The sequence below is a fragment of the Pseudomonas sp. LBUM1672 genome (assembly GCF_059695655.1).
In genome coordinates, this window is sequence record NZ_CP166781.1 from 6,313,119 (window position 1) to 6,370,789 (window position 57,671).

Consider the following 57,671-nt stretch of genomic DNA (forward strand, 5'->3'; position numbering starts at 1 on the left):
GTCAGGCTGTCGCGGTTGAACTGGGCGTGCAGGTCGTTCAGGCGCGCCTCAATGTCCTGATACCGCGCGTTCAGCTCGGCGCGCTCGGATTCCATGTCCGCTTGCGCGGTGGCATCGAGCTTGCCCGCCAGTTCCAGTTTGCGACCGTGCAGACGCACGCGTTCGAGACCGGCGTTGATCGCGCCGATGTCGACCTTTTCCAGGGTCTTGAGCTGCGCCGCGAGCTGGTTCACGCGCGCGACACGCTCCTGCAATTCCGGCCATGCGGCTTCGCCTTCCGCGATGACCTTGCCTTCCTGTTTGACGTTGACCAGGTAGCCGTAGAAGTTGCCCCACTCGCGACGCTCGATGGCCATGAGTTCTGGCGGGGTCTTCTGGTTAGTCAGCCACTCGCCGACGATCCAGGTGAAGTCGTTACCGTTCAAGTCACGGTTGCCGACCTTGATCAGCTCGCGGGTCATGAACTCCGGACCCTGATCGGGCACCGGCAGGCCAGCGCTTTTCAGGCGCTCGCGCGGCACTTCTTCTTTCTGCACCACTTCGCCGATGACGAGGTGGTTGGCCTGGCCCGGCACGTCGTAACTGGCGTGCACCAGGTCTGCCGGCCAGAAGTGGCCCAGACCGCGCACGGCAATCACCGCCAGCAAGCCAATGGTCATGATGACCGCGATGGACACCGCGCCACCGCTGATCCAGACGCCTGGGGCGCCGCTCTTGAACCATCCATTCAGGGAGTTCTGTTTCACAGACTTCTACCTTTCTTAAAGCGACGAGTATTTCTTGCGCAGACGCTGACGAATCAGTTCTGCGAGGGTGTTCATGACGAAGGTGAACAGCAACAGCACCAGCGCCGAGAGGAACAGCACGCGGTAGTGGCTGCCGCCGACTTCCGATTCGGGCATTTCCACCGCGACGTTGGCGGCCAGCGTTCGCAGACCTTCGAACAGGTTCATTTCCATGACCGGGGTGTTACCGGTGGCCATCAGCACGATCATCGTTTCACCGACCGCACGGCCCATGCCGATCATCAGTGCCGAGAAGATGCCCGGGCTGGCGGTGAGGATCACCACGCGGGTCATGGTCTGCCACGGCGTAGCGCCGAGGGCCAGGGAACCGAGGGTCAGGCCGCGAGGCACACTGAACACGGCGTCTTCGGCGATGGAGTAGATGTTCGGGATCACCGCGAAGCCCATGGCCAGACCGACCACCAGAGCGTTGCGCTGGTCGTAGGTGATGCCCAGGTCGTGGGAGATCCACATGCGCATGTCGCCGCCGAAGAACCAGGTTTCCATGTAAGGGCTCATGTACAGCGAGAGCCAGCCCACAAACAGGATCACCGGAATCAGGATCGCGCTTTCCCAGCCGTCCGGCACTTTCAGACGGATAGACTCAGGCAGGCGACTGAAGACGAAACCCGCCACCAGAATGCCGATCGGCAGCAGCATCAGCAGGCTGAAAATGCCCGGCAAATGCCCTTCGACATAAGGTGCGAGGAACAGGCCGGCGAAGAAACCGAGGATCACCGTCGGCATCGCTTCCATCAACTCGATCACCGGCTTGACCTTGCGGCGCATGCCCGGAGCCATGAAATACGCGGTGTAGATCGCCGCAGCGACGGCCAGAGGCGCGGCCAGCAGCATGGCGTAGAACGCGGCTTTCAAGGTGCCGAAGGTCAGTGGCGACAGACTCAGCTTGGGTTCGAAGTCAGTGTTGGCGGCGGTCGATTGCCAGACGTATTTAGGCTCGTCGTAGTTCTCGTACCAGACCTTGCTCCACAGCGCGCTCCACGACACTTCCGGGTGCGGGTTGTCGAGCAGCAACGGTTGAATCTTGCCGCCCGCTTCGACGATCACGCGGTTGGCCCGTGGCGACAGGCCGAAGATGCCTTGGCCTTCGACCACCTGATCCACCAGCAAGGTGCGGTGGGCAGTGCTGTGGAACACGCCGAGCTTGCCGGAGGCGTCGAGGGCGATGAAGCCTTTGCGACGTTCTTCGGCGGAGATTTCAACGATCGGCGTGGTGCCCATCTGGAAGGTGCGGATCTGTTTCAGGCGCAACTCGCCATCCGGGTCACGGGCCATGAACCACTGGGCCAGGCCACCTTTGGAGTCGCCGAGGATCAGCGAGATGCCGCCCACCAATTGAGTACTGGCAGTGATTTCGGCATCGCCGTTTTCAAGCAGTTTGTAGCGACCGTTGAGGCTCTTGTCGCGCAGGCTGAACACGTCGGCCTGGGCGCGCCCGTTGATCACGTACAGCCATTGCTGACGCGGGTCGACGAAGATGTTCTTCACCGGTTCGGTCATCTGCGGCAGATCGATACGCTTCTGCTCGTTGGTCACTTCGCCGGTCATCATGTTTTCTTCGCTGGTCAGCGAGAGCACATTGAGTTGCGAACCGGTGGAGCCGACCAGCATCAGAGTGGTGTCGGTGGCGTTGAGGCTGACGTGTTCCAGCGCACCGCCCGCTTCGTTCAGCGCAATCGGGGTTTCGCCGTACGGGTATTCGACCGCTGGCGAGATGGTTTTCTTGCCATCCGGGTAGCTGACTTTATACGTATGACGGAACACCAGCGCCTGACCGTTGGACAAGCCGACCGCCACCAATGGGTGACCGGGCTGGTCTTCACCGATGGAGGTGACGGTAGTGCCGGCCGGAATCGGCAGATCGACGCGCTTGAGTTCGGCGCCACTGTCGATGTCGAAGAACAACGCCTGGCCCTTGTCGGAAACCCGCATGGCGACCTGGTTCTGCTCTTCCAGGGAGATCATCAGCGGCTTGCCGGCGTCTTGCATCCAGGCAGGCGTGATGGCGTCCTTGGCGGTCAAGTCGGCACCCTGGAACAGCGGCGCGACGACGTAGGCGAGGAAGAAAAAGATCAGCGTGATCGCGCCGAGAACGGCGAGGCCGCCCACGAGAACGTACCAGCGGGTCAGGCGATCCTTGAGCGCGCGGATGCGGCGCTTGCGTTGCAGCTCAGGCGTATTGAAATCAATTCGCTTGGGGGGATTAGTAGTCATGGTGGAATTGGCCAGATCATTCATGCGCACACCCTAGCGATCCTGTATGACAGAAAGATGACAATGCAGTGACGCAACAAATCCACCGGCAGCGGGAACTGGCAGTGGACCGGAAATTTGGGGGTATGTGGGAGCGGGCTGTGGCGAGGGGATTTACCCCCTCACCACAAGCCCGATCCCACATTGAACCCGGGGATTACCCCGGGCTCAGGGTTTTACTTTTTTGCGACTTCAGCGCCGCCTTCCTGCAGACCCAGGTCAGCCAGTGCTTTGGCAGCAACCTTGGCCGGCAGTGGGATGTAACCGTCTTTCACTACAACTTCCTGACCCTGTTTGGACAGAATCAGTTTCACGAACTCGGCTTCCAGCGGGGCCAGAGGCTTGTTCGGGGCTTTGTTGACGTAAACGTAGAGGAAACGCGACAGCGGGTACTTGCCGTTCAGGGCGTTTTCTTCGCTGTCTTCGATGAACTCGGTGCTGCCTTTCTTGGCCAGGGCCACCGTTTTCACGCTAGCGGTTTTGTAGCCGATACCCGAGTAACCAACACCGTTCAGCGAAGAGCTGATCGACTGCACGACCGAAGCCGAACCTGGTTGTTCGTTGACATTTGGCTTGTAGTCGCCTTTGCACAGGGCTTCTTCTTTGAAGTAGCCGTAGGTGCCGGATACCGAGTTACGACCGAACAGTTGAACCGGCTTGTTGGCCAGGTCGCCGGTCACACCCAGGTCGCCCCAGGTTTTCACGTCGGCTTTGGCGCCGCACAGACGAGTGGACGAGAAGATCGCGTCGACCTGTTCCATGGTCATATGCTGGATCGGGTTGTCCTTGTGCACGAACACTGCCAGGGCATCCACGGCAACCGGGATAGCGGTTGGCTTGTAGCCGTATTTGGTTTCGAAGGCTTGCAGCTCGTTGTCCTTCATCTTGCGGCTCATCGGGCCCAGGTTAGCGGTGCCTTCAGTCAGCGCAGGTGGCGCGGTCGAGGAACCGGCGGCCTGAATCTGGATGTTGACGTTCGGGTATTCTTTTTTGTAGTTCTCAGCCCACAGGGTCATGAGGTTGGCTAAGGTATCGGAGCCGACGCTGGACAGGTTGCCCGACACACCAGTGGTCTTGGTGTAGCTCGGGATAGCAGGGTCAACAGCGGCAACCGCGTTGGCAGTCGCAACGCCAGCAGCGACAAAAGTCATTGCCGCCATCAAACGCTTCAGTTTCATGCCTTACTCCTAGCAGATAGGGTGTGTTAAGTCGGGGCCAAGTATCAGCAGGCCGTGTGAACACTCTATGGCTGAAATATGACAATTGGATGAAAGGCCAGCATTCGGGTTTTTACAGGATGATTCATGCGCCCCAATCGCCAGCAGGCTAGCTCCCACATTGGAATGCATTTCAATGTGGGAGCTAGCCTGCTGGCGATTGGGGCCGGTTCAGCTACACACAATTTCGGGATCAGCGCCCCTTCTTCCAAAGATAAGCACCCACCAGAATCCCGACACCGCAAAGAATCGCCACGTAATACGACGGCCCCATCGGACTTTCCTTGAGCAAGAGGCTGACGATCATCGGCGTCAGGCCGCCAAAGATGGCGTAGGCGACGTTGTAAGAAAACGACAGACCACTGAAGCGCACCACGGGCGGGAAAGCTTTGACCATCACGTAGGGCACGGCGCCGATGGTGCCGACCAGAAGGCCAGTCAGGGCATACAGCGGGAACAGCCAGTCGGGATGCGCGGCCAGGCTGTGATAGAAGGTCCAGGAACTGAGCAACAGCGCCGCACAGCCGAACACGAAGACCCGCCCTGCGCCGAACCGGTCAGACAGTGCGCCGGCAATGATGCAGCCAAAGCTCAGGAACACGATTGCCAGGCTATTGGCTTGCAGCGCCGTGGTGGGCGAGAAGTGGTACACCGTCTGCAACACGGTTGGCGTCATCAGGATCAACACCACGATGGCGGCGGACAGCAGCCAGGTCAGCAGCATGGAAATCAGAATCGCACCGCGATGGTCACGCAGCACCGCGCGCAGCGGCACTTCTTCGGCCAGAGCCTTGCGCAATTGCAGCTCGGCGAACACCGGGGTCTCGTGCAACCAGCGGCGCAAGTAGACCGAGAACAAACCGAACACGCCGCCCAACAGGAACGGGATCCGCCAGGCGTAATCGGACACTTCAGCCGGGGTGTAAAAGCTGTTGATCGCGGTGGCGACCAATGAACCCAAGAGGATGCCAGCCGTCAGACCGCTCGTCAGGGTGCCGCAGGCATAACCGATATGACGCGCAGGCACGTGTTCGGAAACGAATACCCACGCGCCCGGCACTTCACCGCCAATCGCCGCGCCTTGAATCACCCGCATCAACAGCAACAGGATCGGCGCCCACATGCCGATCTGCGCATAGGTCGGCAGCAGGCCCATGATCAGGGTCGGTACCGCCATCATGAAGATGCTCAGGGTGAACATCTTCTTGCGACCCAACAGATCGCCGAAGTGCGCCATGACAATGCCGCCCAACGGACGAGCGAGGTAGCCGGCGGCGAAGATGCCGAACGTCTGCATCAGGCGCAGCCACTCGGGCATGTCCGCCGGGAAGAACAGTTTGCCCACCACCGTGGCGAAGAACACGAAGATGATGAAGTCGTAGAACTCCAGCGCACCGCCCAAGGCAGACAGCGATAACGTCTTGTAGTCGCTACGGGTCAACGGGCGTGCGGGCTGGGTCGGCTGCGCGATGCTAGAGGGCGCTGTGGTCATGGCAAGGGCTTCTCTTATAGTCGGATCTGCAACCCCAACAACGCTGGCTGAGGCTTGGGCAGGTCCGGCACGATAGCAAATTGTTCGAAAAAGCACATAGAGGTGCGTATTTGACGGTCAAAATGAGAACCGGACGGTCGTCTCGGAGTCTACCGATCGATATACTCGCTGCATTGCGGCATTTGTAAGGGGTTGCTGTGCGAAAACGCGCTGGCTGTCAGGCAAGGTCATTGCGTGGTTCAGTCGCTTTCGCAGAGTTTCCCTTTAGGCGCCTTACGAAAAACGTGACGAACGTAGTATGTTCGGGCTGAATCGTTTTTCCTTGAGACGGCTATTCACCCGCTACACCTACGATGAGTCACGGGTCAGAGGCACCCCCGGCATGATAGAGCTCGAACAAGAAGATCCAATCCCGCAAGGCGACCTGGCCCTGCAAATCACCGCGCTTCCGCGTGAAACCAACGGCTTCGGCGATATTTTCGGCGGCTGGCTGGTGGCACAGATGGATTTGGCCGGCACCGCAATGGCCAGCAAAGTCGCTGGCGGACGCGTGGCCACCGTTGCGATCGATCGCATGGCGTTCCTGGTTCCGGTAGCGGTGGGCGCTCAGCTCTCTTTCTATACCCAGGCACTGGAAATCGGCCGCAGCTCGATTCAGATGATGGTCGAAGTCTGGAGTGACGATCCGCTGTCCAGCGAGTGGCGTAAAGTGACTGAAGCCGTGTTTGTGTTTGTCGCGATCGATGGCAGCGGCCGTACCCGCTCGGTTCCGCCACGCGCGCGTTAAACACTGCGGCCTTTCTGCGGTCCATTGCAGTCATTGTTCCTGATCGAGAGTTGCACCATGAGCACGCCCAACGTTGAAGCCGTGAAACTGGATGAACTGAACTGCTGGCGCATCCGCCACGGTCAGGCCGAATTGCTGGTCGCCCAGCAAGGCGCGCACATCCTCAGTTATCAAGTGGCCGGCCAACCGCCGGTGATCTGGCTGAACGACGAGGCCGTGTTCAAGACCGGCAAAAGCATCCGCGCCGGCGTGCCGGTGTGCTGGCCGTGGTTCGGCAATTTCCCGCGCAACCCGCAGAGCGTCCAGGCGATGCGCGTCAGCAACGAACCGCCGACCGCCCACGGTTTTGTCCGGGCGATGGATTGGGAACTGGGTGGTATCGAAGCCGAGGGTGAAAGCCTTAAGGTTGAGTTTCTCCTGCCCTACCCCGAAGGCGGCTTTCCGGGCTGGCCGCATCAGGTGGATCTCAAACTGAGCATTCGTCTGGATGATCAACTGCACATCAGTCTGACCAGCCACAACCAGGGCACGGATAAAGTCACCATCAGCCAGGCGCTGCACAGTTACTTCGCGGTCAGTGATGTGCGCAATGTGCACGTTGAGGGGCTGGATGGCTTGAGCTACATCGAGACGCTGGAGGACTGGAAAACCGTCACTCAGAGCGGCGATTTGCGTTTCACTGGCGAAACCGACCGCATCTACCTCAATACCCCGGCGAAGCTGAGCATTATCGACCCGACTTGGGAACGGCGTATCGAGCTGACCAGCTGTGGCTCGCGCTCGGCAGTGATCTGGAATCCGTGGATAGAACGCGCGGCCGCGTTCAGCGACATGGCCGACGATGGCTGGCAGAAGATGCTGTGCATCGAGACGGCGAATGTGATGGATGATGTGGTGACTTTGGCGCCGGGTGCGAGCCATACCTTGGGTGTCAGCGTCGGCGCAAAACCGCTCTAAGCCCTACCGCAATACGAAATGTGGGAGCCAGCCTGCTGGCGATGGCGTCGTGTCAGTCAACTTGAAAGTATCTGACACACCGCTATCGCCAGCAGGCTGGCTCCCACAGTTATTTCGAGTGGCTGTTAGAGATCGGACTCCTGCACCACCCGCACCTTCGCCGCATCCAGCGCATACGCAGCATCAGCCAGATCATTGTTGACCTTCTCGATCTTCAACGTGCCCGTCACCCACAGCGGCGTGTAGATATCATCCAGCTTCAAACCTTTCGGGTAACGCACCAGCACCAACTGGTTAGGCGGCGGTGGCGGCACGTGGATGCAGGCGCCCGGATACGGCACGAGGAAGAACAGCGTACTGCGCCCCTTGGCGTCGGACTCCAGCGGCACCGGATAACCCCCGATGCGGATGTTCTTGTCGTTCATCGACGGCACGGTTTTGGTCGAATACATCACCGCCGGCAAGCCTTTGCTCTGCTTCATGCCACCTTTTTCGGTAAAGGTACCATCGCCTTCGGGGGAGCTATGGTCGATTTCGGGCATGGCCTCGAGGGCTTTCTGATCAGACTTGGGCATCAGCTCGAGCCAGTCGGTTTCCGGCAGTTCGCCGGCATGGGCCAAACCGCTGCCCAAAAGGAGGAGAGTCAAAAAAAGACGGCGCATGGAGGTGCTCGGTAAGGAAAGGACGGTGTAACGCCGAGCATTCTAGCCCTCCCCGCCTGCGGCGCGGAGAGGACTTCGTCGCTTGAATCAGTTCTTTCTGATCAAACCGTAGATCACCAGCAACACCACCGCGCCGACCAGCGCACCGATGAAGCCTGCACCTTCGCCCGCGTGATAGATGCCCAGAGCCTGGCCGCCATAAGTGGCCGCCAGCGAACCGCCGATACCGAGCAGGATAGTCATGATCCAGCCCATGCTGTCATCGCCCGGTTTCAGGAACCGGGCCAGCAGGCCGACGATCAAGCCGATAAAGATGGTTCCGATAATTCCCATGACATTTCCCTCTGAGTAAGTGGCTATGCGAAAGCCTAGTCAGACTTTCGCATCCTGCCATGAGAGAACGGCGGACCTTGAATGGTTCCGCCGCTGCCACATGAAACTGTTTATTCGGCGATGAGCGCTTCGACCTTGAGGATCTGCGCGGCCAGTGTTTCGCGGTTTGCACAACGCAGGTTGGCGTGACCGACCTTGCGGCCGACCTTGAACGCCTTGCCATAGTGGTGCAGATGGCAATCGGCGATGGCCAGGACTTTCTCGGTGTCCGGCACTTTACCGATGAAGTTGAGCATTGCGCTCTCGCCGACCTTGGCCGTCGAACCCAGCGGCAGACCGGCAACGGCTCGCAAGTGGTTTTCGAACTGGCTGCACTCGGCGCCTTCGGTGGTCCAGTGCCCGGAGTTGTGCACGCGCGGGGCGATTTCGTTGGCCTTGAGGCCACCGTCGACTTCGAAGAACTCGAACGCCATCACGCCGACGTAATTCAACTGCTTGAGCACGCGGCTGGAGTAGTCTTCGGCCAAAGCCTGCAGCGGGTGGTTGGTGCTGGCCACGGACAGCTTGAGGATGCCGCTGTCGTGGGTGTTGTGAACCAGTGGGTAGAACCTGGTTTCACCATCGCGAGCACGCACGGCGATCAGCGAGACTTCACCGGTAAACGGCACGAAGCCTTCCAGCAGGCAGGCCACGCTGCCCAGTTCGGCGAAGGTGCCGACCACATCTTCCGGTTTGCGCAGGACTTTCTGGCCCTTGCCGTCGTAACCCAGGGTGCGGGTTTTCAACACGGCCGGCAGACCGATGGAAGCGACAGCGGCGTCCAGATCGGCTTGCGATTGAATATCGGCGAACGCCGGGGTGGGAATTCCCAGGTCCTTGAACATGCTCTTCTCGAACCAGCGATCACGGGCAATGCGCAGGGCTTCGGCGCTCGGGTAGACCGGGACGAATTGCGACAGGAACGCCACGGTTTCGGCCGGGACGCTTTCGAACTCGAAAGTCACCAGATCGACTTCATCGGCCAGCTGGCGCAGGTGGTCCTGATCGCCGTAATCGGCCCGCAGGTGTTCGCCCAACGCAGCTGCGCAAGCATCCGGCGCCGGGTCCAGGAAAGCGAAGTTCATGCCCAGCGGGGTGCCCGCCAACGCCAACATGCGACCCAACTGGCCGCCACCGATTACACCGATCTTCATCGTCAACAACCTCAGGCGATGCGTGGGTCTGGATTTTCCAGGACGCTGTCTGTCTGCTCAGCACGGAATTTTTTCAGCACCGCGTGGAATTGCGGGTGCTTGGCGCCGAGGATACTCGCCGACAGCAGGGCAGCGTTGATCGCGCCGGCCTTGCCGATGGCCAGGGTGGCAACCGGGATGCCCGCAGGCATCTGCACGATCGAGAGCAGCGAATCGACGCCCGAAAGCATCGACGACTGCACCGGAACGCCCAGCACCGGCAGGTGGGTCTTGGCCGCACACATGCCAGGCAAGTGGGCCGCGCCACCGGCACCGGCGATGATCACCTCGATGCCACGCGCCTCGGCCTCTTCGGCGTACTGGAACAGCAGGTCCGGGGTGCGGTGGGCGGAGACCACTTTCACCTCGTAAGGGATGCCGAGCTTTTCCAGCATATCGGCGGTGTGGCTAAGGGTGGACCAATCGGACTTGGAGCCCATGATCACGCCAACCAGTGCACTCATCGTCGTGCCTCTTCTCTCTGGGCGCCCGCAGGCGCGTCAAAAAACAACAAGCCACGCAAAATGCGTGGCTTGATTGTACGAATTATGGCCGGGCGAACCGGCCGAAGGCCGCGCAGTATACCTTAATGAAGCAGATAAACAGCCCCTGAAACGACCATCCGTCATACGGCGCAAAGTGCCGGTTTTATTGACTTGAAGGTCAGTCAATTACACCCCCAATCCCTCGTGGGAGCGGGCTTGCTGGCGAAAGCGGTGGGTCAGTCGATATCAATGTTGTCTGACCCACCGCATTCGCGAGCAAGCCCGCTCCCACATTTGATCGTCAGGGGTCTCAGGAACCGGTTGTGCCTTGGGCCGCGCCGCCTTCCAGCTTGCGCCACAACAACCGCACATTCGCCTTGCGCACCAGCGCGCAGCGATACAGACGAATCTCCAGCGGCACATGCCATTGCGGGCCGCCGCACACCACCAGCTCACCGCGCGCCAGCTCGGCGCGCACACTCAATTGCGGCACCCACGCAATCCCCAACCCCTCCAGCGCCATGCTTTTCAAGCTGTCGGCCATGGCGGTCTCATAGATGGTGGTGAAGCGCAGCGCACGCTGACGCAGCAGCATGTTCACCGAACGCCCGAGAAACGCACCCGCGCTATAGGCCAGCAGCGGCACACTGCCCTCGCCCTCCAGATCAAACAACGGCTTGCCATCGGCATCCGCTGCGCAGACAGGGAGCATTTCGGTGTCGCCGAGGTGCAGCGACGGGAAGATTTCCGGGTCCATCTGCAAGGCTGCGTCCGGGTCATAGAACGCGAGCATCAAGTCGCAACCGCCTTCTCGCAGCGCATGCACTGCATCGCCGACGTTAGTCGCCACCAACCGCGTGGCGATGTTCAAACCTTCATTACGCAATTGCGCGATCCAGCGCGGAAAAAAGCCCAATGCCAGGGAGTGAGCGGCCGCCACTTGCATCACTTCACCCTGCCCGCCTTCCAGATGATGAAGGTGGCGCAGTACTTCGCCGAGCTGTTCGACCACGGTCCGCGCGGTCACCAGAAACAACTGCCCCGCCGCCGTCAGTTCGACAGGCGTGCGTGAGCGATTGACCAGCGTCAGCCCCAGCGCGGCTTCAAGGCTGCGGATCCGGCGGCTGAAAGCCGGCTGAGTCACGAAGCGTCGTTCCGCAGCCTGGGAGAAGCTACGTGTCGCGGCCAGGGCGCTGAAGTCCTCGAGCCATTTACTTTCCAGATTCATCACGTCCTCCCAGACACGCACCAAATTAGGTCACACGCTCGCCGCACACGCGGCGTCACATGGGCATTATGCCGAATGTGCATAGGCTAGTGTTTAACAGCATTGGCCGAAAATTCTCCACAAGCCTAGCATTTGCAGCGTTCCGGCACAGACCGGGTCCTTATCGAGATGATTTCTATCATGTCCTCCGCTGCATCTTTCCGCACAGAAAAAGACCTGCTTGGCGTACTCGAAGTACCTGCTCAAGCGTATTACGGCATCCAGACCCTGCGAGCGGTGAACAACTTCCGTCTCTCCGGCGTTCCGATTTCGCATTACCCGAAGCTGGTTGTCGGTCTGGCGATGGTCAAACAGGCCGCCGCTGACGCCAACCGCGAGTTGGGTCACCTGAGCGAAGCCAAGCACGCTGCCATCAGCGAAGCCTGTGCACGTCTGATCCGCGGCGATTTCCACGAAGAGTTCGTGGTGGACATGATTCAAGGCGGCGCTGGCACTTCGACCAACATGAATGCCAACGAAGTCATCGCCAACATCGCGCTGGAGGCCATGGGTCACCAGAAGGGCGAATACCAATACCTGCACCCGAACAACGACGTGAACATGGCGCAGTCGACCAACGACGCCTACCCGACCGCGATCCGTCTGGGTCTGCTGCTGGGTCACGACGCGCTGCTGGCCAGCCTCGACAGCCTGATCCAGTCGTTTGCTGCCAAGGGTGTTGAATTCAGCCACGTCCTGAAGATGGGTCGTACCCAGCTGCAAGACGCCGTGCCGATGACCCTGGGCCAGGAATTCCGCGCTTTCGCCACCACCCTTAGCGAAGACCTGGCGCGTCTGAAGACCCTGGCGCCTGAGCTGCTGACCGAAGTGAACCTGGGCGGCACCGCGATCGGCACCGGCATCAACGCCGACCCGCGCTACCAGCACCTGGCCGTTGAGCGTCTGGCCCTGATCAGCGGTCAACCGCTGGTTCCGGCGGCCGACCTGATCGAAGCCACCTCCGACATGGGCGCCTTCGTTCTGTTCTCCGGCATGCTCAAGCGTACCGCGGTGAAGCTGTCGAAGATCTGCAACGACCTGCGCCTGCTGTCCAGCGGCCCACGCACCGGCATCAACGAAATCAACCTGCCGGCGCGTCAGCCAGGCAGCTCGATCATGCCAGGCAAGGTCAACCCGGTCATCCCGGAAGCGGTTAACCAGGTGGCGTTCCAGATCATCGGCAACGACTTGGCCCTGACCATCGCGGCTGAAGGCGGCCAGTTGCAACTGAACGTGATGGAGCCGCTGATCGCGTTCAAGATCTTCGACTCGATCCGCCTGCTGCAACGCGCCATGGACATGCTGCGCGAGCACTGCATCGTCGGCATCACCGCCAACGAAGAGCGCTGCCGTGAACTGGTCGAGCACTCGATCGGCCTGGTCACCGCGCTGAACCCGTATATCGGCTATGAAAACGCTACCCGCATCGCCCGTATCGCGCTGGAAAGCGGCCGCGGCGTGCTGGAACTGGTGCGCGAAGAAGGCTTGCTCGACGATGAAATGCTCGCCGACATCCTGCGCCCGGAAAACATGATTGCTCCGCGTCTGGTGCCTTTGAAGGCATAACCAGACGCAACATCGGCTCTTGCTCCTTTAACGAAGAGCACCAAGGGCCACGCTCACCAGGTCGAGGGACTAGACACCTCTCACCTTTTGAGGGCTTGGGGATTTATTCCCCAAGCCCTTTTTTTTAACTCTTTGAGCAACACGCAGAACCTGTGGGAGCGGGCTTGCCCGCGATGAACGATAACGCGGCGTACCTGAAAAACCGCGGTGACTGCATCGCGGGCAAGCCCGCTCCCACAAGAACCGGACCTCCAAAGGGTCAGGTGTTTCAAGGCTTCGTTTCGTCGCTTGCACCACAACCGTGCAGACGGACGGCACTCTCCTAGGTATAGTGCCGCCCCTCTTCGCGTGAGCGGTCGTCGGTAACGAGGCCCAAACCCATGCGAAACCCGAACTAATAACAAACCTGCGATATGGGCCCGGGACGAACACACGCCTCACTGTTGTGCCATGTGCACTCCGGTGTAACGCGATGTTTCTACCTGCCCAGCATTTGCCTAAACAAAAAACAGCGAGGAATAATCCATGCTCGAAGTCATTAACGACTTCCTCTCAGGGAAAGTACTGATCGTGCTCATTGTCGGGCTCGGTAGCTACTTCACGATCCGCTCGCGTTTCGTTCAATTGCGCCACTTCTTCCACATGTTCGCGGTGTTCCGCGACAGCCTGAAAAGCAGCGCCGGGCAACTCAGTTCGTTCCAGGCCCTGATGCTCAGCCTTGCCGGCCGTGTCGGCGCGGGTAACATCGCCGGTGTCGGTATCGCCGTGACCCTGGGTGGCCCGGGTGCAGTGTTCTGGATGTGGGTGACCGCACTGGTCGGCATGTCCAGCAGCTTCTTCGAATGTTCCCTTGGTCAGCTCTACAAACGTACGGATGCCGACGGCACCTACCGTGGCGGCCCGTCCTACTACATCCAGCACGGCCTGCAGAAGCGCTGGCTGGGTATGGTCATGGCGTTCCTGCTGCTGGTGACCTTCGGCTTCGCCTTCAACGGCCTGCAAGCCCACGCCGTGACTCACTCGCTGAACAACGCCTTCGGCCTTGACACCACCTACACGGGCCTGGCACTGGCGGTGTTGCTGGGCCTGGTGTTCATCGGCGGGATCAAGCGCATCGCCAAGGTCGCTGACCTGCTGGTGCCAGTGAAAACCCTGGTGTACATCGGCGTGACCATCTACGTGATCGTGCTGCAATTCGACCACGTTCCAGCGATGCTGATGACCATCGTCAAAAGCGCCTTCGGTCTGGATCAAGCCTTCGGCGGCCTGATCGGCAGCGCCATCGTCATGGGCGTGAAGCGTGGCGTGTTCGCCAACGAAGCGGGCCTGGGCAGTGCGCCGAACGTGGCCGCAGTCGCCTCGGTCGAGCACCCGGTGGCACAAGGCGTGGTCCAGGCGTTCAGCGTGTTCCTCGACACCTTCGTGATCTGCACCTGCACCGCGTTGCTGATCCTGCTGTCGGGCTTCTACACCCCGGGCTTCGAAGGCGACGGCATTGCTCTGACCCAGAACTCGCTGGCCGCCGTGGTTGGTGACTGGGGCCGCAGTTTCATTTCCGTAGCCCTGTCGTTGTTCGTGTTTACCTCGATCCTCTACAACTACTACTTGGGCGAGAGCAACCTGCGCTTCATGATCGGTGAAAACCGCAAGGCGCTGATCGGCTATCGCGCGCTGGTACTGGCGTTGATCTTCTGGGGTGCGATCGAAAACCTCGGCACGGTGTTCGCCTTCGCCGACATCACCATGACCTTGCTCGCGTTCGTGAACCTGATCGCACTGTTCCTGCTGTTCAAAGTCGGCATGCGCATCCTGCGTGACTACGATGACCAGCGTGCTGCCGGGATCAAGACGCCAGTGTTCGACTCGAGCAAGTTCCCGGATCTGGATCTGGACCTGAAAGCCTGGCCAGCCAATCCGCCAGCGGCTGCTCCAAAGGCTGAAGCCGAGCCGCAAGGCGTACCCGCAGCGCAACGCTGATCGTTAAACGAAGGGTGCACAAACCTGTGGGAGCCAGCCTGCTGGCGATGACGGACTGTCAGTTGACACATTAGTGTCTAACATACCGCCATCGCGAGCAGGCTCGCTCCCACATGTCATCTCTTGCGGAGGCTTCCCCATGGTTCCCAATTCCTTTCCTGCCGCCCAGCACGTCATGGTGCTCTACACCGGTGGCACCATCGGTATGCAGGCCAGCGCCAATGGCCTGGCTCCGGCGTCCGGTTTCGAAGCGCGGATGCGCGAATACCTGCACAGTCAGCCTGAACTCGTGGTGCCGCAGTGGCGCTTTCGCGAGATGTCGCCGCTGATCGACAGTGCCAACATGAGCCCGGCGTACTGGCAGCAACTGCGTGAAGCGGTGGTCGACGCCGTTGATGTCCAGGGCTGCGACAGCGTATTGATCCTGCATGGCACCGATACCCTCGCCTACAGCGCCGCCGCGATGAGTTTTCAATTGCTCGGGCTGAATGCCCGCGTGGTGTTCACCGGCTCGATGCTGCCGGCGGGCGTGACCGACAGCGATGCCTGGGAAAACCTCAGTGGTGCACTGGTTGCTCTGGGCCACGGCCAGGCTCCGGGCGTTCATCTGTACTTCCACGGCGAACGGCTCGACCCGACCCGTTGCGCGAAAGTCCGCAGTTTTGGTCGGCACCCGTTCAAGCGGCTGGAGCGTCAGGGCGGTGGTGTGAAAGCCACTTCGCTGCCGGCTCAATTGAACTACAACCAGCGCAAGCAGTTGGCGAAAGTCGCGGTGTTGCCGTTGTTTCCAGGCATCGGCGCCGAGCAACTGGATGGCGTGCTGAACAGCGGCATCCAAGGCCTGGTGCTGGAGTGCTACGGCAGCGGCACCGGGCCGAGTGACAACCCTGAGTTTCTGGCCGCTCTGGAGCGGGCGCGGGACAAAGGTGTGGTTGTTGTCGCCGTCACCCAATGCCATGAAGGTGGCGTTGAGCTGGATGTCTACGAGGCCGGTAGCCGGTTGCGCGGCGTTGGCGTGCTTTCGGGCGGCGGCATGACCCGTGAAGCGGCGTTCGGCAAGTTGCATGGGTTGCTGGGTGCCGGGCTGGACACCGCCGAAGTGCGGCGCCTGGTCGAGCTCGACCTTTGCGGTGAACTCAGCTGACCTTGAGGCCGGACACAAACCCTGTGGCGAGGGAGCTTGCTCCCGCTGGAGTGCGAAGCACTCCTGAAATCGACGACGGAATATGTTCAGGAATGTTGCGTCAGCCGGATTGCGGCCGCTGCGCGCCCGAGCGGGAGCAAGCTCCCTCGCCACAGGTAATGGTCGTCACTCACTGGGCACATAACTTGCTGCCGTTCCAGCATCCCAAGGCTGGAACATCCCATGCTCCACTCCCACCTCACCACCCTCAACGCCGTCTCCCTGGTGCTCAACACCTTCAAGGCCGAAGGCTTGTCCAGCGAAGCGCTGCTGGCGGGAAGCGGCATCAGTGCGGCGGATCTGAGCCGGGCGGACACGCGCATCACCACCAACCAGGAGATGCAGGTCTGCGCCAACGCCGTCGCACTCAAGCGTGATATCGGCCTGGAGCTTGGGCGGCGGATGCACGTTTCGTCCTACGGCATGCTCGGTTATGCGCTGCTCACCAGTGCCACCTTCGGTGACGCTTTGCGCCTGGCGATGCGTTATCCGGCGCTGTTGGGAACACTTTTCGAGTTGAGCCTGGAAGACGATGGCGAGCGTGTGTGGTTCGTGGCTGCCGATTATCGAGAGAACCCGGCGCTGGCGGTGTTCAACGCCGAGTTCTGTCTGGTGTCGTTGAAAGTCATTTGCGATGACCTGCTCGGGCATCCGCTGCCCTTACTTGCAGCTCGCCTGGAACATGCGGCACCGGACTATCAGGCGACCTACGCCGAACACTTCAATTGCCCGCTGCACTTTGAGGCGCGGGACAACGCCTTCGCCTTTGACAAGCGTTGGCTCGACCAACCCTTGCCGCTCGCCGATGTGATAACTCATCAGGCGATGGTCGAACGCTGCCGCAAGCAGAACACCGAATTCACCGGACGTCAGGCGTGGCTGGGGCGGATTCGGCAGTTGCTCCGCGCGCAACTGAATGCGGCGCCGGGGCTGGAAGGTTTGGCGTTACAGATGAATTGTTCGGCGCGCACCTTACGTCGCCACCTCAAGGATCTGGGGTGCAGCTATCAGGAATTGCTCGACGAACTGCGCTTCGATCAGGCCAAGCAGATGCTTTGTGAGGATCAGCTGCCGATCTACCGGATCGCCGAGGCGCTGGGCTTTAGCGAAACCGCGAGTTTTCGCCATGCGTTCGTGCGCTGGAGCGGCGTGGCGCCAAGCCAGTTCCGACCACACCGATAACCCTTGTGAGAGAGAGCCCTGTGGCGAGGGGATTTATCCCCGTTCGGCTGCGAAGCAGTCGTAGACACGGTTTAACCTTGGAATGCCGGAGCCGCTACGCAGCCCGACGGGGATAAATCCCCTCGCCACAAGATCTGCATTCCATGCTCTGACCCGGGGCGCGCCCGCGCCAATAAGGGGCGAATTTCGGTCAAATCTTTTGGCCACATAAATCCCCTTTTGGCCTTTCCTGCCGTTCTCTCAAACGCCGCGTCCCACAAGACTGTGTTCAACCGAATCAGCCTGCGGAGAACAAGAAATGCTGACGATCTACTCGGACGATCACCACCTGCACCACGGCCGTTGTGAATTGATGGACGGGCAATTGATGCCCTGCTTCGAAATGCCCTCACGTGCCGACCATGTGCTGCAACGGGTGCAAACGCAGAACCTCGGCCCGGTCGAAGCGCCGCAGGATTTTGGCCTGGACCCGATCGCGCGCATCCACAGCCGCGCCTACCTCGACTTCTTCAAAGGCGCCTGGGCACGCTGGACCGAATTCAACACCGACGGCGACTTGCTGCCCTACACCTGGCCGGCCCGCACCCTGCGTCGGATTATCCCCACCAGCCTGCACGGCCAGCTCGGCTATTACAGCTTCGACGGCGGCGCACCGATCACCGCCGGCACCTGGCAAGCGGCGTACAGCGCAGCGCAAGTGGCCCTCACCGCACAAGCTGCGATCCAGCGCGGCGCCCGCAGTGCTTTCGCGCTGTGCCGTCCACCGGGACACCATGCCGCCAGCGACTTGATGGGCGGTTATTGCTACCTCAACAACGCCGCCATTGCCGCTCAGGCCTTCCTCGATCAGGGCCACAAAAAGGTCGCGATCCTCGACGTCGACTACCACCACGGCAACGGCACCCAATCGATTTTCTACGAACGCAGCGACGTGCTGTTCACCTCGATTCACGGCCATCCGGAAGCCGAGTTTCCGTTCTTCCTCGGCTATGAAGACGAACTCGGCGAAGGGGCCGGCGAAGGCTTCAACTTCAACTACCCTTTGCCGGCCGGCAGCGGCTGGGACAGCTGGAGTGCAGCGCTGGAACAAGCCTGCAAAGAGATCGAGCAATACGGCGCGGACATCGTTGTCGTGTCCCTGGGCGTCGACACGTTCAAGGACGATCCGATCTCTCAATTCAAGCTCGACAGCCCGGATTACCTGGCCATGGGCGAGCGCATCGCGAAGCTCGGCAAACCGACGCTGTTCGTGATGGAAGGCGGTTACGCGGTCGAAGAAATCGGCATCAATGCCGTGAACGTTCTCGAAGGTTTTGAAAGCGCCCAATGAGGAATTAGAACAATGAACAGACTCAAGCGTTTTATTGCACCGGTGCTGTGCGCCACGGTGCTCGGTGGCGCCGCCCACGCTGAAGAGCGAACGTTGCGCGTCTACAACTGGTTCGACTACATCACCCCCAAGGCGCTGGAAGACTTCAAGGCACAGAACACCCAGACCAAACTGGTCTACGACATCTTCGACACCAATGAAGCACTCGAAGCCAAGCTGCTGACCGGCAACTCCGGCTACGACGTGGTGGTGCCGTCCAACGTGTTCCTCGCCAAGCAGATCGAAGCCGGCGTGTTCCAGCCGCTGGACCGCAGCAAACTGCCGAACTGGAACCACCTCGATCCGAAGCTGATGAAGCTGCTGGAAGGCAACGATCCGGGTAACAAATTCGCCGTGCCGTACATGTACGGGACCATCCTGATCGGCTTCAACCCGGACAAGGTCAAAGCCGCCCTGGGCGACAATGCACCGGTGGACAGCTGGGACCTGATCTTCAAGGAAGAGAACATCAGCAAGCTCAAGCAGTGCGGCGTCGCCCTGCTCGACTCGCCGTCGGAGATCCTGCCGCTGGCCCTGCAACACCTCGGCCTGGACCCCAACAGCAAGAAGCCGGCGGACTACGAAAAGGCTGAAGCGCTGTTGATGAAAATCCGGCCGTACATCACCTACTTCCACTCCTCCAAATACATGGCTGACATCGCCAACGGTGACATCTGCGTCGCGGTCGGTTATTCCGGCAGCTTCTCCCAGGCCGCCAACCGCGCCAAGGAAGCCAAGAACGGTGTGATCGTCGACATGCGCCTGCCGAAAGAAGGCGCGCCGATCTGGTTCGACATGCTCGCCATTCCCAAAGGTGCGAAGAACCCGGAAGACGCCTACACCTTCATCAACTACCTGCTGCAACCGCAAGTGATCGCGCCGGTCAGCGACTTCGTTGGCTATCCGAACCCGAACAAGGACGCCACGGAAATGGTCGACCCGGCGATCCGCAACAACCCGAACCTGTACCCGACCGAAGCGGCGATGGGCACGCTGTACACCCTGCAACCGTTGCCGCGCGATGCTGAACGTGCGCGCACGCGAGCCTGGACCAAGATCAAGTCAGGGACCTGATCACCCGCCAAATCAAAGACCCGCGCGATGGCGGGTCTTTTTTTGCCTGCGATACATATCTACCACCTTCAGCCCTCGACGGCCCTCTACCTTGACCGAACACAGCGCTGCCCCATCGGCGCTTCACCGGCAACAGGAAACGGCCATGCCCGAGACTCCCTCCAACATCTCTGAAGACATACTGACCCAACTGGTGACCGGCCCTTCGATCAGGGAAGTCGCTTCAGCCTCATTGCGCTCCGCCCTCGACACCGCGTATCCACACCTGCACATCGACCCGAACCTGGCTGTGGTGGTGACGCCCGTCTGGACACTCGCCGGCGAACAGGCCAGGCCGGGCAGCAACCGGATCGAGTCCCTCACTGACGTGCTGGTGCGGCTCGGTTTATCCGGAACGACGGTGACCTACATCGACGGGGAACATTTTCTGACCCTGCCATCGGCTGTCGACTCGGCCATTCATCTGCCGGTAAAGATCGATACCCTTGGGTGCCAGCTCAACAAACTGGCCAGGCTGCTGTTCGTGGCCTATCAGGAACAGCAACTCGATTACTGGAACCAGCCCACAGCGGCCTCGACACCTCGCTGGCATCAACTCTCCGGTGCGCTGCGCAACATCTGGAACGTCGACGAAAAGGCCGGCTGGGACGAAGACCAGCGGGCCATTGCCCTCGCCGTCTACGGTTACCCACAACAGACCGAACGGCAACCTCATGACAAATACGCAATCAAGGCCTGCCTGATTGACGTCGACTGTCTCGACAATCAGACCACCCATCACTTGAGACTGCTGGACACCTCGGTGGTGATGGGCACCCACGGTGAACGCACAATCGTCGTGACCCATTCGATCGCAGAAGGCTTCAGGCACTACGACTCACTGGCGTCATTGGGCGAAACGCTGGCCGGGCGCATTGCTGCCTCGAAAGGTGATCGCACGCTGAAATGGCGCCTGTACGAACCCACCGGAGATTTTTTTGATCATCAGGCCTGTGCACTGATTGCGCTCGAGGTCGATGCCATCGGTTTACTCGGTGGCGCTGTTGCTGCACTGACGCCATCCCTTGCCCCGCAGGTGAGCGCCGCAGCAAAACATTTCACGGACTATCACGAACAGCCCTCTTCACGTTTCAGCCAGATCCAGGGTCTGTTGCCAGACTGGCTGACCAATGCGTCACCCACAGACCTGACCCGCTACAGCCGACACTTGATGGACCTCGCGCTGCTACGGGAACAGGACGCCGGCAAATCCTTCGATGAGGGCATCCCCTCTCTTCCTGACTTTGCCTTGCAAGCGCTGACCGATCAGATGATCAAGGACAACAAGATCGAGAATCAGACGGCCGCGACAAAGCTGAAATTGAAGGACATCGAAGTCACTATCACCAGTCTCGTCGTCCTCGGCGCGATCATCGTACCCGGCAAAACCCGGACCCTCACGCTGACGCTGGTGGAGTTGGCACTGCAAAACCTGATTGACTCGCCACCAGGCAACAAGACGGTGCAATACAAAAGCGGTGAAGCGGCGCCCGCGTGGATGACACCGTCCTACCTGGAAGACCTGGTCACCACAGTGAATATCGGGCAAACCTACCCCAGCCTGATCAAAAGCAAACTCCTCGCCGCACCCACGGAAAGCCTGCGTCGACAGAACCTCTACACCCGCCACCTGCGCATACAACTGCCGCTTCAGGCACTCCAACTCAAGGTTCGTGGCGAGGCTGGCATCGACGAACAGGGCTACCGTTATGCAGTCGCGGCCATGCAGGAAAAGGCGGCAGATCGATACGTCGACGGGCTGGAAATCGTCATTCGTCCGCTGGCATTCATTCCCGGGGGACGTACCGACAGCAAGGCCGACGTTGTGACCAACATGTTTGTGATCGGACCGCGACTGACTGATAAAGGACCCTGCCTCCTGTATCGGCCGCTGCTGGATCTTCCGCTGGTTCAATATGGCGGCGAGGCGAACCTGTTATATGCGATCAAGCACAACAAGGCGCTGCGCCAGTCAGTGCTGGCCTGGCTGCCGGAAGACGTGCACTTCAACTACTCGCAATATGTGTTTCCTGGTCAATTGCCTTCTGCCTGGACGCTGTCGCAATGGTTGACCGACCCCACCTCGGCACTGGGCATGATGGGCGCGCTTAGCTTGAGTGCGACGCCTGTCGTCGAACCGTCTGCGCAGACACTGTTCACCGACAACGCCAATGCGCTGGTCACCCTGGCCGACCGCCAAGCGGTCTCCAATGCTGAACGTCGCTGGGCCACGCTCAAACAGGGCGCATGGATGCTGTTCAATGTGGCACTTCCCTTTTTCGGGCGCACGGGCGCAACGGCTGCCTGGATATGGCAAATCATGGACGACTTGCACCAGGCCAATGAAGCCGGGCAAGCGGATGACAACGATCAGGCATGGGCCGCACTGACGGATCTGTTTCTGTCCCTGGGCATGGTGCTTGCCCATCGCGCGGCTACTCGCAACAAACCCGCGGTGCGCGCTGTGGAAAAGAGCCCGACACCCGCTGTAACGCCGCTGCCGGCGCCAAAGATTACCGTGACGCAACTACCCGATCTCGCCGCCGATTATTTACCCGCCAACCATGAAACATCCGTGCATATCCACGGCGTGCTGATGCCGGATTCATTGGCCACCCTGCTGGACGGGCTGGCGATTGAAAAACCTGCGGCGTTGAAAGAGTCCTCGACCGAAACCGGCCGTCACCGATTCCTGAGCCCACTGAATCAGAAATGGTATGCCAAGGTCGGTCAGCGCTGGTTCGAAGTCATGCTGGACGACAACGATGATGTGCAGATCATCGACTCACGGCAAACGCCCGCCACAACAGGCCCTCTCTTGATCCATTCGGCGAAGGGTGAATGGTTCATCGACACGCGCCTGAGACTGCGCGGCGGCGGCAGGAATCGAAGGGAAATCGAACGCAAAAACCAACAGCACAAGGACGACTTGAAACGGCAACTGACCGCATTCGATGTCCGTAAGCCGGGCTTGAAAAAAGAGCTCGATGCCGTGGAAAAAACGGCCGACGCCAATCGCCAGCCCTTGATCGACGTATTGAATTCACAGCTGACGGAATATGGCGCCTATATCGAGCAGCTCAAGACTTACAACGCCCTCGAGACCATCTCCAACTACCGCCCGGTAATGGTCAGCTGCCTGGATTATCAACTGTCACTGACGCAGAAATGGTTCGAGCGGCAAAACCGTGAGTTCGGTGAGCGTATGCGCCAGTCCCTCGCCCTTCTGGACAACGAGACAACCGCGGGCGCCCAGTCGCCCCGCCAGACACATCAACTCACCAGCGACATGACCCAGGGGGTTATCGACAAGATCGAGTTCGCCCATGCGCGCATCGAAGAACTGCTGCGACTGGGCAAAGAAGGGGCAGAAGCGGCGCGGGAATACAGGGCCCTGCTACCGTCGTTCAGTCTGCACGACTTGAAACTGTTCCAGATCAGCCTGGCTCAGGAGCTATGCCTCAGCGACAGCGGTACTGTCGCCACCCCGCTGGCTCGCCAGGCCATGCAACAGATAGTCGAAGATGCCGGCCTCACCATCCAGTCCTCGCTGGACCTTGCTGCCGAAGACAGTGCGCTACCACTGCTCGAACGGATCGACGGTTTCAATGATCTGGTGGAACAGTTCGCGACCCTGGACCTACGGATTCTCGATCTGCCCGAAGAATATCCGCAACAGCTGCTGCAGCCGCCACTCAATCTCATGCGCCAGCGAATCGAAACGTTCAAGGAACAGAGCATGAATCATCTGGTGGGCCTGTTGCATGAGCGCCGATTGCTGGAGCCGACTCCGGGGCCTTCCCGCCCTGCTCCGTCCACCAGACGCCTGATCAAAACTCGCTTCAAGGGCACGGTGGTCGGCAAGCTCCGCGACCGCGCAGCCGCGGATGACACCGACCTGATCGACGTCACTTCGCCGCTCACCCACAAAGTCATCGCGACCTTTCACGAAAAAACCCCCGGTGTGTGGCTCGAACATGTGCCGCTCGCGACAAAAGTGCCGACAACCCCACGCCCGGATTTGGCTGCCAGCATTCAGGCGGGTCAGTCACTGCTGGATCGATCAGGGGCATTTACCCGCCGCACCGAGGCAATTGCACAACGGGCAGGGCGTATCCCGGTGGAAATCGAAGACATGTTTCATCAACAGGCCCGCCAGTTGGAAGCCGCCGCCGATGCCATCGAAAGGGCCCTGACCGATAAAAACCTCACCGACAGCGGGCCGGGTTCGGGCGCCAACATCGCCAAGATCCTCAACGAAGAGGCGACCCGCTTCTACGAAAAGGGCCGTGCGACCCGGATCGACATGATCAAGCGACAACTCCCCACTGCGCCTCGCGTTGATTGGCTGCACGAAAGAGGCTTGGTGAATATCGTCAAGAACGCCGGTCGAAAACAGACAAAGCGCAGGAAGGACTATTTCGACGAGTATGAAATTCGTGACTCTGCCACCGGGAATGTGCTTTGGTACGCCCACTTTCATTACCCCAAGCCCGACGCAGCAGTCGGAGGGTATACCGCTGCCCATCTGAAAACTGTCGCGCAACGAACACTGGGTGGTGCATTTGATTGGCAAACAGCCCATACCAACAACGAATTGATCGCGATCAATCGCAGCGAAATCAGCTCTCAACTGGCCAAAGCGCTGTTTTTGCCAAAGGTAAAACCCATGGTCTCCAGAACGTGAGCTTTCGAAAACGATGACCTGCGCAAACTGTTTCTGGAGCTGGAACCTCAGGCCAGGAACTGACGTGCAATGCGCTTAACGCCAGACCTTTTCCAGACGCCCGAGTGCGGCACGGATCGCAGCCTCGGGCACCGCCGCGAAACCCAGGACCAGCCCGGCGCGCTGGTCCGCTGGTAGTGTCGAATCCGGCAACCAGTAACTGCTCAGCGCATTGATCTCGACATCGACGCTGGCCGCTTGCTCCACCAACTCGCGCTCACGGGCCTGCGAGTCGACCGCCACCGTCAGGTGCAGCCCTGCCGCGACACTCGGCAAGCTACCGATGCCGGGGATGTTCTGCGGCCAACCAGCCAATAAGGTATTGCGTCGGCTCAGGGCCGCACGGCGCATGCGGCGGATGTGTCGCTGGAAATGCCCGGCGGCCATGAACTCGGCCATGACCGCTTGAGTGCTCACCTCAGAATGCCGTACGTCCACCGCTCGCCGTTGCGAGAAGGCCTGAACCAAACCGGGCGGCAGCACCAGATAACCCAGCCTTAGCGCCGGGAAGGCGACTTTGCCAAACGTCCCGACATACAAAACTCGCCCCTGCCGATCGAGGGCCGCCAACGGAGCCAGCGGCGCGCCGCTGTAGCGGTATTCGCCGTCGTAGTCGTCCTCGACGATCCAGCCTTGGGTGCGTTCAGCCCACGCCAGCAACTCGAGGCGACGCGCCAGGCTCATTACCACGCCGGTCGGGTATTGATGCGACGGTGTGACATACGCCAACCGACAATCGCTGAGGCCATTCAATTCGTTGCAGTTAATGCCCTCGCTGTCCACCGCCACGCCATGCAGTTTCGCACCGGCCACGGCGAACGCATGACCTGCCGCCCGATACCCCGGATTCTCAATCGCCACCCCATCGCCCGGCTCCACCAGCAGCTGTGCACAAAGGCTAATCCCCTGCTGCGCGCCACTGGTGATCACTATTTGCTCAGCCGAACACTGCATTCCTCTCGAACTGCGCAAATACGCGGCAATCATGCCGCGCAAACGCTCGTCGCCCGCCGGATCGCCGTAACAGAGCTGCTGCAAATCCGGTTTGCGCCAGAAAGCCGCATTCAGCTTGGCCCACACCTCGAAAGGAAACAGATCGAATGCCGGCACGCCGACCCGAAAGGCCTTGGGCGGACCACTCGGCGGGGTCGGCAAATGGTTGCTCTCGACCCGACCCAACGCACCGCTGTGGATAACTTTACTGGATGAAACCACAGGCAAATCAAGCCAATTTGTGGATAAGGCTGTGGGTAACCCTGTTGACAACCCTGTGGATACTTTTGTGGATAATTTTTTTGCCGTTGCCACGGTTTGAGGCAGTTGCGCAACGTAAGTCCCGTCACCGACTCGCCCCTCGATAAACCCCTCGGCATAGAGTTGATCGTAGGCTCGCACCACGCTGTTTCTGGAAATCGCCAGCGCCGCCGCCAGATCCCGGCTGGCCGGTAATCGCGTGCCACTGGCCAGGCGTCCGTCGAGCACCCGCAGGCGCAATGCCTGATAGAGCTGGCGACTCAAGCCCTGACGACGATCAAGTTCGATACCGGCGGGGTTGAATGACAAGGAAAGCGGCGCTTCGCTCATGACAATGGACCTATGAAATTGGTCATTAATGGCTCTTACAACAGACCAATAGCCTGCCTAGGATGGACGCATTCGCCAAGGAATATTTCCATGTACAACCCCAGCGGCTTTGCCATCAAAGATTTGTCTGAACTGCAGCAGCAGATACTCGACACCCGTCTCGCCATGGTGGTCACCCACGGCGAGCAAGGCCTGCAAGCCAGTCATCTGCCGCTGCTATTCAATCCTGAACAGGGCGCGAATGGCACCCTCTACGGCCACTTCGCCCGGGGTAATCCTCAGTGGAAGGAACTGCAGGATGGCGCCGAAGCGCTGGTGATTTTTGCCGGCGCCGATGCCTACGTCAGCCCGGGGTTTTACCCGAGCAAAGCCGAGCACGGCAAAGTCGTACCGACCTGGAACTACGTCGCCGTACATGCATACGGCACGGCCGAAGTGTTCACCGACGCTGATCGTCTGCTTAATCTGGTCAGCGCGCTGACCGATCGCCATGAAGCCGGCCGCGCTCAGCCATGGAAAGTGGCAGACGCACCCGCTGATTACATCGACGGCATGCTCAAGGCCATCGTCGGATTCGCCCTGCCGATCCACCGTCTGGAAGGCAAGCGCAAGCTCAGCCAGAACCGCAGCACCGCAGACATCGCCGGTGTGCGCGAGGGGCTCGCCGCCAGCCCTGATGTGCACGACCAGGCCCTCGCCCACTTGATGCGTTAAGGAATGAACATGAGTCAGATTGAAATTCGCCAGGTCAGCGCGGACGATCACGCCGCCTGGTTGCCGCTGTGGCAAGCCTACCTGCGCTTCTACAACACCGAATTGCCAGATGCAGTCACTGACAGCACCTGGCAGCGCATGCTCGACCGCAATGAACCGACTCATTCGGCGCTGGCGTGGGTCGATGGCAACGCGGTGGGCATGGTGAACTTCATCTACCATCGCTCGAACTGGAGCATCGAAAACTCCTGCTACCTTCAAGACTTGCTGGTAACGCCGGAAACCCGCGGCACCGGCATCGGCCGCAAGCTCATCGAATTCGTCTACGCCACCGCCCAGGCGGACGGTTGCTGCAAAGTCCACTGGCTGACCCACGAAACCAACGCCACCGCGATCCAGCTTTACGAGCGCATCGCCGAACGCCCTGGTTTCATCCAGTTTCGCAAAGCCCTTTAAGGTTCAAGGAGAACAGCATGTCGACTTCACTCGCAGACTGGAAAGGCGTCCCGGCGCCGTCGGTTAAAATCATTGAAGGGCGTTTCATCCGCCTGGAAAAACTCGACCCGGCACGTCACGCCGAGGGTTTGTGGAAAGCCCTGCAAGGCCCGGGAGCGGACCCGAAACTCTGGGACTATTTGCCTTACGGTCCTTTTCCGGAACGCAGCGCTTTCAACGATTGGTTGAACAATCATGCGACCAACAGCGACCCGTATTTCTTCAGCGTGATCGACCGTGCCAGCGGTGAGGTGCAGGGCATCCTGAGTCTGATGTCGATTGTCCCGGCGCAAGGTCGCATCGAAATCGGCCACGTCACTTTCGGTGCGCCGATGCAGCGTTCGCCGAAAAGTACCGAGGCGGTTTACTTGCTGGCCAGAGAGTCGTTTGCGTTGGGCTACCGGCGTCTGGAGTGGAAGTGCAACAACGGCAACGCCCGTTCCAAGTACGCGGCGGAGCGGTTGGGGTTCAGTTTTGAAGGCGTGTTCCGACAGCACATGGTGGTCAAGGGACAGAACCGGGACACCGCGTGGTATTCGATTCTGGATTCAGAATGGCCGGCGATTGGCGCAGGTTTTGAGCGGTGGCTATCCGATGAAAACCAGACGGATTCCGGGCAGGTGAAAACACTGGCTGAGTGCCGCGGGTAATTTGTCGACTGTACTGACGTCTTCGCGAGCAAGCCCGCTCCCACACTTGACCTGCGACGACCACGGCATTGTGGCCAACCGAAGATCCTGTGGGAGCGAGCCTGCTCGCGATGGGCATCACGCTAACTTTTGGGCAAGCACCGCAATATGCTCCGGCCCAATCCCGCAGCATCCGCCCAAATGACTGGCGCCGCGCGCTTTCCAGTCAGCCGCCCATTGGAGATACCCCGGCGGATCGAGGTCTTCACGCAACGGATCCAGACCGTCGTTGGCCGTGGCCTCTTTCGGTTGTGGCGGGAAGGCATTGGCGTACGCACCGATGTGGATCTTCACCCCCAAACGCTGGAAGGTTTCCCGCGCCGCATCAATCGCAGCGCCGATCACTTCTGGCTGACTGCAGTTGAACAGCAACGCCTCGACACCCAGCTCGGCAGCCACCGCTGCGGCCTCAGCGACAGGCTCACCCGAACGCAAACGCGGCACTTCGTCCGTGTCTTCATCCTTCAAGGTAAATGACAGCCAGAACGGTTTTCCGTCCTTGGGCAGGCCGGCGTGGATTGCTCGCGCCTCGACGATGGAGCTTTGTGTTTCGGCTAGCCACAGGTCGACATGAGGCGCCAGCCCGTTGACCAACGGCGTCAGCAATTCTGTCACCCGAGCAGCATCAAACAGGTCAGGACGATAGGAGCCGAACAGCGGTGGCAACGAACCGGCCACACGCACAGCCTTGCCCGAAGCTTCTACTGCCCGGCGCGCCAGCTCACCGGCCAGCGCCGCGAGGGCCTGCCCTTCTGCTGCAAAACGCTCTTCGCCGATGTGAAACGGCACCACCGCATAACTGTTGCTGGTGATCACGTTGGCGCCACTGTCGATATAAGCCGCGTGCACCGCCTCTACCGCCCGCGGCGCTTCGCTCAAAGCCAGCGCCGACCATTCGGGCTGTCTGAACGGCGCTCCTGCGCGCTGCAGCTCACGACCCATGCCGCCATCCAGAATTACCGTGCTTCCTGCGCTCATATGCTTTTCACTCATATGCTTATGAAAATAACTCACTATCAGAGTCGTGCTTATAACTATTTAATACGCACCATTCGGTTAATAACAACCACTTTTTTTCAGGGATCGACTGTGAAATTTCAACCACTCCTGGCCCTGGGCCTGACGATTCTGGCTGCCTCCACCCAAGCCTTTGGCGGAGCCACGCTAGACCGCATCGAGCAGAAGAAAGAACTGGTGGGCGTGTTGATGGAAAGCTATCCACCGTTCTCTTTCCTCAACGATCAGAACCAGCTCGACGGATTTGACGTCGATGTAGCCAAAGCCGTGGCGGACAAACTGGGCGTCAAACTGCGCCTGGAAACGCCGTCCTGGGACGTCATCGCCGCCGGACGCTGGAGTGGCCGCTACGACATCTGCGTCTGCTCGATGACGCCGAGCAAGGCACGGGCTGAAGTCTTCGATTTCCCGGTCGAGTATTACGCCTCACCAGCGGTGATCGTGGTCAATGCCAAGGATGATCGCATTCACAGCGCCAAGGACCTGAGCGGCAAGAAAGTCGGCCTCACCAGTGCGTCCAGCTACGAAAGTTACCTGAACAAAAACCTGGTGATCGAAGGTGCTGAAGACACCCAGTTGCAGTACCCGTTCGAGGATGTGCAGATCGCGCCGTATGACACCGATAACGTGGCGTTCCAGGACCTGGGCCTCGGCGCTGGCGTGCGGCTGGATGCAATCCTCACCAACCTCGTCACCGCGCAACCGCGCCTCACCGAAGACAAACGCTTCAAGCTGGCCGGCGAGCCGCTGTACTCGGAGCCGAACTCGGTGGCCATCGAGAAAGGCGACGCGCAGTGGGACGCCAAGGTGCGTGAGGTCTTTGCGCAACTGAAACAGGAAGGCACCCTGGGCAAACTCTCGCAAAAATGGATCGGCGCCGACATCAGCCAATGACTTCTTTCCCGACACCTCCTCAACCGCCACAACCGGTGGCTGAGTCGCGGCTGCAACGCCTCTTCGGTTTCCGCACGCGCTTGTACCTGACGTGGGCGGCGATGTTTGGATTGTTCGCCAGTTTCTTCCTGAGCTTCGACCTGAAGTTCTCGATCATCCTCGACAAACTGCCCAACCTGATCGGCCTGCACCTGGCGCCGAACGGCTTCCTGCAAGGCGCGGCGCTGACGCTGTTTCTGTGCCTGGCCTCAATCGTGACGTCGTCGCTGCTGGGTTTCATCACCGCCCTGGCGCGCCTGTCGAAAAGCGCCGTGGCCTTCGGCATCGCCAGTTTCTACGCCTCGTTCTTTCGCGGCACACCGCTGCTGATCCAGATCCTGCTGATCTACCTCGGCCTGCCGCAACTGGGCATCGTCCCCGGCGCAGTCACCGCCGGCATCATCGCCCTGTCGTTGAACTACGGCGCGTACCTCAGCGAAATCTTCCGCGCCGGCATCCTCGGCGTCGCCCATGGACAACGCGAAGCCTCCCTGGCACTGGGCATGCGCGAAACAGTGATCTTCTGGCGCGTCACCCTGCCCCAGGCCATGCGCACCATCATCCCGCCGACCACCAACCAATTCATCTCGATGCTCAAAGACTCGTCACTGATCTCGGTGATGGGGGTTTGGGAAGTGATGTTTCTGGCGCAGTCGTACGGGCGGTCGAGCTATCGGTATATCGAGATGCTGACGACGGCGGCGATTATTTACTGGGTAATGTCGATCGGGCTGGAGCTGATTCAGGCAAGGATGGAGCGGCATTATGGGAAGGCGTATTTGAGTCGGAGTTAGGCTGAAGGCTGACGGATGGACATCATTCTGTAAAAACCCTCCGCTATACAAGACGGCCCGCTTATAACAAAAAGGCCGTCTCACATGCCCTTCTCTCACCAGCGCCTGGCATTCTGCATCGCGTTATTGATCAGCACCGGCGCCCACGCCGCCCCCTTCAAAAATGTGCAAATCGACACTGCGACCACCGCCGCACAAACCCTCGGCGGTGCCGACACGCTGACGATCTCGGCGCCGGGCAGCATCACCAATGCGGGCAAGACTGTGAGCCTGAAAGACAGCACCAGCGGCACCGGCGTGGTGATCGATAACGCGGGCAAGATCATCTCGACCGGCGGCCGGGCGATCGACAGCAGCGGCGACCTGACCCAAGCGCGCAACTACAGCATTTACAACCGCGTTGGCGGGCAGATCCTTGGTTTCAATGACGCCCTGCGCATCGACAGCAACTTCGTCAGCGGCAGCCTGCTGATCGATAACAGCGGCATCATCCGTTCCACCACCGGGCAAGGGCTGGACCTGGATGCGTTGCGCAGTGCCGGGGTCAAAACCACGATCATCAACCGCGCGGGCGGATTGATTCGCGGAGACGCCAGCGATGGCATGAAGACCGGCGCCAACGCGACGATCACCAACTATGGCGAGATCGCTACCGGCGACTCTCGAAGCGCCGACGACAAGTTCGACGGTATCGACATCGATACCGCGACCGGCGTGACGGTGACCAACTACGGCAGCATTTCCGGCGGCCGCCACGGTATTACCACCGACCTCGGCGCGACACTGACCAACTACGGCCAAATCACCGGTCGCAATGGCTCGGGTTTCGGCTCCGATGGCGACGGCACCGTGATCAACCACGGCACGATTACCGGGTCCTATTCGGGCCTGCAACCTAATGGCGACGGCGATGGCGTGGACATCGACAATCTCGCCCACATAGAGAACTACGGCACCATTCAAGGTATCGGCGCCGGGGGTGTCGACAAGGGTGGTTTCGCTAACGGCAGTGAAGGCATCGCGTTGGGCGGCGGCTATGTGTTGAACGCCAACGGCGCGCTGATCGCCGGCGCCAACAGCGCGATTCTGGTGGACGATGGCAGCGGCGGATCAGGCGTTGCCGCGACCGCACTGGAAAACTTCGGCACCATTCAGGGCCTCGACGGTTTCGGTGTGAAGTTTGTCGGTGAGTTCGCCGACAACGTGATCAACGGCGGCACGATCAGCGGCAGCAACGGCCTGGCGCTGGATCTGGGGGGAGGCAACGACAGCCTGACATTGCGCAACGGCAGTCGCTTCGTCGGTGTAGTCGACGGCGGCAGCGGTGACGACCGCGTGGTGATGGACGACGCTGCGGGCGGCAGCTTCGGCGCGAGTCGCAACTTCGAATGGCTGGAGGTCAAGCAAGGTGCCTGGACGCTGACCGGGAGCGGTGATTTCAGCGATGGCGGCGCGGTGCGCAACGGCTCGACGCTGATCAACCAGGGGGGCATCGCCGGCAACCTGACCGTCGACGCTGGCGGTGTGTATGCCGGCGGTGGTTCGGTGGGCAACTTGCTGGTCAACGGGACTTTACGGACCAACACTCAACTCGGCACGGCGACCATCACCCATGATTTGACCATGAGCAGCGGTTCCACTTTGGCCTATGGCGTCAACGCCGATGGCAGCAGCGCGCCGGTCAAGGTCGGCGGCGTGGCCAACCTGAACGGCGCAACCTTGGCGGTGAACCCCGGTAGCGGCACCTATCCGTGGCAAAGCCAATACACCGTGCTGCAAGCCGCGAGCATCAACGGCACCTTCGGCAAAGTCACCAGCGACTACGCGTTCCTCACGCCGACCCTCGCGTACACCCCGACCCAGGTCGACCTGACCTACACGCGCAACGATGTCGCGTTCAACGAATTCGCGGTCACGGGTAACGGCAGCAACGCCGCCAACAGCCTGGCCTCGATGAGTAAAAACAACGCGCTCTACAACGCATTGCTCAACACCACCAGCACCACGGCCGGCAATGCGATCGAGCAACTCGCCGGCGCCAGCAACGCCAACCTGACCAGCGCCACCCTCGGTGCCAGCAGCCAGATTGGCGGCAGCATGCTGTCGGCGATGCAACAAATGAGCGGCGGTTCAGGATTGCTGGTTGCCCTGGATCAGCGCGACACCCCGGTGCTCGCCGCCACCGGCGTCCCGTCCGAAGCCCGCAACCTCAACGACCCGAACGCCCAAGGCCGACTCTGGCTGCAAGCCATCGGCGGCTACGGCAAGCTCGATGGCAAACACGGCAACAGCGGTCTGGAACAACGCACCAAGGGCACCGTGCTCGGGACTGATTGGGCGCTCGATCCGCAATGGCGCCTGGGTGTTCTCGGCGGCTATTCGAAAACGGATCTGGACGCCACGGGAGTCGATGGCAACGTCGAGAGTTGGCACGCCGGCGTTTACGCCTTGCGCCAAAGCGGACCCTTCGCTTTGCGTCTCGGCGCCGCGTACAGCGGCCATCAAGGCGAAAGCAAACGTACTGTCGCCTTCAACGGTTTCAGCGACCGACCAAAAGGCGATTACGACGCCGACAGCCAACAGGCCTTCGCCGAACTCGGGTACGCGATGGGCAGCGGTCGCCTCAGCGCCGAACCGTTTGCCAGCCTCGGCTACCAGCGTTATCACCGCGACAGCTACCAGGAAAAAGGTGGAGCCGCAGCGTTGCAGGTGGACGAAGAAACACAGGACAACTTCAGCAGCACCTTCGGCCTGCGTCTGGCACACCTGAGTTCGCTGGAGAACGGCATGAGCCTGACGCCACGCATGACCGCTGGCTGGAAACACACCTATGGCGATGTCAGCAACTCGACGCGCCAGGCATTTGTAGTCGGAGGAACGGCGTTCAGTGTCGATGGCAGTTCGCTGGATCGTGACAGTCTGGTGCTGGAAGCCGGGCTGGATCTGGGTATTTCAGCGCGGCATTCGGTGGGGGTGGGTTATAGCGGGGAGATGGGGAGCAACAGCCGCAATCATGGGGTGATTGGGCAGTGGCAGATGAGTTTTTGAGTAGCACTAGTCGGCGGCGTCTTGAATAGTTGTAAGAAAGGTCTTTCGCTCGGGCGGCCAAAAGTCCTCTCAATCAAGCGAACAGCTATTTTCTACACAACGATCTGACACCGCCCGCAAACGAGCCGGAACCGACTGACATCGGCATAGAATCGCGCTCTTTAGAGTTTGACCTCCAGTTAATTGAGGTCAAACCAGATGCCCGTTCAACACACGTTTCGCCCACAATATCTGGCGCTAGCCATTGCGCTTGCGTTGGGTTGTACCGAAATCTCACTTGCCCAACAGATCTCTGCCGAGACCATTGATCCTGCGGCCGAAACTCCGGATCAGCTCCTGGCGGCTCTTGAAGCATTCATTATTGATCCCGACACCATCAAGATCCCGATCAACAAGACAGCGGATGGTGTTAATCCGAAATTCGGTGACAAAAATGAGCTGGTCATTGTATCGGGTCGCGGAAGTCTCACCGGAATGGTTGACGGTGGTGGCGGTATCAACTTCCTGCAACTCGACACCGCGAGCGGCGGCACGCTAGGCAAGACTAATCGCTTCGAAGGTTTGGAGCTTAAACGAAGTACCTGGACCTTGAATGGTTCCGGTGACTTCAACACTGGTGTCCTGGTTCGTCCCAAAGCAACACTGATAAACGATGGGCATATCGAAGGAGGAGCGTTGGCTCAGGGAGCGCTTATCAACACTGGCAAGATTGGCGGCGGCGTGACAGTGCAATCAGGAGGCATCCTGAAAAATTCGGGGGATATTCGAGGTGACGTTGTTATTGATGAAAATGGCGTATTGGCCGGCAATGGCTTGGTCGGTGCTCTAGAGGTAAACGGGAAATTCTCCGCAGACAAAATGCACGGTGCCCCGAAAGTATCAGGTGACTTAACGCTTTCGAAAACGGCCGAACTGACCTACGAGGTCGATGCCGGTCGCAAAAGTGAAGCGATATGGGTCGGTGGCACCGCCAGCCTTGGTGGCGCCACGCTGAACATCGTTGCAACACCCGGTGACTACCCGTTGATCAGCGAAAACACCATCCTTATTGCCAAAAAAGTCGAAGGTGAATTTGGAAAGGTACTCAATAACCTTGCCTTTTTAACGCCCAAGCTCGAATACGCAGAAAACAAAGTCGATCTGATCTTCACACGTAACGATGTGCCCCTCGAGAGTGCTGCGATCAGCGATAACGGAAAGGAGTTCGCTCAAAGCATCGAAGAACCGAAGGATATACCGCAAGAGCAGACCTCATCTGAAAATCCATTGGCTGTCGCTGAAACCCTGACTCCACCGGCAAGCACCAACTCTTCCGCCACCGCCTCCACGCAGACCGCTCCCGCCGAAACTCCCTCGACAGCCTCTGCTCCATCCCCCACCGATGCGCCTGGTACCGCCTCATCAGCGCCATCAACAACGACCAATCCCGTCGCCACAACACCAAAACCAACTACCCCCGCAAACGCCGCTGTCAACGCCCTGCTCGGCAGTAACAAAGTGATCGCCGCCCATGCAATTGAACAGCTTGCTGGCGGCAACACCGCCAACCTCGCCAAAGCCACCCTGAACAGTGACAGCCCGGTCAGCGCCACCCTGCTCTCAGCCATGCGCCAATTGGACAGCGCCAGCGGCTACAACAAACCCGGCAACCGATCCAACGCACTAAGCCTGGCCGTCGGCAACGAAGAAAACGGCAGGGTCTGGCTGCAAGCCTTGGGGCACGGCGGAACGCTGGATCGCGACCACGATGCGCTGCAAACGTCGACCAAAGGTCTCGTGCTGGGGGCGGATTGGCGCGTTGATGAGGAATGGCGTATCGGTGTGATGGGCGGCAAGTCCGAGACCCGCCTGGACAGCCGCGAGCTCGACGGCGATCTCGACAGTTGGCACTTGGGCGCCTATGCGCTGCGCCAGAGCGGCCCCATGTCGCTGCGCCTCGGCGCGACCTACAGCAATCACGACGGCAGCACAAAACGGCGGGTTGCCTTCAACGGTTTCAGTGACCGTCCCGAAGGCCGTTACGACGCCAGCACCCAGCAGGCCTTCGCGGAAGTGGGTTACAACCTCGGTCGGGCCAATGTCAGCATCGAACCGTTTGCCAGCGTTGGCTATCAACGCTATCAGCGCGACGGTTACACCGAAAAAGGTGGCGCGGCCGCACTTAAAGTCCACGGCCAGACCCAGAACAATATGAACAGCACACTCGGTCTGCGTCTGGCGAAGGTCAACACGCTGGATAACGGCATGCAACTGACGCCGCGGTTCAGTGCCGGCTGGAAACACACGTATGGAGACGTCTACAGCGATACCCGCCAACGACTGGTAAGGGGCGGAAAAAACTTCACCGTATCCGGTGCGCCGCTGGACCGTGACAGCTTGCTGGTTAATGCAGGGCTGGACTTGGGCTTGTCAGCGAAACATTCGCTGGGTGTTGGCCTTATCGGCGAGATCGGCACTGACAGCCGCAATCATGGCGTAACAGGTCACTGGCGGATGACGTTCTGATCAACAACTGACTCAACGCAGTCCCTGTGGGAGCGAGCAGGCTCGCTCCCACATTTGCCAACGCGAAACTCCGGACAAAAAAAAGGGGAGCACATGCCCCCCCGAGGTTTAAAGCGTTGTATCGAGGCAGTTAACTCAGCCTTCGATCTCGATCAGGATTTCGCCCGGGTTCACCCGGTCGCCCTTGGCCACATGGATGGCGGTGACTTTGCCGGCGATGGCTGCCTGGACTTCGGTTTCCATCTTCATCGCTTCGGTGATCAGCACGGCTTGCCCCGCTTTCACGGTGTCGCCTTCCTTGACCAGCACGTCGACGATGTTGCCCGGCATGGTGGTGCTGACGTGGCCTGGAGCGCTAGCTTGCTTGCGCTTGCTGCTGCCGCCGCTGACGAATTCGTTGAGTGGTTCGAACACCACTTCTTCCGGCATGCCGTCGATGGACAGGTAGAAGTGACGCTTGCCTTCCGCCTTGACGCCGACACCGGTGATGTCGACGCGGTAGGTTTCGCCGTGGACGTCGATGACGAACTCAGTCGGCACGCCTTCGCCACCGGCTGAGGTCACACCGCCGGCCTCAGGGATCGGCAGCAGCACTTCTGGAGTCAGGGTGCCGGCAGCACGTTCTTCGAGGAACTTGCGGCCGATGTCCGGGAACATGGCGTAGGTCAGTACGTCTTCTTCAGACTTGGCCACTGCGCCGATTTCGGCACGCAGTTTGGTCATTTCCGGCTTGAGCAGATCAGCCGGGCGCACGTCGATCACTTCTTCGCTACCGATCGCCTGGCGACGCAGTTTTTCGTTCACGATACCCGGCGCCTTGCCGTAGCCGCCTTGCAGGTAAAGCTTCACTTCGTTGGTGATGGTCTTGTAGCGCTCGCCGGCCAGCACGTTGAAAAACGCCTGGGTACCGACGATTTGCGAGGTCGGGGTCACCAGCGGCGGGAAGCCGAGGTCTTCACGAACCCGCGGGATTTCGGCCAGCACTTCCGCCATGCGGTTCAGGGCGCCCTGCTCTTTCAACTGGTTAGCCAGGTTGGAAATCATCCCGCCCGGTACCTGGTTGACTTGCACGCGGGTGTCGACGGCGGTGAACTCGCTTTCGAACTGGTGATATTTTTTGCGCACGGCGTAGAAGTACAGGCCGATCTCTTGCAGCAGTTCCAGGTTCAGGCCGGTGTCGAACTCGCTGCCTTTAAGGGCGGCAACCATCGACTCGGTACCTGGGTGGCTGGTGCCCGAGGCGAAGCTGGAGATCGCGGTGTCGATGTGATCGGCACCGTTTTCGATGGCCTTGAGTTGGCACATCGTGGCCAGGCCGGCAGTGTCATGGGAGTGGATGAAGACCGGTAGCGACTGCTCGGATTTCAACGCCTTGACCAGTTCGCCGGTGGCGTACGGGGTCAGCAGGCCGGCCATGTCCTTGATCGCCACCGAGTCGCAACCCATGGCTTCCATTTGTTTGGCCTGGGCCACGAACGCGTCGATGGTGTGCACCGGGCTGGTGGTGTAGGCGATGGTGCCCTGGGCGTGTTTGCCAGCAGCTTTCACCGCTTCAATGGCCACTCGCAGGTTACGCACGTCGTTCATGGCATCGAAGATGCGGAACACGTCGATGCCGTTGACCGCAGCCTTGGCGACGAACGCTCTGACCACGTCGTCGCTGTAGTGGCGGTAGCCCAGCAGATTCTGGCCACGCAGCAGCATTTGCAGGCGTGTGTTAGGCAATGCGGCGCGCAGTTGGCGCAGACGCTCCCACGGGTCTTCTTTCAGAAAACGCACGCAGGCGTCGAAGGTTGCGCCGCCCCAGCATTCCAGCGACCAGTAGCCGACTTTGTCGAGCTTGTCGCAGATCGGCAGCATGTCTTCGGTGCGCATGCGGGTCGCGAGCAGCGATTGGTGGGCGTCGCGCAGGATCGTGTCAGTAACGTGGATTTTCTTGCTCATTGTTCTATTCCTCACAGGCCTGCGTGGGCGGCGATGGCGGCGGCGATGGCCAGGGCCAGCTCTTCGGGTTTGCGCTTGATCGAGTAGTTGGTCAGTTCAGGGTGGCTTTCAACGAAGCTGGTGTTGAACTGGCCGCTACGGAATTCCGGGTTACGCAGGATTTCCTGGTAGTACGCGGCGGTGGTCTTGACCCCTTGCAGACGCATGTCGTCGAGGGCGCGCAAGCCACGGTCCATCGCCTCTTCCCAGGTCAGTGCCCAGACCACCAGTTTCAGGCACATGGAGTCGTAGAACGGCGGAATGGTGTAGCCGGTATAGATCGCCGTGTCGGTGCGCACGCCGGGGCCTCCGGGCGCGTAGTAACGAGTGATCTTGCCGAAGCTAGGCAGGAAGTTGTTTTTCGGGTCTTCGGCGTTGATGCGGAATTGCAACGCGAAACCACGGTGCTGGATGTCTTCCTGTTTCACCGAAAGCGGCAGGCCGGACGCGATGCGGATCTGCTCACGCACAATGTCGATGCCGGTGATTTCTTCGGTGATGGTGTGTTCCACCTGCACCCGGGTGTTCATCTCCATGAAGTACACCTCGCCCTCGGCGAGCAGGAACTCCACGGTGCCGGCGTTCTCGTAGCCCACGGCCTTGGCCGCGCGCACCGACAGGTCACCGATGTAGGCGCGCTGTTCCGGGGTAAGTTGCGGGCTTGGCGCGATTTCGATGAGCTTCTGATTGCGGCGCTGGATCGAACAGTCACGCTCGAACAGGTGCACCACATTGCCAAAACTGTCACCGAGGATCTGCGCTTCGATGTGTTTCGGATTGACGATGCATTTTTCGAGGAACACTTCCGCCGAACCGAAGGCCTTGGTGGCTTCGGAGATTACCCGCGGGAAGGCTTGTTCGAGTTCTTCGCGGCTGTCGCAGCGACGGATACCACGACCACCACCACCGGAAGTCGCCTTGAGCATCACCGGGTAACCGATACGGTCGCCTTCGACCAAGGCTTCCGCGATGTCCGCGACGTTGCCTTCGGTGCCTGGAGTGACCGGGACGCCCGCCTTGATCATGCTGCGGCGCGCTTCGGTCTTGTCGCCCATGCGGCGAATGACTTCAGCCGATGGACCAATGAATTTGATGCCGCGTTCAGCGCAGATATCTGCCAGCTCGGCGTTTTCCGAGAGGAAACCGTAGCCGGGATGCAACGCATCACAACCGGTTTCCACGGCCAGATTCACCAGCTTGCGCGCATTCAGGTAACCGGCCAGTGGCTCGGCACCGATGCTGTGGGCCTCGTCCGCACGCTTCACATGCAAGGCATGGCGGTCGGCGTCGGAATAGATCGCGACCGAGCGAATGCCCATCTCGGCGCAGGCACGCACGATTCGTACGGCAATCTCACCACGGTTGGCGATCAGGATCTTTTTTATCACTTGGAGGTTCCCTTGAGCCGGTGGTACCCACGACCCGCTAGACCAGGTCGACGCGTGACCAAATGTTTCGATTTAGTCGCAGCCCCACACTAGCCCCCACAAGGGATTAACAAAAATGATTAATAATTGGGTTAGCCATAAGTAAAGACTTATAGTTGATTCATCAGCCTGGGGCGGGAGCTTCTAGATAATGCGTAAGTCATTGATGCGTATGACATTGCGTCAATTGCAGATCTTCAATGAGGTCTGTGATTTGCGATCCTACAGCCGCGCAGCCGACGAAATGTCGCTCACACAACCTGCCGTGAGCCTGCAGATTCGTCAACTTGAGGAGCTGATTGGTCAGCCTTTGTTCGATTACGTCGGCAAAAAACTCTACATGACGGAAGCCGCCGAAGCTCTACAGCGTGCCAGTCGGGATATTTTCGGGCGCCTGGAAAACCTCGACATGCAGCTTTCGGACATGCAGGGATCGTTGCAGGGCCAGCTGAAACTGGCGGTCGAATCCAGCGCCAAGTATTTCGTGCCGCACCTGTTTGCCGCGTTCAAGCGCCAGCACCCGGAAGTGAATCTGCAACTGACGGTGGTCAACCGGGGGCAGGTGATCCGTCGACTGTCTGATAACCGCGACGACCTGGTGATCATGTCCATGGTGCCGCAGGACATGGGGCTGGAGTTTCTGCCGTTCCTCAACAATCCGATCGTGGCCGTGGCGCCGCCGGATCATCCGCTGTGCCACATGGGGCCGTTGCGCCTGCAAGACCTCGAGCCTTACACCCTGTTGCTGCGCGAACCCGGTTCCGGAACGCGATTGGCGTGCGAAGAGTATTTCAAGGAAAAACGCGTGCACTTCAACCAGACCCAAGAGGTCTCATCGGCCGAAGCCCAGCGTGAATGTGTCCTGGCGGGCCTGGGCGTCGCGCTGTTGACGCGCCACGCCCTGAACCTTGAGTTGGCGACCGGCGGATTGATCGAGTTACCGGTCGAGGAACTGCCGCTGTTTCGCAGCTGGTGCCTGGTGCAGGCCAAAGCCAAACGGCTGTCGCCGGTGGCCCACGCATTCCTTGCGTTTATCCGCAGCGAACGGGTGCAGATCAGCGCGCTGGTTGAGCGTTTCGACGGGAAGTTGCGGGAGCTGCCTGCCAGTAGTTGAGCTCAAGCTCAGGAAAATCACCGATCTCGGCCAGCAGCTGACGGCGTTCGCAGCGATCTTCGATGGCGCGGCGAAATTCCATGCGGCGCTGATCTTCTTGCTGACGGCGGGTTTTGACGGCGCTGTTGCGTTCTTCGTAGGGCTGGGCCATTTCGAGTCTCCCAAGGCGATTACGGGAGTTTCAAGATAGGCGCGCGGGATGACGGTTTGGCGGCGGGCGGGTTACAGAACGATGAAACTCGCAGACTGACCGCGAATCTGTGGCGAGGGGGCTTGCTCCCGCTCGGCTGCGCAGCAGTCGTAAATGAGCTTGATGCGGTTGGTCAAAAATTGCTGTGAATGGTTTGGGGGCCGCTGCGCAGCCCAGCGGGAGCAAGCTCCCTCGCCACAATTCCAGCCACTATCAATCGTCCAGCGCTTTCACTGATTTTGGCGACAACCGCAAGCTGCGCAGGCTGCGTTTGACGCTCTTGAGGTGGTTGACCAGGCTTGGCCCGCGCGCCATGGCCACGCCCATCGCCAACACGTCGATCACCACCAGGTGAGCGATACGCGACGTCAGCGGGGTGTAGATTTCAGTGTCTTCGTGCACATCGATCGCCAGGTTGACGGTCGACAGTTCGGCCAACGGCGTCTGGCTCGGGCACAACGTGATCAACGAGGCGCCGCTTTCACGCACCAGGTTCGCCGTGATCAACAAATCCTTGGAACGCCCGGACTGGGAAATACAGATCGCCACATCGGTCGGTTTCAAAGTAACTGCCGACATCGCCTGCATGTGCGGGTCGGAATAGGCCGCCGCAGTCAGCAGCAAACGGAAGAACTTGTGCTGGGCATCCGCCGCCACCGCGCCCGAGGCACCAAAGCCGTAGAACTCGACGCGCTGGGCCTGAGACATCAGCGACACCGCCCGTTGCAACTCCACCGGATCAAGCTTCTCGCGAACCTCCATCAAGGTGTGCAGGGTAGTGTCGAAGATTTTCAGGCTGTAGTCGGCGACCGAATCGTCTTCATGGATCGCAAACTGGCCAAAGCTCGCGCCTGCCGCCAGGCTCTGCGCCAGTTTCAGCTTCAAGTCCTGGAAACCGGAACAACCAATGGCGCGGCAGAAGCGCACAATGGTCGGCTCACTGATGCCCACGCTATGGGCCAGGTCGGCCATGGAGCTGTGCATCACCGCCGCCGGATCAAGCAGCACGTGGTCGGCGACCTTGAGCTCCGACTTGCGTAAGAGGTGGCGTGACTGGGCGATGTGTTGCAGCAGATTCAAAGGGCTGGACTCTTTGTTATTGGCAGGTGCCGGATATGTAGCAAGCTTGTAGTTATACTACATGAATTGGCTTTTTGCCTGCTCAATGCGTAACTCGATGTCCCCATTCCACGCCACATGCGCTCCATGTAGCACTTACAAGGGTTTTGCGTCCTCACGTAAAAGCGCAGCCAGGTCATCGGCTTCGACCGGGCGACTGACCAGATAACCTTGCACTTCATCGCAGCGCTCGGCTTTCAAGAATTCCAGTTGTTCTTCCCGCTCAACACCTTCAGCCACCACTTTCAGCGACAATCCATGCGCCATGGCGATGATCGCCCGGGTGATCGCCGCGTCCTCGCTGCCCTGCCCCAGGCCGCGGATAAACGCCTGATCGATCTTCACGTAATCCACGGGAATGCGCTTGAGATAGCTCAGGGACGAATAGCCTGTGCCGAAATCATCGATCGCCAGTTTTACGCCAATATCCCGCAACTGCTGAAACGTCGCGATGATGTGCTCGACGCTGTCCAGCAACTGGCTTTCAGTGAGTTCGAGCTCCAGGTAGTGCGGCGCCAGGCCGGTTTCTTCCAGCACCTGCCGCACCAGGCTGACCAACTTGCCCTGACGCAATTGATGCACCGACAAATTGACCGACACGCGAATCGGCTCAAGCCCTTGCCGCTGCCATTCGCAGGCCTGCCAACAGGCTTGGCGCAACACGAACTCGCCGATAGGACCGATCAGCCCGGTTTCCTCGGCCAGACCGATAAAGTCCCCCGGCGGCACGCGACCCATGGTCGGATGATCCCACCGCACCAAGGCTTCGGCTGCGTTCAGACGGCCAGTCTCAAGGCAAAGTTTGGGTTGGTAATAGACTTGCAGCTGCTTTTCGTCGATGGCTTTGCGCAGCTGGTTTTCAAGCTGCAATCGTTCAAGAGTGCTGGCCTGCAAGCTCTCGGTGTAGAACTGGAAGTTGTTGCCGCCCAAATGCTTGGCGTGCTGCATGGCAATGTTCGACTGGCTGACCAGCGCGGAAATTTCCCGGGCGGTGTCCGGCAGCATGCTGATGCCCATCGAGGCGCTAACCACCAGTTCATGGCCATCGACGGTGATAGGCAGCCGTAGTTTGGTCGACAATCGGGTCGCCACGCGGGCCAGGCTCGACAGGTTGCCGTAGGCATCAAAGATCACCGCGAATTCGTCACCGGAAAGCCGCGCAATGGTGTCGGCCTCGGGCAGTGCGTTGACCAGCCGCCGGGCCATCTTCTGCAGCAACTGATCGGCGACTTCATGGCCAAGGCTGTCGTTGAGCAGCTTGAAACGATCCAGGTTGATATGCAGCAGCGCCAGGCTGCGGCGCCCGCCCTGACGCACCCGCTGATGCGCTTCGCGCAGCCGTTCGCGGAACAGCGATCGGTTGGCCAGACCGGTGAGTTCGTCGTAATGGGTCAGGTAGCGCATGCGCTCTTCGGATTCCCGTCGAGCGGACAAATCGGCGAAGAAGCCGACAATATGGCTTACATTCCCCCGAGCATCCCGAACAGCGTTCAGTTGCAGCCACTGCGGATAGAGCTCGCCGTTCTTGCGGGTTTCCACCAGTTCGCCCTGCCAGGTGCCGTGCTGTTCCAGCGCATGATGAATCGCACCATAGTGCCGGCGCGCATCGCGACTGCACGGCAACTCGACAACGTTGCGCCCGAGCATGTCTTCAATGTCGTAGCCAGTGACGCGGCTGAACGCCTGATTGACCGCGATCAGCGCGTAATTCGGGTCGAAAATCACGATGCCTTCGCTCGCCGCTTCAAACACCGTCGCCGCCAACTGGCGCTGTTCTTCCTGGCCCTTGCTCGCGCTGATGTCGCGGCGGGTGCCGACCATGCGGATCACCCGGCCATTTTCGCTGCGCTCGACCGCCCGCCCACGGTCCTCGATCCAGACCCAATGGCCGTCACCATGCCGCACGCGGTATTCGATCTGGTAATCCTCGCTGCGACCCTTCAAATGCTCGACCAGGGCACGGCGCAGCGACGGCAAGTCTTCGGGGTGAAGGCGCGGCTTGAGGTGGCTGAGCATCGCGGTCACGAACTCCGGCTCCAGGCCGAACAACTCCTGAAGCTGGGTGTGATGGACTTCGTCGGTTTGCAGGTTCCAGTCCCACAGCCCGAGCTCACTGGCCTTTAACGCCAGCGCCAGCCGCGCTTCGCTCTTGCTCAGGGCCTGGTTGGCCGCGTCCAGCTCCAGGCTGCGTTGGGCAACACGGTTTTCAAGCTCGACCTGGGCTTCACGCAATTTTTCTTCGGCGCAGCGGCGGTGATCGATCTCTTTGGCCAATTCGTGATTGAGTTGGTCGCTGCAAGTCTGCGCCTGCTGCAAGTGTTCGATCAGGGCCTGGTTCTGAAAGCGCCGCAGCAAACCGCTGTCGATCAGCCGATTGACTTGCCAGGCCACCACGCTCAGCGCCCCCAACAGAATCAGCCCGAACCAGCCCCAACCCTGGCCTTGTTGATCGCCGCCCCAGAATAGATAGGAGATGGCCGGCAACAGACAGGGCAAGGTAAAGGAGAGGAATGCCGGAAGACTGACCGCATACGCGACGCTGGCCGACAAGGCGGCGGCACCGATCAGGCCGAACACCCAGGCTTGTTGCATGAAATTGTCAGCGGGGACCAAGGCAATACCGGCACCGGCCAGGGTCAGGCCCGTCATGGCAGACCCCAACAGGAACATGCGACGCCAGACCGGATGGGCCTGGCGGTTGGGGATGGCCGAATCGAAGGCTGCGACTTGAATCACCCGCAAGGCCACCAGCGATAAAAGCCAGATCAGCCAGATGCTGACGATGAAGTAGCGCTGCGGGCTCCAGAGCAATGCGGCGCAGACCAGTCCGTTGATCAGCATGAACAGCGTAGGCAGCAGCGAGCCCTGGTAAAGCAGGCGCGTGCGCTCGACCGCCATTTCCATGGCGTACTGTTTACGGATAACCCGAGGCTCCACAGAAGGGCCCGACAGGTCGGAGCTGAGGGTCATAGGCAATGTTCTTGTTCTTATAATGATGAGCATGAGCCCGAAACGTGAACGGAGCATACACAAGCCAATGCCCTTACCACACTGCCCCGGATCATAAAATCGACAAAATTTCAGGCCCCCGCCGTCCGCTGAAAACCCTTCGAGCGAGCCCCGCCAACGCTTGCAGCCAGTGACTGACCGGTCGTCATTCGTGCTTCTTTCATCGGCTAATGCAAAGCTCGGTTTGCCCGGTGTGACGGCGCACCCTAGAATGCCCCGATGCGCGATGATCTCTCCCTTCTGCTGAACTCCCTCAACGATGCCCAACGCCAGGCCGTAGCTGCCCGCGTGGGTCGTCAGTTGGTCCTGGCCGGTGCTGGTTCCGGTAAAACCCGAGTGCTGGTGCACCGTATCGCCTGGTTGATCCAGGTCGAGAACGCCTCGCCCCACTCGATCCTGTCGGTGACCTTTACCAATAAGGCCGCTGCCGAGATGCGTCATCGCATCGAGCAGCTGATGGGTATCAACCCGGCCGGTATGTGGGTCGGCACCTTCCACGGCCTGGCGCACCGCTTGCTGCGGGCGCATTGGCAGGAAGCCGGCCTGAGCCAGACCTTCCAGATTCTCGACAGCGACGATCAGCAACGGCTGGTCAAGCGGGTGATCCGCGAGCTGGGTCTGGACGAGCAACGCTGGCCGGCCCGTCAGGCCCAGTGGTTTATCAACGGGCAGAAAGACGAAGGCCTGCGCCCGCAACACATTCAAGCCAGCGGCGACCTGTTCCTGGCGACCATGCGCAGCATTTATGAGGCCTACGAGGCCGCTTGCCTGCGCGCCGGCGTTATCGACTTCTCCGAGTTACTGCTGCGTGCCCTCGACCTGTGGCGCGATCATCCGGGCCTGCTGGCCCATTACCAGAAGCGCTTCCGGCACATTCTGGTGGACGAGTTCCAGGACACCAACGCCGTGCAGTACGCCTGGTTGCGCCTGCTGGCCAAGGGCGGCGACAGCCTGATGGTGGTCGGCGACGACGACCAGTCGATCTACGGCTGGCGCGGCGCGAAAATCGAGAACATTTATCAGTATTCCGACGACTTCCCGGATGCCGAGACCATTCGTCTTGAGCAGAACTACCGCTCCACCGCCGGCATCCTCAAGGCTGCCAATGCCCTGATCGCCAACAACACCGGGCGCATGGGTAAAGAGCTGTGGACCGATGGCGGCGAAGGCGAAGCGATCAATCTGTACGCAGCGTTCAACGAACACGACGAAGCACGCTACGTGGTGGAAACCATCGAAAGTGCGCTGAAAACCGGCTTGGCCCGCAGCGATATCGCGATTTTGTACCGCTCCAACGCCCAATCCCGAGTTTTGGAAGAAGCCTTGCTGCGCGAGCGCATTCCGTATCGTATCTATGGCGGTCAGCGCTTCTTCGAACGCGCAGAAATCAAGAACGCCATGGCCTACCTGCGTTTGCTGGAAGGCCGTGGCAACGATGCGGCGCTGGAGCGGGTGATCAACGTTCCGGCCCGTGGCATCGGCGAGAAAACCGTTGAAGCGATTCGCGACCATGCGCGCCACAGCGATGTGTCGATGTGGGAAGCGATGCGCTTGCTGGTTGCCAATAAAGGTCTGACCGGCCGCGCGGCCGGCGCGCTCGGGGCGTTTATCGAGCTGATCGAGAACCTCGCCGCCAAGTGCATGGAAATGCCGCTGCACCTGATGACCCAGACGGTTATCGAGCAGTCGGGGCTGATTGCCTACCACGAAGCGGAAAAAGGCGAGAAAGGCCAGGCCCGTGTAGAAAACCTTGAGGAACTGGTCAGCGCCGCGCGCAACTTTGAAAACGCTGAAGAAGACGAAGACCTGACGCCATTGGCGGCATTTCTTGGTCATGCGTCACTGGAGGCCGGTGACACTCAGGCCGACGAGCATGAAGACAGCATTCAGCTGATGACCTTGCACAGTGCCAAAGGCCTGGAATTCCCTTACGTGTTCCTCGTGGGCATGGAAGAAGGTTTGTTCCCGCACAAGATGAGCCTGGAAGAGCCGGGGCGTCTCGAAGAGGAGCGCCGTCTGGCGTACGTCGGCATCACCCGGGCGATGCAGAACCTGGTGATGACCTACGCGGAAACCCGACGCCTGTACGGCAGCGAGACCTACAACAAGGTGTCGCGTTTCGTACGGGAAGTGCCGAAAGGCCTGATCCAGGAAGTGCGCCTGTCCAACAGCGTCAGCCGCCCGTTCGGTGGTGGTCAGCAACAGAGCTCCAGCAGCCTGTTTGGCGGCAGCGAGATTCCGGACACCGGGTTCAGCCTCGGTCAGGCCGTGCGGCATTCGGTGTTTGGCGACGGCGTGATCCTCAACTTCGAAGGCGCCGGTGCCCAGGCCCGAGTGCAAGTGAACTTCAGCGAAGGTAGCAAGTGGCTGATGCTTGGCTACGCCAAGCTCGAAGCAATCTAAAGCCCGCCAGTGATTCACTGTGGGAGCGGGCTTGCTCGCGAAGGGAGCAACGTGGTTTGTCAGAAACACCGCGCTATCGTTCTTCGCGAGCAGGCTCACTCCCACAAGGTTCATCCGACCGGATAACCTTCCTACAGAACTTATCTCCTCGTCCTACAGACCAAAGTTAACAGGCCCTATTGCGCTGACTGAAGCTGAACGCAACCTGTCAGGCAAAAGCCCGAAACACTCTGCCGCTAGCCAGTATCACTTCAGCTGTGCAACATGGCGCGCGTGCCATCCACAAATGGGAATTCCCTTTATGAAACGTTTTCTTAGCATCGCCATGGCGTTGTGCATCGGCCTGACGATGAGCCTCGACGCCAACGCCAAGCGCTTTGGTGGCGGCAAGAGCTCCGGCGCTGCGCCGACTCACCAGACCAGCCAAATGGCTCCTTCTTCTGCCGCTGGCGGTGCTGCCGCCACTGCGGGCGCGGCCGGTGCCGCTGGCGCTGCCGCCAAGGCCGGCGGTGCTTCGCGCTGGCTCGGCCCTCTGGCCGGTATCGCTGCCGGTGGCCTGCTAGCCTCCATGTTCATGGGCGGCGGCTTCCAGGGCATGCAGATCTTCGACATCCTGATCATGGCTGTCATTGCCTTCCTGGTCTTCCGCTTCATCGCCGCTCGTCGTCGCAAGCAGCAGGAGCATTTGGCTCCAGCCGGTGCGCCGATGCAGCGTGAAGTGTTCGAGCAGAAGCCAGCCGGCATGGGTTCGATCTTCGGCGGCTCGGCCGCACCTGCTGCCGCTCGTCCGGTAATCAACGCGCCAGCCTGGTTCAATGAACAGAACTTCATTGAAGCGGCCCGCAACCACTTCCAGTCCCTGCAACAACACTGGGACGCCAACGAAATGGACAAGATCTCCGAGTTCGTGACCCCGCAACTGCTGGAGTTCCTCAAGCGCGAACGTGCTGACCTCGGCGAAGGTTTCCAGTCCACCTACATTGATAACCTCAATGTTCAACTGGACGGCGTGGATGATCGCGCGGACAAGACCATCGCCACCCTGACCTTCACCGGCGTGTCGAAGACTTCGCGTTTCGACCAGGGCGAAGTGTTCAGCGAAAGCTGGAACATGGAACGTCCGCAGGGCGAAAACCAGCCTTGGCTGGTGGCCGGTATCCGCCAGAACGGCTGATCCCTCCGCGTTACGCATGCTGAAATGAAAACCCCGGCCTCGCCGGGGTTTTTCTATTTCACGGTTGCATCTATAGCGAGCTACTGTATAAACCGCCCCAACTAAACCGCGCCATCAGCAAGAGGATCCCGGACGTGGAAGAAATCATCGAACAACTGCGTGAAGCCAACGAACCGGTACCGGTCCCCTTGGAGTTGCCTGACGAAGACCAGATCGTGGAAATCGAAGAACAACTGTTCATCGACATTCCCTTTGTCTTCAGAGAGTTTTTGCTGACCGTCAGCGACGTCGTCTACGGCAGCCTGGAGCCGGTGACCGTCACCGACCCGCAATCCCACACTTACCTGCCAGACGTTGCGGCCAACGCCTGGGACGCTGGCGTCGACCGCAGCATGATCCCGATCTGCCAGGACGGTGACGATTACTACCTCGTCGAAGAAGACGGTACCGTGGTGCTGTGGCAGGCCGAAGAAGAGCTGATTGCCGAAGAAACCTGGGAATCGGTGTGGCACTGGGCGCGGGACGTCTGGCTGGAAAGCTGAGCCGCCTGACGCGCCGCGTGGTCAATGCCCGGACGGCTCCTTGTGGTTGTCCAGCGTTTCGAGCAAGGCCACCTGCATCCGCGTGTGCACGCGGATGAACCAGCGCCAGAGCACGGCCGCTACCGCGGCGGCGACCACGACGATCAGTACCAGCAACTTGTTGGTCGGCAAGATACTGGCCGACAAGGCTGCCAGCAGCAGGAAAATCACCAGCAGCGAGAGGATCGGGATCACTTCGGCGATCACCCGGCGCACTCGCTGCGTGTGGCGCCCCGCCATCTCCGGCTTCACGCCCATCTCCGCCAACAGCATCGACAGCGCCTTGAGCTTGCGATAGGCGGCGATCAGGAACGGCAGCGACAACAGCAACGCCCCACCCCAGATCAACGCTTTCTGCCAGCTCGGGTCACTGATCCAGTCTTGCAGGTAAACGGACATGCGTTCGGCGAAGTACGCGCCGGAAAAGAAGATCGCAATCACCAGCGCCAGATTGACCCCCACCTGCAACAGAATCCGCCGGATCATCGACGCCAGCAACGCGCCCTCGCCCTGAGGCTGGATGCTGCGCAGCCATTCGCCGTACATCCCCAACACTCGAGCCAGCCGCTGCGGCATCACGGCGGCCAGCTTGATCGACAGCGGATCAGCCGCGCGGATCAGATACGGCGTCAGCAACGTGGTAATCACCGAGACCGCCACGGCGACCGGGTAGAGGAAGTTGCTGGTGACCTGCAGCGTCATGCCCAGCGCGGCGATGATGAAGGAAAATTCGCCAATCTGCGAAAGCCCCATCCCCACGCGCAGTGAGGTACGTCCGTCATTGCCGGCGATAAAGGCCCCGAGACCGCACGAAAGCATTTTGCCGAGCACGACGGCCACGGTAATCACCGCGATCGGCCAGGCGTATTGCAGCAGGATCATCGGATCGAGCATCAAGCCGATGGCCACGAAGAAGATTGCACTGAACAGGTCGCGAACCGGCTCGATCAAGCGCTCGATCTTCAGCAATTGCCGCGACTCGGCCATGATCGCCCCAATCAGGAATGCGCCCAGGACCATGCTGTATTCGAGCTTGACCACCAGCAGGCAGAAGCCGAAACAGAGGCCCAGCACGGTGATCAGCAGCATTTCGTTGCTCTCGAACTTCGCCACGTAGGCCAGTAGTCGCGGCACCAGCAAGATGCCGATGACCAGCGCAACGATCATGAACAGCGAGAGTTTGCCCACCGTGGAAAACACTTCGCCGGAACTGACCGTGCCGCTCACCGCGATGCTCGACAGCAAGGCAATGATGCCGATGCCGAGAATGTCCTCGACGATCAACACGCCGAAGATCAACTGGGCGAAGCGCTCGTTCTTCATCTTCAGGTCGTTGAGCGCCTTGACGATGATGGTGGTCGAGGAAATCGCCAGGATCGCGCCGAGGAACAAGGAATCCATGGTGTTCCAGTCAAACCATTGTCCGATTTCGTAGCCGATCCAGATCATCAGCACGATTTCCAGAAACGCCGCGATGAACGCCGTGGCACCGACCTTGAACAGTTTGCGCAGACTGAACTCGAGGCCCAGGCAGAACATCAGGAAAATCACCCCGAGTTCAGCGAGGGTCTTGATGGTTTCTTCGTCGTGGATCAGGCCGAACGGCGGCGTGTGCGGGCCGATGATGAAGCCGGCGACGATATAACCCAGCACCACCGGCTGTTTGAAGCGATGGAACAGCACGGTCACCACACCTGCGACCAACATGATCACTGCCAGATCCTGAATAAAACTGATGGCATGCATGGTGTGGGGCTCCTTGAGGTGGACGTTCGGAGGTTAACACCGCGACTTCCGCCAGAAAGACGGTGCAATATATGGAAACAGATCGATCCGGCGTGACGGCGACCACCCGCCCGGCGTCCCGATAACTGTGGTTTGAAAAAAACCGACCAGGCACCCGCAGAGGTGCCGCCCTTCCGCCATTCTGCCTTGACCCGTGAGAACGCTATGGAACCCGGAAACGCCCAGCTGTCGATGACGGTATTGATGACCCCCGACATGGCCAACTTCTCTGGCAATGTTCACGGCGGCACCCTGCTCAAATACCTCGATGAAGTGGCCTACGCCTGCGCCAGCCGTTACGCCGGCCGCTATGTGGTGACTTTGTCGGTGGACCAGGTGATTTTCCGCGAGCCGATCCACGTCGGCGAGTTGGTGACTTTCCTGGCGTCGGTCAACTACACCGGGAACACCTCCATGGAGGTGGGCATCAAGGTGGTGACCGAGAACATCCGCGAGCGCTCGGTGCGCCACACCAACAGCTGCTTCTTCACCATGGTGGCGGTGGATGACGACCGCAAACCGGCTGCCGTCCCACCGCTGCAACCGCAGAACAGCGAAGACAAGCGCCGGTTTATCCAGGCTCAACAACGTCGGCAGATTCGGCAGGAACTGGAAAAGCGGTATCAGGAAATCAAGGGCGATGCCTGAGCCATTCCGGCTGTTTGATGGCGTGCTTTAGATAGTCTTCGCGAGCAAGTCGGAGCGGCGGTGCGGCGATCCGACTTGCTCGCGAACGGTCTCAACGCGGATCAAAGACTGATCGCAGTCGCTTCGAACTTCACTCGCGGATGCGCAATCCGGTCCTGAGCCCGCACCAGTTCCAGCTCATAGCTGGCACACGCCTGGGTTTCCAGCAGCACTTCATGCACCGCCGCCGCCGTGAACTCAAAGGCTGCCACCAGGCTGTCACCCAACAGCACGCGCGCCAGAAACAGCCCCGACGTCAGGTCGCCAACGCCCACCGGCTGACGCGGAAACGCCAGCAGCGGACGACGCAGGTGCCAACTGCCTTCAGCCGTCACCAGCAGCATCTCGAAGCCATCCGCCGGCTTGCCGGGATAGTCCAGATGCTTGACCAACACCGCCTTCGGCCCGCGCGCCAACAGTGCGCGCGCCATCGCCAGGCAATCGAACAGCGACTGCGGCTTGCGCCCCGAAAAGCTGTCCAGCTCCAACTGGTTCGGGCACATGAAGTCCGCCACCGAAGCCGCCTCTTCCAGCAGGAAATCGCTGACTTCGGCCGGCACGCTGCAGCCCTTCTCCGGATGGCCCATCACCGGGTCGCACAAATACAACGCCTTGGGGTTCATCGACTTGATCCGCGCCACGCCGGTCAGGATCGCCCGGCCCTGGGCCGCACTGCCGAGGTAACCGGACAGCACCGCATCGCAGTTGCCCAGCTCGCCAATCGCCGCGATCCCTTCAACCAGATCGGGGATCTGGTGCGGTGCCAGCACTTCACCGGTCCACTGGCCGTATTGCGTGTGGTTGGAGAACTGCACGGTGTTGAGCGGCCAGACATTCACCCCGACCCGCTGCATCGGAAAAACCGCGGCGCTGTTGCCAGCGTGGCCGAACACCACGTGGGACTGGATGGCGAGCAGATGGGGCGTACGTTTCATGCGGTGAGTTCCGTAAAACGATTGAAATTCGAGCCGCGCAGTATGCGACGAAACACAGCCTGTACGACAGACCAGCGACGCAGTTAAGCTGGCACTATCTTGTTGGAGCAACCTGCTGATGCTGACCCTCGGAAATATCTTCGTGCTGATGCTGCTCGCCACTGGCGGCGCATGGCTGTGGCACAACCACGGCTTGCGCGAGCGCGCGCTGGAACGGGTCAAGTTGCATTGCACAAAGCTCGGGATCGAGTTGCTGGACGGTAACGTGGCGCTGAAAAAGATCGCGTTCATCAAAGACGCCAACGACCGGCGGCGCCTGGCTCGTGTGTATAACTTCGAGTTCACCGTGACCGGCGAAACCCGCCACAACGGCACCATCACCCAGTTCGGCGCCCATAGCGCGCAGATCGAACTGGCGCCCTACCCTATGCCGTTCGACGACACCCCTGCGGTGGTCGACGTGGTGAAGCCTCGCGCTGAAGTGATCGAGCTGAGCCAGTGGCGGCAGGAACACACCAAGTGGCGTCCTTAACCCGACCGACAGTCGGCCAACGCTCTTTGCAGTGAATCAACATCCTGCGCCTCACCGAAAATCAGCTCGATCCGCGAATCCTGGCGCCATTCGCTGGGCTGCCATTCCAATGGCGAGTTATCCAGCGCATTCGCCGACACCCAGCCATCCAGGCTGTGGATAACCAGCTTCGCCCGCCGCCAGGCAATGCTTTCAAGCCACTGGCCAACGCGCGCCGCATCGAAGGTCTGCGTCGGATGCCAACGCCAGCCGACGCTCCAGCCGCCCTCCTGCGCCTGGCTCAAGCAAATCGGCAGCGCAGGATCGGTCCAGATGGCCGGCATTTGCGCCAAACCCTTGGGCACGACGAAGTTATCCACACCCACCATCGCCTGAGCGCCAAGCCCCGGTAGCTTGCTCAACGGCAAGAGCGCTTGCTGCGTCCAGTACAAAGGACGAGAAGGCAGTTGCGCGGCGATTCGCTGACGATCATTGAAATCGAGACCCTCCGCTTTGTTCAGCACCAACAAACCGGCACTGCTCAACGCCTCCAGTTGCGCCTCGGGCAATGGTTTGCCAGCGGCGAGCGCTTGGGCATCCAGAACCAGTACACAAGGCTGTACCGCCAGTACGCCTCGCCACGGCGCCTCACTCAATTGCCTGAGCAACTGCGCCGGGTGGCCCAATCCGGAAGGTTCGATGAACAGTCGATCCGGCCGCGCCTTGCGCAGCAACCGCCCGAGGCCAATCTGAAACGGTGCACCGTTCACGCAACACAAACAGCCCCCGGCCACTTCACCCAGTACGATACCATCGGCGTCCTGGGTCAGCAGCGCGGCATCGAGGCCGATCTGCCCGAACTCGTTGATCAGCACCGCCCAGCGCTCACCGATCGGTCGCTGTATCAGCAGGTGCTTGATCAGGCTGGTCTTGCCGGCACCCAACGGGCCGGCAATGACGTGAGTGGGAATGTTCTGCAACATGGTCGATGTTTTCTGAGGAGGTAATGAATGCGGTTGATGGGATTGTCGTTGTTCTTGGCGCTGTTTTCCGGCGAGGCGCTGGCTCAGGCTTGCGTGGTACATAGCACGGCTGAGCGACTTGACGTGAAAGTCTGCCAGCAGAACCGCAACATCCCGCAAAAGCTCTTCGCCGATGGATTCTGCCAACCGAATCTTCCCGGGCAGAAAGTCGAGGTGCAATACGTCGACCAATGCCCCACCGGTGCGTTCGGCGTATGCAGCAACGCCCAAGTCGCCAATATGCCTTACCGGCAGGATATTCACTATTACGGCGTGGCCACCGATGCGGCGTATCTGAAGCCGTTTTGCGAAGGCCAGAGCCAGGGCAACTGGCTCAAGCCTTAAGCCAGCCAATCCAGGGTCAGAATCAAACGGCGTTCGCCCGGCGCGGGTTGCGGCGAACGGTGAATCAGGCCGAAACCTTCGTTGCCGTGCCATTTCTCGCCTTTGAGCAGTGCCACTTCGCCGCTGGTGATTTGCTCGATCAGCGAATCCTCTGTGGGTTCGGCCGCAGGATTGCCCAAGTGCCGGCGATCCATCACCCCTTCTTTCAGCCACTGACTGCCGATACCGGAATACGTGGTGATCAACCGCACCGGCACATGATCGACGTGAAAGCGCGGGCACATGGCCTTGTCCAGGACTCGCACGCGCAAGCCTATGCGCTTGGCGCCCAGCAGACAGGCGAACGCGCTGACCAGCCATGACACGTCGGCATTGAAACCGGCATACCCTTCCAGATCGTTGAATCCTGAGGCCAATCCCTGCAGATCGGGTTCGGCGTCATCGCTGGACAATTCCAGGACCCGCGACTCAGCCAGCGGTTCGTTCAGGGACAGCAGCAAGCGCCCGAAATCACCGATGTGCGCCGGGAGCTGGCGCTGCCAAACGGCGAGGTTTACGCCGTCATCAAGAATTCGCGTCAGTGTCTGCGGCGTTTCACCTTGAACCTGATGAACGATCGTCTGCGGTTTCAGATTCGGCGCCAACATCAGGCGGCCACCTCTTCGTGCCACGGGCCGAACGGATCGGCCAGCAATCGCCAGCCTTCCACACCCAAGGCCATTTCATCATCGTTCAGCAGGCATGCGTCGAGTTCGGCGGTGAGCTGCGCGAAGTCGATGTTCTGGCCGATGAACACCAGTTCCTGGCGGCAATCGCCGGTGGCGGCGGTCCAGTTTTCCATGATCCCGGCCGTGCTTTCTTCGTCCTGCGGCCACTGGGTTTTCGGCACGAAACGCCACCAGCGTCCGGCGAAACCATGGCGCATCAAGCCACCCGCCTGGGACCAGCTACCGGCGTCCATGTGCTTGCTGGCGAGCCAGAAAAAACCTTTGGAACGCAGCAGCTTGCCGTTTACCCACGGCCGATCGATGAAGCTGAAAAAGCGCTGCGGATGAAACGGTCGGCGGGCTCGGTAGGCCGTCGAGGCGATGCCGTATTCCTCGGTTTCCGGCACGTGTTCGCCACGCAACTCCTGCAACCAGCCCGGCGCTTGAGCAGCTTTTTCAAAGTCGAAACGACCGGTGTTGAGGATTTTTTTCAGAGGAATCTCACCCATGACCATCGGGATGATTTCTGCCTGAGCGTTGAGGCGCTCAAGGATCGCGATCAGCTCCAGGCGCTCGCGGCTGCTGATCAAATCGATCTTGCTGATGAGGATCACGTCGGCGAATTCGATCTGCTCGATCAACAAATCGGTGATCGAGCGCTCGTCCTCTTCGCCCAATGTTTCACCGCGCGAAGCGAGGCTTTCGGCGGCCTGATAGTCGAGCAGGAAGTTCATGCCGTCGACCACCGTGACCATGGTGTCGAGTCGTGCGATGTCGGCCAGGCTCTGCCCTTGCTCATCACGGAAGGTGAAGGTTTCGGCCACGGGCAATGGCTCGGAGATGCCGGTGGATTCGATCAACAGGTAATCGAATCGCCCATCCCTCGCGAGTTTGCTGACTTCTTCGAGCAGATCTTCGCGCAGGGTGCAGCAAATGCAGCCGTTGCTCATCTCCACGAGTTTTTCTTCGGCACGGTTCAGGCTGACATCGCGCTGGACTTCGCTGCCATCGATGTTGATCTCGCTCATATCGTTGACGATTACGGCGACTCGCAGGTTCTCGCGGTTACGCAACACGTAGTTGAGCAGCGTACTTTTACCGGCGCCGAGAAAGCCCGACAGAACGGTCACGGGGAGACGATTGGGCATCAGGAATTCCTCACAGAGATACCCGATCGCAGTGTCGGGTTGATTTCAATGTTATAGTATAACAATGCAATCAAGCCAGCCCGCTCTTGCCCATAACAGCAAAGGGCACGATGCTGAAACCCGTCCACCCCGTGAGAATTCCCATGCGTATTGCCTTGAAATCAGCGCTGATAAGCCTCCCGCTGTTGTTCGCCGGAAACGCCTGGACGCAAGTGCCGAGCCTGGCCACATGCACTCGAAGCGCCAATCTGCTCGCTTGCGTGGATGCCGATGGCAATGCTTACAGCGTCAACACCGTCGGCAGCACGCTCTATTTGCGCGGCTTCGAAAGGGTGGGCAACCGCTATTGGGCGCAGACCAACAGCCGTTACGGACAGCTCACGTTCTTTACCGGTATCGCCTCTGATGGCGAAGCTTGGGTCGGCTACAACCGGCGGGTTGGCTGGACCACGATCAATCGCTTTTCCAGCTCCGGCGGCAGCAGCGCCAAGTTCACCTGCAGCCGGATAGCGGGCTGCTAGGCCTGCGCTTTTTTCTGCTGCTGTTGCCAGGCGATGTAACTGTTGAGCGGCGGATTCTTCTGAAAATAATGCTGCAACCCTTCAAACAATCCGTCAGCTACAGCCTGCTGATGGCGTGGAGTCACCAGTCGCTGGCTGTCGCGGGCGTTGGAAATGAAGCCGGTTTCCACCAGGATCGATGGCACGTCCGGGGACTTCAGCACCGCAAATCCTGCTTGTTCCACGCGCTTCTGATGCAGCGTGGTGATGCCCGCCAGACTGCCGAGAACCGTGCTGCCCAACTGCAAGCTCGCGGCGAGGGTGGCGTTCATCGACATGTCGAGAATCACCCCGGCGAGCATCGGGTCCTTGTCCTTGAGATTGAGCAGACTCGTAGCGCCCAGCAAGTCCGCGCCGTTCTCCCGCTGAGCCATGAAACGCGCCGTGGCCGAGGTGGCGCCTCCTTCCGACAAGCAATACACCGAGGCGCCTGAAGCGGTGAGACGCGGCGCTGCATCCGCATGCACCGAGATGAACATATCGGCGTTGTGCTTGCGGGCGATCTCGACCCGCTTGCGCAGCGGAACGAAGAAATCGTCGTTGCGCACCAGCTTCACGTCGAAGCCCTTCTCGCGCTTCAACCGC

46 protein-coding genes (2 of these 46 cut by a window edge) are annotated in these 57,671 nt (G+C 60.1%); 24 read left to right on the top strand and 22 right to left on the bottom strand.

Annotated elements, in window-relative coordinates:
* From pstA to ACA053_RS28960, 4 genes are all read right to left on the bottom strand, one after another.
* A protein-coding gene (pstA, locus tag ACA053_RS28945) for a phosphate ABC transporter permease PstA (protein ID WP_109626802.1) crosses the window boundary here: on the bottom strand, window positions 1-746 show its start. Its footprint begins 925 nt before the window's first position; the window shows 746 of its 1,671 coding nt (coding positions 1-746); its start codon is at window positions 744-746; its stop codon lies off the left edge, out of view.
* A 15-nt stretch (window positions 747-761) separates the two neighbouring features.
* Window positions 762-2,795 carry an ABC transporter permease subunit gene (locus ACA053_RS28950; RefSeq protein WP_178082331.1) on the bottom strand — a complete coding sequence of 678 codons (2,034 nt, stop codon included), beginning with the start codon at window positions 2,793-2,795 and terminating at the stop codon, window positions 762-764.
* Between the two features lie 440 nt (window positions 2,796-3,235).
* A complete protein-coding gene (locus ACA053_RS28955; protein WP_109626806.1) occupies window positions 3,236-4,237 on the bottom strand; it encodes a phosphate ABC transporter substrate-binding protein PstS family protein in 1,002 nt (333 codons plus the stop codon).
* A 232-nt stretch (window positions 4,238-4,469) separates the two neighbouring features.
* Window positions 4,470-5,768, bottom strand: coding sequence for an MFS transporter (locus ACA053_RS28960; RefSeq protein WP_497394232.1), 1,299 nt, complete (start codon window positions 5,766-5,768; stop codon window positions 4,470-4,472).
* Between the two features lie 382 nt (window positions 5,769-6,150).
* On the opposite strand from ACA053_RS28960, the gene ACA053_RS28965 reads away from it, so the two are divergent.
* Entirely contained in the window at window positions 6,151-6,555 is a 405-nt protein-coding gene (locus ACA053_RS28965; RefSeq protein ID WP_007896491.1) for an acyl-CoA thioesterase, read from the top strand.
* Window positions 6,556-6,612: 57 nt separating this feature from the next.
* Window positions 6,613-7,512 (top strand): D-hexose-6-phosphate mutarotase, encoded by a 900-nt coding sequence (locus ACA053_RS28970; protein ID WP_497394233.1) that lies wholly within the window; start codon window positions 6,613-6,615, stop codon window positions 7,510-7,512.
* 125 nt (window positions 7,513-7,637) lie between these two features.
* Here ACA053_RS28970 and ACA053_RS28975 read toward each other — a convergent pair whose 3' ends face one another.
* The 5 genes from ACA053_RS28975 to ACA053_RS28995 form a co-directional block, all read right to left on the bottom strand.
* Window positions 7,638-8,174 (bottom strand): DUF3299 domain-containing protein, encoded by a 537-nt coding sequence (locus ACA053_RS28975; protein ID WP_497394234.1) that lies wholly within the window; start codon window positions 8,172-8,174, stop codon window positions 7,638-7,640.
* 87 nt (window positions 8,175-8,261) lie between these two features.
* Complete coding sequence (locus ACA053_RS28980) at window positions 8,262-8,507, bottom strand: GlsB/YeaQ/YmgE family stress response membrane protein (RefSeq protein WP_010465333.1); 246 nt, start codon at window positions 8,505-8,507, stop codon at window positions 8,262-8,264.
* Window positions 8,508-8,617: 110 nt separating this feature from the next.
* Window positions 8,618-9,700: a 5-(carboxyamino)imidazole ribonucleotide synthase gene (locus ACA053_RS28985; protein WP_497314568.1), complete on the bottom strand. Its 1,083-nt coding sequence runs from the start codon at window positions 9,698-9,700 to the stop codon at window positions 8,618-8,620.
* 11 nt (window positions 9,701-9,711) lie between these two features.
* The gene (gene purE, locus ACA053_RS28990; RefSeq protein ID WP_008150032.1) at window positions 9,712-10,203 is read right to left on the bottom strand and encodes a 5-(carboxyamino)imidazole ribonucleotide mutase; all 492 of its coding nucleotides are present in this window, start codon (window positions 10,201-10,203) and stop codon (window positions 9,712-9,714) included.
* A gap of 331 nt (window positions 10,204-10,534) precedes the next feature.
* Window positions 10,535-11,452 carry a LysR substrate-binding domain-containing protein gene (locus ACA053_RS28995; RefSeq protein WP_109626815.1) on the bottom strand — a complete coding sequence of 306 codons (918 nt, stop codon included), beginning with the start codon at window positions 11,450-11,452 and terminating at the stop codon, window positions 10,535-10,537.
* 180 nt (window positions 11,453-11,632) lie between these two features.
* On the opposite strand from ACA053_RS28995, the gene aspA reads away from it, so the two are divergent.
* From aspA to ACA053_RS29030, 7 genes are all read left to right on the top strand, one after another.
* Complete coding sequence (aspA, locus tag ACA053_RS29000) at window positions 11,633-13,057, top strand: aspartate ammonia-lyase (protein ID WP_109626817.1); 1,425 nt, start codon at window positions 11,633-11,635, stop codon at window positions 13,055-13,057.
* Between the two features lie 525 nt (window positions 13,058-13,582).
* Window positions 13,583-15,034, top strand: a complete 1,452-nt coding sequence (locus tag ACA053_RS29005) for an alanine/glycine:cation symporter family protein (RefSeq protein WP_497314573.1) — start codon at window positions 13,583-13,585, stop codon at window positions 15,032-15,034.
* A 139-nt stretch (window positions 15,035-15,173) separates the two neighbouring features.
* A complete protein-coding gene (locus ACA053_RS29010) occupies window positions 15,174-16,178 on the top strand; it encodes an asparaginase (protein ID WP_497394235.1) in 1,005 nt (334 codons plus the stop codon).
* Window positions 16,179-16,400: 222 nt separating this feature from the next.
* Window positions 16,401-17,399 (top strand): AraC family transcriptional regulator, encoded by a 999-nt coding sequence (locus ACA053_RS29015; RefSeq protein WP_497314576.1) that lies wholly within the window; start codon window positions 16,401-16,403, stop codon window positions 17,397-17,399.
* A 298-nt stretch (window positions 17,400-17,697) separates the two neighbouring features.
* Complete coding sequence (locus tag ACA053_RS29020; protein ID WP_497394237.1) at window positions 17,698-18,729, top strand: histone deacetylase family protein; 1,032 nt, start codon at window positions 17,698-17,700, stop codon at window positions 18,727-18,729.
* A gap of 12 nt (window positions 18,730-18,741) precedes the next feature.
* The gene (locus ACA053_RS29025) at window positions 18,742-19,842 is read left to right on the top strand and encodes a polyamine ABC transporter substrate-binding protein (RefSeq protein ID WP_109626828.1); all 1,101 of its coding nucleotides are present in this window, start codon (window positions 18,742-18,744) and stop codon (window positions 19,840-19,842) included.
* Between the two features lie 145 nt (window positions 19,843-19,987).
* Window positions 19,988-24,568, top strand: coding sequence for a hypothetical protein (locus ACA053_RS29030; protein WP_497394238.1), 4,581 nt, complete (start codon window positions 19,988-19,990; stop codon window positions 24,566-24,568).
* Between the two features lie 75 nt (window positions 24,569-24,643).
* Here ACA053_RS29030 and pdxR read toward each other — a convergent pair whose 3' ends face one another.
* Entirely contained in the window at window positions 24,644-26,191 is a 1,548-nt protein-coding gene (gene pdxR / locus ACA053_RS29035) for a MocR-like pyridoxine biosynthesis transcription factor PdxR (RefSeq protein WP_497394239.1), read from the bottom strand.
* A gap of 90 nt (window positions 26,192-26,281) precedes the next feature.
* Between pdxR and ACA053_RS29040 the strand changes: the two genes are divergently transcribed.
* Genes ACA053_RS29040 through ACA053_RS29050 form a run of 3 tightly spaced genes read left to right on the top strand, consistent with a single transcriptional unit; the run spans window position 26,282 to window position 28,050 of the window.
* On the top strand, window positions 26,282-26,905 hold the full coding sequence (locus tag ACA053_RS29040; RefSeq protein WP_497394240.1) for an FMN-binding negative transcriptional regulator: 624 nt from the start codon (window positions 26,282-26,284) through the stop codon (window positions 26,903-26,905).
* Window positions 26,906-26,914: 9 nt separating this feature from the next.
* Window positions 26,915-27,361: a GNAT family N-acetyltransferase gene (locus tag ACA053_RS29045; RefSeq protein WP_497394241.1), complete on the top strand. Its 447-nt coding sequence runs from the start codon at window positions 26,915-26,917 to the stop codon at window positions 27,359-27,361.
* A gap of 17 nt (window positions 27,362-27,378) precedes the next feature.
* Window positions 27,379-28,050, top strand: a complete 672-nt coding sequence (locus ACA053_RS29050; protein WP_497394242.1) for a GNAT family N-acetyltransferase — start codon at window positions 27,379-27,381, stop codon at window positions 28,048-28,050.
* Between the two features lie 117 nt (window positions 28,051-28,167).
* Here the strand turns inward: ACA053_RS29050 and ACA053_RS29055 are convergent, their stop codons facing one another.
* Window positions 28,168-29,067 (bottom strand): homocysteine S-methyltransferase family protein, encoded by a 900-nt coding sequence (locus tag ACA053_RS29055; protein ID WP_497394243.1) that lies wholly within the window; start codon window positions 29,065-29,067, stop codon window positions 28,168-28,170.
* A 111-nt stretch (window positions 29,068-29,178) separates the two neighbouring features.
* Between ACA053_RS29055 and ACA053_RS29060 the strand changes: the two genes are divergently transcribed.
* The 4 genes from ACA053_RS29060 to ACA053_RS29075 all read left to right on the top strand — a co-directional run bounded on the left by ACA053_RS29060 (window position 29,179) and on the right by ACA053_RS29075 (window position 36,386).
* Complete coding sequence (locus tag ACA053_RS29060) at window positions 29,179-30,000, top strand: ABC transporter substrate-binding protein (RefSeq protein ID WP_497394244.1); 822 nt, start codon at window positions 29,179-29,181, stop codon at window positions 29,998-30,000.
* Complete coding sequence (locus ACA053_RS29065) at window positions 29,997-30,833, top strand: amino acid ABC transporter permease (protein ID WP_109626842.1); 837 nt, start codon at window positions 29,997-29,999, stop codon at window positions 30,831-30,833. Before ACA053_RS29060 ends, ACA053_RS29065 begins: the two co-directional genes overlap by 4 nt.
* 84 nt (window positions 30,834-30,917) lie before the next feature.
* Entirely contained in the window at window positions 30,918-33,881 is a 2,964-nt protein-coding gene (locus tag ACA053_RS29070) for an autotransporter outer membrane beta-barrel domain-containing protein (protein WP_497394245.1), read from the top strand.
* Window positions 33,882-34,079: 198 nt separating this feature from the next.
* Window positions 34,080-36,386, top strand: coding sequence for an autotransporter outer membrane beta-barrel domain-containing protein (locus ACA053_RS29075; protein ID WP_497394246.1), 2,307 nt, complete (start codon window positions 34,080-34,082; stop codon window positions 36,384-36,386).
* Window positions 36,387-36,521: 135 nt separating this feature from the next.
* On the opposite strand, the gene oadA is transcribed toward ACA053_RS29075, so the two are convergent.
* Window positions 36,522-38,330: a sodium-extruding oxaloacetate decarboxylase subunit alpha gene (gene oadA / locus ACA053_RS29080; protein WP_109626848.1), complete on the bottom strand. Its 1,809-nt coding sequence runs from the start codon at window positions 38,328-38,330 to the stop codon at window positions 36,522-36,524.
* 11 nt (window positions 38,331-38,341) lie between these two features.
* On the bottom strand, window positions 38,342-39,757 hold the full coding sequence (locus ACA053_RS29085; protein ID WP_046030798.1) for an acetyl-CoA carboxylase biotin carboxylase subunit: 1,416 nt from the start codon (window positions 39,755-39,757) through the stop codon (window positions 38,342-38,344).
* A 190-nt stretch (window positions 39,758-39,947) separates the two neighbouring features.
* Between ACA053_RS29085 and ACA053_RS29090 the strand changes: the two genes are divergently transcribed.
* Window positions 39,948-40,910 carry a LysR family transcriptional regulator gene (locus tag ACA053_RS29090; protein WP_109626852.1) on the top strand — a complete coding sequence of 321 codons (963 nt, stop codon included), beginning with the start codon at window positions 39,948-39,950 and terminating at the stop codon, window positions 40,908-40,910.
* Here the strand turns inward: ACA053_RS29090 and ACA053_RS29095 are convergent.
* From ACA053_RS29095 to ACA053_RS29105, 3 genes are all read right to left on the bottom strand, one after another.
* On the bottom strand, window positions 40,852-41,061 hold the full coding sequence (locus ACA053_RS29095; protein WP_401361616.1) for a PA3496 family putative envelope integrity protein: 210 nt from the start codon (window positions 41,059-41,061) through the stop codon (window positions 40,852-40,854). The two genes, ACA053_RS29090 and ACA053_RS29095, sit on opposite strands and share 59 nt — an antisense overlap.
* A 252-nt stretch (window positions 41,062-41,313) precedes the next feature.
* Window positions 41,314-42,180 (bottom strand): transcriptional regulator HexR, encoded by an 867-nt coding sequence (gene hexR / locus ACA053_RS29100; protein ID WP_008027445.1) that lies wholly within the window; start codon window positions 42,178-42,180, stop codon window positions 41,314-41,316.
* Between the two features lie 135 nt (window positions 42,181-42,315).
* Window positions 42,316-45,189, bottom strand: a complete 2,874-nt coding sequence (locus tag ACA053_RS29105) for a putative bifunctional diguanylate cyclase/phosphodiesterase (protein ID WP_497394247.1) — start codon at window positions 45,187-45,189, stop codon at window positions 42,316-42,318.
* Window positions 45,190-45,447: 258 nt separating this feature from the next.
* Here ACA053_RS29105 and uvrD point away from each other — a divergent pair, with 258 nt between their 5' ends.
* From uvrD to ACA053_RS29120, 3 genes are all read left to right on the top strand, one after another.
* Complete coding sequence (gene uvrD / locus ACA053_RS29110; protein WP_056738578.1) at window positions 45,448-47,631, top strand: DNA helicase II; 2,184 nt, start codon at window positions 45,448-45,450, stop codon at window positions 47,629-47,631.
* Between the two features lie 301 nt (window positions 47,632-47,932).
* Window positions 47,933-48,805: a Tim44 domain-containing protein gene (locus ACA053_RS29115; protein WP_109626857.1), complete on the top strand. Its 873-nt coding sequence runs from the start codon at window positions 47,933-47,935 to the stop codon at window positions 48,803-48,805.
* 134 nt (window positions 48,806-48,939) lie between these two features.
* A complete protein-coding gene (locus ACA053_RS29120) occupies window positions 48,940-49,347 on the top strand; it encodes an SMI1/KNR4 family protein (RefSeq protein WP_007943369.1) in 408 nt (135 codons plus the stop codon).
* A gap of 21 nt (window positions 49,348-49,368) precedes the next feature.
* On the opposite strand, the gene ACA053_RS29125 is transcribed toward ACA053_RS29120, so the two are convergent.
* Window positions 49,369-51,132: a cation:proton antiporter gene (locus ACA053_RS29125; RefSeq protein ID WP_109626859.1), complete on the bottom strand. Its 1,764-nt coding sequence runs from the start codon at window positions 51,130-51,132 to the stop codon at window positions 49,369-49,371.
* 204 nt (window positions 51,133-51,336) lie between these two features.
* Between ACA053_RS29125 and ACA053_RS29130 the strand changes: the two genes are divergently transcribed.
* Window positions 51,337-51,819: an acyl-CoA thioesterase gene (locus tag ACA053_RS29130; RefSeq protein WP_219094686.1), complete on the top strand. Its 483-nt coding sequence runs from the start codon at window positions 51,337-51,339 to the stop codon at window positions 51,817-51,819.
* 101 nt (window positions 51,820-51,920) lie between these two features.
* Here ACA053_RS29130 and pdxY read toward each other — a convergent pair whose 3' ends face one another.
* The gene (pdxY, locus tag ACA053_RS29135) at window positions 51,921-52,793 is read right to left on the bottom strand and encodes a pyridoxal kinase PdxY (RefSeq protein ID WP_497314605.1); all 873 of its coding nucleotides are present in this window, start codon (window positions 52,791-52,793) and stop codon (window positions 51,921-51,923) included.
* Between the two features lie 118 nt (window positions 52,794-52,911).
* On the opposite strand from pdxY, the gene ACA053_RS29140 reads away from it, so the two are divergent.
* Entirely contained in the window at window positions 52,912-53,325 is a 414-nt protein-coding gene (locus tag ACA053_RS29140) for a DUF3301 domain-containing protein (RefSeq protein ID WP_109626861.1), read from the top strand.
* Here ACA053_RS29140 and ACA053_RS29145 read toward each other — a convergent pair.
* Entirely contained in the window at window positions 53,322-54,287 is a 966-nt protein-coding gene (locus ACA053_RS29145) for a CobW family GTP-binding protein (RefSeq protein WP_497394248.1), read from the bottom strand. The genes ACA053_RS29140 and ACA053_RS29145 overlap by 4 nt on opposite strands.
* A gap of 27 nt (window positions 54,288-54,314) precedes the next feature.
* Between ACA053_RS29145 and ACA053_RS29150 the strand changes: the two genes are divergently transcribed.
* Window positions 54,315-54,671 (top strand): NADH:ubiquinone oxidoreductase, encoded by a 357-nt coding sequence (locus tag ACA053_RS29150; RefSeq protein ID WP_109626865.1) that lies wholly within the window; start codon window positions 54,315-54,317, stop codon window positions 54,669-54,671.
* On the opposite strand, the gene ACA053_RS29155 is transcribed toward ACA053_RS29150, so the two are convergent.
* Window positions 54,668-55,318, bottom strand: a complete 651-nt coding sequence (locus ACA053_RS29155) for a DUF1826 domain-containing protein (protein ID WP_497394249.1) — start codon at window positions 55,316-55,318, stop codon at window positions 54,668-54,670. The genes ACA053_RS29150 and ACA053_RS29155 overlap by 4 nt on opposite strands.
* On the bottom strand, window positions 55,318-56,526 hold the full coding sequence (zigA, locus tag ACA053_RS29160) for a zinc metallochaperone GTPase ZigA (protein WP_497314611.1): 1,209 nt from the start codon (window positions 56,524-56,526) through the stop codon (window positions 55,318-55,320). The genes ACA053_RS29155 and zigA overlap by 1 nt, the downstream gene beginning before the upstream one ends.
* 143 nt (window positions 56,527-56,669) lie before the next feature.
* Between zigA and ACA053_RS29165 the strand changes: the two genes are divergently transcribed.
* A complete protein-coding gene (locus ACA053_RS29165; protein ID WP_497394250.1) occupies window positions 56,670-57,047 on the top strand; it encodes a glutamine synthetase in 378 nt (125 codons plus the stop codon).
* Here the strand turns inward: ACA053_RS29165 and ACA053_RS29170 are convergent.
* On the bottom strand, window positions 57,044-57,671 hold the 3' portion of the coding sequence (locus ACA053_RS29170) for an N-acetylmuramoyl-L-alanine amidase (protein WP_497394251.1). The gene runs 569 nt beyond the window's last position; 628 of the gene's 1,197 nt are visible here — the last part of the coding sequence; the start codon falls outside the window, past its right edge; its stop codon occupies window positions 57,044-57,046. The two genes, ACA053_RS29165 and ACA053_RS29170, sit on opposite strands and share 4 nt — an antisense overlap.

What these genes read in the sequence shown, in the direction of transcription:
- ACA053_RS28950 (WP_178082331.1), bottom strand. Translation starts at nt 2,795, where the DNA reads ATGCAAGACGCCGGCAAGCCGCTGATGATCTCCCTGGAAGAGCAGAAC.
- ACA053_RS28955 (WP_109626806.1), bottom strand. Translation starts at nt 4,237, where the DNA reads ATGAAACTGAAGCGTTTGATGGCGGCAATGACTTTTGTCGCTGCTGGC.
- ACA053_RS28960 (WP_497394232.1), bottom strand. Translation starts at nt 5,768, where the DNA reads ATGACCACAGCGCCCTCTAGCATCGCGCAGCCGACCCAGCCCGCACGC.
- ACA053_RS28965 (WP_007896491.1), top strand. Translation starts at nt 6,151, where the DNA reads ATGATAGAGCTCGAACAAGAAGATCCAATCCCGCAAGGCGACCTGGCC.
- ACA053_RS28970 (WP_497394233.1), top strand. Translation starts at nt 6,613, where the DNA reads ATGAGCACGCCCAACGTTGAAGCCGTGAAACTGGATGAACTGAACTGC.
- ACA053_RS28975 (WP_497394234.1), bottom strand. Translation starts at nt 8,174, where the DNA reads ATGCGCCGTCTTTTTTTGACTCTCCTCCTTTTGGGCAGCGGTTTGGCC.
- ACA053_RS28980 (WP_010465333.1), bottom strand. Translation starts at nt 8,507, where the DNA reads ATGGGAATTATCGGAACCATCTTTATCGGCTTGATCGTCGGCCTGCTG.
- ACA053_RS28985 (WP_497314568.1), bottom strand. Translation starts at nt 9,700, where the DNA reads ATGAAGATCGGTGTAATCGGTGGCGGCCAGTTGGGTCGCATGTTGGCG.
- purE (WP_008150032.1), bottom strand. Translation starts at nt 10,203, where the DNA reads ATGAGTGCACTGGTTGGCGTGATCATGGGCTCCAAGTCCGATTGGTCC.
- ACA053_RS28995 (WP_109626815.1), bottom strand. Translation starts at nt 11,452, where the DNA reads ATGAATCTGGAAAGTAAATGGCTCGAGGACTTCAGCGCCCTGGCCGCG.
- aspA (WP_109626817.1), top strand. Translation starts at nt 11,633, where the DNA reads ATGTCCTCCGCTGCATCTTTCCGCACAGAAAAAGACCTGCTTGGCGTA.
- ACA053_RS29005 (WP_497314573.1), top strand. Translation starts at nt 13,583, where the DNA reads ATGCTCGAAGTCATTAACGACTTCCTCTCAGGGAAAGTACTGATCGTG.
- ACA053_RS29010 (WP_497394235.1), top strand. Translation starts at nt 15,174, where the DNA reads ATGGTTCCCAATTCCTTTCCTGCCGCCCAGCACGTCATGGTGCTCTAC.
- ACA053_RS29015 (WP_497314576.1), top strand. Translation starts at nt 16,401, where the DNA reads ATGCTCCACTCCCACCTCACCACCCTCAACGCCGTCTCCCTGGTGCTC.
- ACA053_RS29020 (WP_497394237.1), top strand. Translation starts at nt 17,698, where the DNA reads ATGCTGACGATCTACTCGGACGATCACCACCTGCACCACGGCCGTTGT.
- ACA053_RS29025 (WP_109626828.1), top strand. Translation starts at nt 18,742, where the DNA reads ATGAACAGACTCAAGCGTTTTATTGCACCGGTGCTGTGCGCCACGGTG.
- ACA053_RS29030 (WP_497394238.1), top strand. Translation starts at nt 19,988, where the DNA reads ATGCCCGAGACTCCCTCCAACATCTCTGAAGACATACTGACCCAACTG.
- pdxR (WP_497394239.1), bottom strand. Translation starts at nt 26,191, where the DNA reads ATGAGCGAAGCGCCGCTTTCCTTGTCATTCAACCCCGCCGGTATCGAA.
- ACA053_RS29040 (WP_497394240.1), top strand. Translation starts at nt 26,282, where the DNA reads ATGTACAACCCCAGCGGCTTTGCCATCAAAGATTTGTCTGAACTGCAG.
- ACA053_RS29045 (WP_497394241.1), top strand. Translation starts at nt 26,915, where the DNA reads ATGAGTCAGATTGAAATTCGCCAGGTCAGCGCGGACGATCACGCCGCC.
- ACA053_RS29050 (WP_497394242.1), top strand. Translation starts at nt 27,379, where the DNA reads ATGTCGACTTCACTCGCAGACTGGAAAGGCGTCCCGGCGCCGTCGGTT.
- ACA053_RS29055 (WP_497394243.1), bottom strand. Translation starts at nt 29,067, where the DNA reads ATGAGCGCAGGAAGCACGGTAATTCTGGATGGCGGCATGGGTCGTGAG.
- ACA053_RS29065 (WP_109626842.1), top strand. Translation starts at nt 29,997, where the DNA reads ATGACTTCTTTCCCGACACCTCCTCAACCGCCACAACCGGTGGCTGAG.
- ACA053_RS29070 (WP_497394245.1), top strand. Translation starts at nt 30,918, where the DNA reads ATGCCCTTCTCTCACCAGCGCCTGGCATTCTGCATCGCGTTATTGATC.
- ACA053_RS29075 (WP_497394246.1), top strand. Translation starts at nt 34,080, where the DNA reads ATGCCCGTTCAACACACGTTTCGCCCACAATATCTGGCGCTAGCCATT.
- oadA (WP_109626848.1), bottom strand. Translation starts at nt 38,330, where the DNA reads ATGAGCAAGAAAATCCACGTTACTGACACGATCCTGCGCGACGCCCAC.
- ACA053_RS29090 (WP_109626852.1), top strand. Translation starts at nt 39,948, where the DNA reads ATGCGTAAGTCATTGATGCGTATGACATTGCGTCAATTGCAGATCTTC.
- ACA053_RS29095 (WP_401361616.1), bottom strand. Translation starts at nt 41,061, where the DNA reads ATGGCCCAGCCCTACGAAGAACGCAACAGCGCCGTCAAAACCCGCCGT.
- ACA053_RS29105 (WP_497394247.1), bottom strand. Translation starts at nt 45,189, where the DNA reads ATGACCCTCAGCTCCGACCTGTCGGGCCCTTCTGTGGAGCCTCGGGTT.
- uvrD (WP_056738578.1), top strand. Translation starts at nt 45,448, where the DNA reads ATGCGCGATGATCTCTCCCTTCTGCTGAACTCCCTCAACGATGCCCAA.
- ACA053_RS29115 (WP_109626857.1), top strand. Translation starts at nt 47,933, where the DNA reads ATGAAACGTTTTCTTAGCATCGCCATGGCGTTGTGCATCGGCCTGACG.
- ACA053_RS29125 (WP_109626859.1), bottom strand. Translation starts at nt 51,132, where the DNA reads ATGCATGCCATCAGTTTTATTCAGGATCTGGCAGTGATCATGTTGGTC.
- ACA053_RS29130 (WP_219094686.1), top strand. Translation starts at nt 51,337, where the DNA reads ATGGAACCCGGAAACGCCCAGCTGTCGATGACGGTATTGATGACCCCC.
- pdxY (WP_497314605.1), bottom strand. Translation starts at nt 52,793, where the DNA reads ATGAAACGTACGCCCCATCTGCTCGCCATCCAGTCCCACGTGGTGTTC.
- ACA053_RS29140 (WP_109626861.1), top strand. Translation starts at nt 52,912, where the DNA reads ATGCTGACCCTCGGAAATATCTTCGTGCTGATGCTGCTCGCCACTGGC.
- ACA053_RS29145 (WP_497394248.1), bottom strand. Translation starts at nt 54,287, where the DNA reads ATGTTGCAGAACATTCCCACTCACGTCATTGCCGGCCCGTTGGGTGCC.
- ACA053_RS29150 (WP_109626865.1), top strand. Translation starts at nt 54,315, where the DNA reads ATGCGGTTGATGGGATTGTCGTTGTTCTTGGCGCTGTTTTCCGGCGAG.
- ACA053_RS29155 (WP_497394249.1), bottom strand. Translation starts at nt 55,318, where the DNA reads ATGTTGGCGCCGAATCTGAAACCGCAGACGATCGTTCATCAGGTTCAA.
- zigA (WP_497314611.1), bottom strand. Translation starts at nt 56,526, where the DNA reads ATGCCCAATCGTCTCCCCGTGACCGTTCTGTCGGGCTTTCTCGGCGCC.
- ACA053_RS29165 (WP_497394250.1), top strand. Translation starts at nt 56,670, where the DNA reads ATGCGTATTGCCTTGAAATCAGCGCTGATAAGCCTCCCGCTGTTGTTC.